At 47.2% G+C, this 56,963-nt stretch carries 52 protein-coding genes, 1 pseudogene and 1 other annotated feature (1 of these 54 running past the window's edge); of the genes and pseudogenes, 32 read left to right on the top strand and 21 right to left on the bottom strand.

The window, feature by feature from the left end; all coding sequences use genetic code 11:
- The 3 genes from ACYVUV_RS05695 to ACYVUV_RS05685 all read left to right on the top strand — a co-directional run.
- Positions 1–775, top strand: partial view of a mucin-binding protein gene (locus ACYVUV_RS05695; protein ID WP_484499164.1) — the 3' portion only. 23,666 nt of this gene lie to the left of the window's left edge; 775 of the gene's 24,441 nt are visible here — the last part of the coding sequence; the start codon falls outside the window, past its left edge; the stop codon is at positions 773–775.
- Between the two features lie 99 nt (positions 776–874).
- Entirely contained in the window at positions 875–1,594 is a 720-nt protein-coding gene (locus ACYVUV_RS05690) for an HAD family hydrolase (RefSeq protein ID WP_439776248.1), read from the top strand.
- Between the two features lies 1 nt (position 1,595).
- Positions 1,596–1,862: a GNAT family N-acetyltransferase gene (locus ACYVUV_RS05685; protein WP_439776249.1), complete on the top strand. Its 267-nt coding sequence runs from the start codon at positions 1,596–1,598 to the stop codon at positions 1,860–1,862.
- A gap of 95 nt (positions 1,863–1,957) precedes the next feature.
- Here ACYVUV_RS05685 and vprA read toward each other — a convergent pair whose 3' ends face one another.
- Positions 1,958–3,412, bottom strand: a complete 1,455-nt coding sequence (vprA, locus tag ACYVUV_RS05680; RefSeq protein WP_484499163.1) for a vinyl phenol reductase — start codon at positions 3,410–3,412, stop codon at positions 1,958–1,960.
- A gap of 136 nt (positions 3,413–3,548) precedes the next feature.
- Between vprA and ACYVUV_RS05675 the strand changes: the two genes are divergently transcribed.
- From ACYVUV_RS05675 to ACYVUV_RS05650, 6 genes are all read left to right on the top strand, one after another.
- The gene (locus ACYVUV_RS05675; RefSeq protein WP_439776251.1) at positions 3,549–4,349 is read left to right on the top strand and encodes a LysR family transcriptional regulator; all 801 of its coding nucleotides are present in this window, start codon (positions 3,549–3,551) and stop codon (positions 4,347–4,349) included.
- A gap of 72 nt (positions 4,350–4,421) precedes the next feature.
- The gene (locus tag ACYVUV_RS05670; protein ID WP_484499368.1) at positions 4,422–5,300 is read left to right on the top strand and encodes an IS982 family transposase; all 879 of its coding nucleotides are present in this window, start codon (positions 4,422–4,424) and stop codon (positions 5,298–5,300) included.
- Positions 5,301–5,526: 226 nt separating this feature from the next.
- Positions 5,527–6,960 carry a Rib/alpha-like domain-containing protein gene (locus ACYVUV_RS05665; protein WP_439775142.1) on the top strand — a complete coding sequence of 478 codons (1,434 nt, stop codon included), beginning with the start codon at positions 5,527–5,529 and terminating at the stop codon, positions 6,958–6,960.
- Positions 6,961–7,533: 573 nt separating this feature from the next.
- Entirely contained in the window at positions 7,534–9,297 is a 1,764-nt protein-coding gene (locus tag ACYVUV_RS05660; protein ID WP_439775143.1) for a hypothetical protein, read from the top strand.
- 130 nt (positions 9,298–9,427) lie between these two features.
- Positions 9,428–11,197, top strand: coding sequence for a hypothetical protein (locus ACYVUV_RS05655; RefSeq protein WP_484499162.1), 1,770 nt, complete (start codon positions 9,428–9,430; stop codon positions 11,195–11,197).
- A 134-nt stretch (positions 11,198–11,331) separates the two neighbouring features.
- On the top strand, positions 11,332–11,901 hold the full coding sequence (locus ACYVUV_RS05650; protein ID WP_439775145.1) for an NADPH-dependent F420 reductase: 570 nt from the start codon (positions 11,332–11,334) through the stop codon (positions 11,899–11,901).
- 82 nt (positions 11,902–11,983) lie between these two features.
- Here the strand turns inward: ACYVUV_RS05650 and ACYVUV_RS05645 are convergent, their stop codons facing one another.
- A complete protein-coding gene (locus ACYVUV_RS05645) occupies positions 11,984–12,970 on the bottom strand; it encodes a Gfo/Idh/MocA family protein (RefSeq protein ID WP_439775146.1) in 987 nt (328 codons plus the stop codon).
- The gene (locus ACYVUV_RS05640; RefSeq protein WP_439775147.1) at positions 12,963–13,613 is read right to left on the bottom strand and encodes a ribose-5-phosphate isomerase A; all 651 of its coding nucleotides are present in this window, start codon (positions 13,611–13,613) and stop codon (positions 12,963–12,965) included. Before ACYVUV_RS05640 ends, ACYVUV_RS05645 begins: the two co-directional genes overlap by 8 nt.
- 202 nt (positions 13,614–13,815) lie before the next feature.
- On the opposite strand from ACYVUV_RS05640, the gene ACYVUV_RS05635 reads away from it, so the two are divergent.
- From ACYVUV_RS05635 to ACYVUV_RS05625, 3 genes are all read left to right on the top strand, one after another.
- Positions 13,816–14,655 carry a MurR/RpiR family transcriptional regulator gene (locus tag ACYVUV_RS05635; protein WP_439775148.1) on the top strand — a complete coding sequence of 280 codons (840 nt, stop codon included), beginning with the start codon at positions 13,816–13,818 and terminating at the stop codon, positions 14,653–14,655.
- Positions 14,656–14,773: 118 nt separating this feature from the next.
- Complete coding sequence (locus ACYVUV_RS05630) at positions 14,774–15,553, top strand: diacylglycerol kinase catalytic domain-containing protein (protein ID WP_484499161.1); 780 nt, start codon at positions 14,774–14,776, stop codon at positions 15,551–15,553.
- A gap of 142 nt (positions 15,554–15,695) precedes the next feature.
- The gene (locus ACYVUV_RS05625; protein WP_484499160.1) at positions 15,696–16,259 is read left to right on the top strand and encodes a TMEM175 family protein; all 564 of its coding nucleotides are present in this window, start codon (positions 15,696–15,698) and stop codon (positions 16,257–16,259) included.
- 68 nt (positions 16,260–16,327) lie between these two features.
- Here the strand turns inward: ACYVUV_RS05625 and ACYVUV_RS05620 are convergent, their stop codons facing one another.
- From ACYVUV_RS05620 to ACYVUV_RS05610, 3 genes are all read right to left on the bottom strand, one after another.
- Positions 16,328–17,671 (bottom strand): MATE family efflux transporter, encoded by a 1,344-nt coding sequence (locus ACYVUV_RS05620; RefSeq protein ID WP_439775993.1) that lies wholly within the window; start codon positions 17,669–17,671, stop codon positions 16,328–16,330.
- Between the two features lie 60 nt (positions 17,672–17,731).
- The gene (locus ACYVUV_RS05615; protein WP_439775992.1) at positions 17,732–18,067 is read right to left on the bottom strand and encodes an ABC transporter ATP-binding protein; all 336 of its coding nucleotides are present in this window, start codon (positions 18,065–18,067) and stop codon (positions 17,732–17,734) included.
- Between the two features lie 165 nt (positions 18,068–18,232).
- Positions 18,233–18,709, bottom strand: coding sequence for a hypothetical protein (locus ACYVUV_RS05610; RefSeq protein WP_439775991.1), 477 nt, complete (start codon positions 18,707–18,709; stop codon positions 18,233–18,235).
- Positions 18,710–18,877: 168 nt separating this feature from the next.
- On the opposite strand from ACYVUV_RS05610, the gene ACYVUV_RS05605 reads away from it, so the two are divergent.
- The 7 genes and pseudogenes from ACYVUV_RS05605 (at position 18,878) to ACYVUV_RS05575 (ending at position 23,878) form a co-directional block, all read left to right on the top strand.
- Positions 18,878–19,408: a GNAT family N-acetyltransferase gene (locus ACYVUV_RS05605; protein WP_439775990.1), complete on the top strand. Its 531-nt coding sequence runs from the start codon at positions 18,878–18,880 to the stop codon at positions 19,406–19,408.
- Positions 19,409–19,478: 70 nt separating this feature from the next.
- Complete coding sequence (locus ACYVUV_RS05600; protein ID WP_439775989.1) at positions 19,479–20,519, top strand: YdcF family protein; 1,041 nt, start codon at positions 19,479–19,481, stop codon at positions 20,517–20,519.
- 263 nt (positions 20,520–20,782) lie between these two features.
- Complete coding sequence (locus tag ACYVUV_RS05595; protein WP_439775988.1) at positions 20,783–21,352, top strand: ribonuclease H family protein; 570 nt, start codon at positions 20,783–20,785, stop codon at positions 21,350–21,352.
- Between the two features lie 220 nt (positions 21,353–21,572).
- Positions 21,573–22,190 (top strand): annotated as a pseudogene (locus ACYVUV_RS05590) (IS607 family transposase); the annotation flags it as partial.
- Positions 22,191–22,913 (top strand): ribonuclease H family protein, encoded by a 723-nt coding sequence (locus ACYVUV_RS05585; protein ID WP_484499371.1) that lies wholly within the window; start codon positions 22,191–22,193, stop codon positions 22,911–22,913.
- Between the two features lie 99 nt (positions 22,914–23,012).
- On the top strand, positions 23,013–23,534 hold the full coding sequence (locus ACYVUV_RS05580; protein ID WP_439775822.1) for a GNAT family N-acetyltransferase: 522 nt from the start codon (positions 23,013–23,015) through the stop codon (positions 23,532–23,534).
- Positions 23,535–23,569: 35 nt separating this feature from the next.
- Positions 23,570–23,878, top strand: a complete 309-nt coding sequence (locus tag ACYVUV_RS05575; RefSeq protein WP_439775823.1) for a rhodanese-like domain-containing protein — start codon at positions 23,570–23,572, stop codon at positions 23,876–23,878.
- A gap of 71 nt (positions 23,879–23,949) precedes the next feature.
- Here the strand turns inward: ACYVUV_RS05575 and ACYVUV_RS05570 are convergent, their stop codons facing one another.
- Genes ACYVUV_RS05570 through ACYVUV_RS05560 form a run of 3 tightly spaced genes read right to left on the bottom strand, consistent with a single transcriptional unit; the run spans position 23,950 to position 27,895 of the window.
- Positions 23,950–25,707, bottom strand: coding sequence for an ABC transporter ATP-binding protein (locus ACYVUV_RS05570; protein WP_484499159.1), 1,758 nt, complete (start codon positions 25,705–25,707; stop codon positions 23,950–23,952).
- Complete coding sequence (locus tag ACYVUV_RS05565) at positions 25,707–27,434, bottom strand: ABC transporter ATP-binding protein (protein ID WP_439775648.1); 1,728 nt, start codon at positions 27,432–27,434, stop codon at positions 25,707–25,709. The genes ACYVUV_RS05570 and ACYVUV_RS05565 overlap by 1 nt, the downstream gene beginning before the upstream one ends.
- Positions 27,431–27,895, bottom strand: coding sequence for a MarR family winged helix-turn-helix transcriptional regulator (locus ACYVUV_RS05560; RefSeq protein WP_439775647.1), 465 nt, complete (start codon positions 27,893–27,895; stop codon positions 27,431–27,433). Before ACYVUV_RS05560 ends, ACYVUV_RS05565 begins: the two co-directional genes overlap by 4 nt.
- A gap of 181 nt (positions 27,896–28,076) precedes the next feature.
- On the opposite strand from ACYVUV_RS05560, the gene ACYVUV_RS05555 reads away from it, so the two are divergent.
- The 4 genes from ACYVUV_RS05555 (at position 28,077) to ACYVUV_RS05540 (ending at position 33,593) form a co-directional block, all read left to right on the top strand.
- Positions 28,077–29,027, top strand: a complete 951-nt coding sequence (locus ACYVUV_RS05555; RefSeq protein ID WP_439775646.1) for a 2-hydroxyacid dehydrogenase — start codon at positions 28,077–28,079, stop codon at positions 29,025–29,027.
- Positions 29,028–29,334: 307 nt separating this feature from the next.
- Positions 29,335–29,988: a hypothetical protein gene (locus ACYVUV_RS05550; RefSeq protein WP_439775645.1), complete on the top strand. Its 654-nt coding sequence runs from the start codon at positions 29,335–29,337 to the stop codon at positions 29,986–29,988.
- Positions 29,989–30,286: 298 nt separating this feature from the next.
- Positions 30,287–32,005 (top strand): ABC transporter ATP-binding protein, encoded by a 1,719-nt coding sequence (locus tag ACYVUV_RS05545; RefSeq protein ID WP_439775644.1) that lies wholly within the window; start codon positions 30,287–30,289, stop codon positions 32,003–32,005.
- Positions 31,998–33,593: an ABC transporter ATP-binding protein gene (locus tag ACYVUV_RS05540; protein WP_439775643.1), complete on the top strand. Its 1,596-nt coding sequence runs from the start codon at positions 31,998–32,000 to the stop codon at positions 33,591–33,593. The genes ACYVUV_RS05545 and ACYVUV_RS05540 overlap by 8 nt, the downstream gene beginning before the upstream one ends.
- A gap of 56 nt (positions 33,594–33,649) precedes the next feature.
- Here ACYVUV_RS05540 and ACYVUV_RS05535 read toward each other — a convergent pair whose 3' ends face one another.
- The 3 genes from ACYVUV_RS05535 to ACYVUV_RS05525 form a co-directional block, all read right to left on the bottom strand.
- Positions 33,650–34,288: an NAD(P)H-binding protein gene (locus ACYVUV_RS05535; protein ID WP_439775642.1), complete on the bottom strand. Its 639-nt coding sequence runs from the start codon at positions 34,286–34,288 to the stop codon at positions 33,650–33,652.
- Between the two features lie 80 nt (positions 34,289–34,368).
- On the bottom strand, positions 34,369–34,791 hold the full coding sequence (locus ACYVUV_RS05530) for a hypothetical protein (protein ID WP_439775641.1): 423 nt from the start codon (positions 34,789–34,791) through the stop codon (positions 34,369–34,371).
- A complete protein-coding gene (locus ACYVUV_RS05525; protein WP_439775640.1) occupies positions 34,788–35,681 on the bottom strand; it encodes a LysR family transcriptional regulator in 894 nt (297 codons plus the stop codon). The genes ACYVUV_RS05530 and ACYVUV_RS05525 overlap by 4 nt, the downstream gene beginning before the upstream one ends.
- Before the next feature lie 118 nt (positions 35,682–35,799).
- Here ACYVUV_RS05525 and ACYVUV_RS05520 point away from each other — a divergent pair, with 118 nt between their 5' ends.
- From ACYVUV_RS05520 to ACYVUV_RS05500, 5 genes are all read left to right on the top strand, one after another.
- The gene (locus tag ACYVUV_RS05520) at positions 35,800–36,027 is read left to right on the top strand and encodes a hypothetical protein (protein ID WP_439775639.1); all 228 of its coding nucleotides are present in this window, start codon (positions 35,800–35,802) and stop codon (positions 36,025–36,027) included.
- Positions 36,028–36,048: 21 nt separating this feature from the next.
- On the top strand, positions 36,049–37,041 hold the full coding sequence (locus ACYVUV_RS05515; protein ID WP_439775650.1) for an alpha/beta hydrolase: 993 nt from the start codon (positions 36,049–36,051) through the stop codon (positions 37,039–37,041).
- A 7-nt stretch (positions 37,042–37,048) separates the two neighbouring features.
- On the top strand, positions 37,049–37,543 hold the full coding sequence (locus ACYVUV_RS05510) for a cyclophilin-like fold protein (RefSeq protein WP_439775638.1): 495 nt from the start codon (positions 37,049–37,051) through the stop codon (positions 37,541–37,543).
- A gap of 28 nt (positions 37,544–37,571) precedes the next feature.
- The gene (locus ACYVUV_RS05505; protein ID WP_439775637.1) at positions 37,572–38,141 is read left to right on the top strand and encodes a sugar O-acetyltransferase; all 570 of its coding nucleotides are present in this window, start codon (positions 37,572–37,574) and stop codon (positions 38,139–38,141) included.
- Between the two features lie 145 nt (positions 38,142–38,286).
- Positions 38,287–38,658, top strand: a complete 372-nt coding sequence (locus tag ACYVUV_RS05500) for a hypothetical protein (protein ID WP_439775636.1) — start codon at positions 38,287–38,289, stop codon at positions 38,656–38,658.
- A 52-nt stretch (positions 38,659–38,710) separates the two neighbouring features.
- On the opposite strand, the gene ACYVUV_RS05495 is transcribed toward ACYVUV_RS05500, so the two are convergent.
- The 4 genes from ACYVUV_RS05495 to ACYVUV_RS05480 are packed head-to-tail and all read right to left on the bottom strand — an operon-like array spanning position 38,711 to position 46,007.
- Entirely contained in the window at positions 38,711–42,463 is a 3,753-nt protein-coding gene (locus tag ACYVUV_RS05495; protein ID WP_484499158.1) for an SbcC/MukB-like Walker B domain-containing protein, read from the bottom strand.
- Positions 42,450–43,448: a hypothetical protein gene (locus ACYVUV_RS05490; protein WP_439775634.1), complete on the bottom strand. Its 999-nt coding sequence runs from the start codon at positions 43,446–43,448 to the stop codon at positions 42,450–42,452. Before ACYVUV_RS05490 ends, ACYVUV_RS05495 begins: the two co-directional genes overlap by 14 nt.
- Positions 43,436–44,956: a hypothetical protein gene (locus ACYVUV_RS05485; RefSeq protein WP_439775633.1), complete on the bottom strand. Its 1,521-nt coding sequence runs from the start codon at positions 44,954–44,956 to the stop codon at positions 43,436–43,438. The genes ACYVUV_RS05490 and ACYVUV_RS05485 overlap by 13 nt, the downstream gene beginning before the upstream one ends.
- On the bottom strand, positions 44,943–46,007 hold the full coding sequence (locus ACYVUV_RS05480) for a DUF2399 domain-containing protein (protein ID WP_439775632.1): 1,065 nt from the start codon (positions 46,005–46,007) through the stop codon (positions 44,943–44,945). Before ACYVUV_RS05480 ends, ACYVUV_RS05485 begins: the two co-directional genes overlap by 14 nt.
- 359 nt (positions 46,008–46,366) lie before the next feature.
- On the opposite strand from ACYVUV_RS05480, the gene ACYVUV_RS05475 reads away from it, so the two are divergent.
- The 3 genes from ACYVUV_RS05475 to ACYVUV_RS05465 all read left to right on the top strand — a co-directional run bounded on the left by ACYVUV_RS05475 (position 46,367) and on the right by ACYVUV_RS05465 (position 48,344).
- Positions 46,367–46,945 (top strand): histidine phosphatase family protein, encoded by a 579-nt coding sequence (locus ACYVUV_RS05475; RefSeq protein WP_439775631.1) that lies wholly within the window; start codon positions 46,367–46,369, stop codon positions 46,943–46,945.
- A 173-nt stretch (positions 46,946–47,118) separates the two neighbouring features.
- On the top strand, positions 47,119–47,820 hold the full coding sequence (locus ACYVUV_RS05470; RefSeq protein WP_439775630.1) for a TIGR00266 family protein: 702 nt from the start codon (positions 47,119–47,121) through the stop codon (positions 47,818–47,820).
- Positions 47,821–47,963: 143 nt separating this feature from the next.
- Complete coding sequence (locus ACYVUV_RS05465) at positions 47,964–48,344, top strand: VOC family protein (protein WP_439775629.1); 381 nt, start codon at positions 47,964–47,966, stop codon at positions 48,342–48,344.
- 51 nt (positions 48,345–48,395) lie between these two features.
- Here the strand turns inward: ACYVUV_RS05465 and ACYVUV_RS05460 are convergent, their stop codons facing one another.
- Positions 48,396–49,301: a proline-specific peptidase family protein gene (locus ACYVUV_RS05460; RefSeq protein ID WP_439775628.1), complete on the bottom strand. Its 906-nt coding sequence runs from the start codon at positions 49,299–49,301 to the stop codon at positions 48,396–48,398.
- Between the two features lie 30 nt (positions 49,302–49,331).
- Positions 49,332–50,951 (bottom strand): peptide ABC transporter substrate-binding protein, encoded by a 1,620-nt coding sequence (locus ACYVUV_RS05455; RefSeq protein ID WP_439775627.1) that lies wholly within the window; start codon positions 50,949–50,951, stop codon positions 49,332–49,334.
- A gap of 60 nt (positions 50,952–51,011) precedes the next feature.
- Positions 51,012–51,227 (bottom strand) — a binding site (T-box leader).
- Positions 51,228–51,376: 149 nt separating this feature from the next.
- Here ACYVUV_RS05455 and ACYVUV_RS05450 point away from each other — a divergent pair.
- Positions 51,377–52,126: a class I SAM-dependent methyltransferase gene (locus ACYVUV_RS05450; RefSeq protein ID WP_439775626.1), complete on the top strand. Its 750-nt coding sequence runs from the start codon at positions 51,377–51,379 to the stop codon at positions 52,124–52,126.
- 61 nt (positions 52,127–52,187) lie between these two features.
- Here the strand turns inward: ACYVUV_RS05450 and ACYVUV_RS05445 are convergent, their stop codons facing one another.
- Genes ACYVUV_RS05445 through ACYVUV_RS05435 form a run of 3 tightly spaced genes read right to left on the bottom strand, consistent with a single transcriptional unit; the run spans position 52,188 to position 56,746 of the window.
- Positions 52,188–54,002, bottom strand: a complete 1,815-nt coding sequence (locus ACYVUV_RS05445) for an ABC transporter ATP-binding protein (protein WP_439775625.1) — start codon at positions 54,000–54,002, stop codon at positions 52,188–52,190.
- A complete protein-coding gene (locus tag ACYVUV_RS05440; RefSeq protein WP_484499157.1) occupies positions 53,995–56,349 on the bottom strand; it encodes an ATP-binding cassette domain-containing protein in 2,355 nt (784 codons plus the stop codon). Before ACYVUV_RS05440 ends, ACYVUV_RS05445 begins: the two co-directional genes overlap by 8 nt.
- A complete protein-coding gene (locus ACYVUV_RS05435) occupies positions 56,336–56,746 on the bottom strand; it encodes a MarR family winged helix-turn-helix transcriptional regulator (protein ID WP_484499156.1) in 411 nt (136 codons plus the stop codon). The genes ACYVUV_RS05440 and ACYVUV_RS05435 overlap by 14 nt, the downstream gene beginning before the upstream one ends.
- Between the last annotated feature and the right edge of the window lie 217 nt (positions 56,747–56,963).

Here is a 56,963-nt window from a genome sequence, read left to right as displayed (position 1 = left end):
CGGCATTGAAGCGGTTGAACAAACTGCTGAACTGACCCGGCCTGTCACGACCGACCTGGTCACCGGCGCGACTAGCTATGGCGACTGGACCAGCAACAAATTTACAAGCCAAAAGACGCCAGAGCTCAGCAACTACACGCCAAGCACCAGCTTGATCACAAGCCGTGAGGTTACCCACGGGGATGCTGACAGCCAAGAAAACGTCTACTACTACCCGAACAAGCAAAAAGCAACGATCTCCTTTGTCGACGCAAAGACTGGCAAGACGATCAAGCTTATGGCTGATTTTGACAGCGGCAAGCCAAATGAGGCCATCAACTTTACCCAAGCAAAGGCTCAGCTGGCAACGCTTTTGAAGGAAGGGTACAAGGAAACTAGCAACCTTGAAAGCATCTGGAAGGCAGTCTTTGCAAGTACCAATGGCGAAAACAACTTCGTCATCCGCCTGGTGCCATCGCTTGACATGCATCCTTCCGTTGCCCCTGGCAAGCAGTCAACTAAGCCAAAGACAAGCGGAAAGAGCAAGAAAGCTGGCCAAAAGCCATCTGTTTCTGCAACTGGTCAAGCAGGCCAAAAGCCTGGCTTAACCGGCCAAACTGCAGGTAAGGGTCTGCAAGCCGCAAGCCCAGCCGGACACACGGCGAAGACTCAGTTAGCTGAGTTGCCGCAAACTGGCGAAGCCAGCGGCAAGCAGCTCTCCTGGCTCGGATTGCTCTTGACCGCGGTTGGCACTGCCATAAGCGGAATTTGGCGCAAGAAGCGCGATGACGAATAAGCGATTTTTCCCTCGCTAACAGGGAGGAGAATAGGTCTGCTCTATATGGGCAGGCCTATTTTTTCCGCCAGATGGTATAATGAAAGCGAGGTGAAACTGATGAAATATGAAGCCGCGATTTTTGACATGGACGGCACTATCTTAGATACGAGCGCTGACTTAACAAGCGCATTGAACTACGCGTTTGAAAAGACAGGTCACCGGCATGACTTTACGGTTGAAGACATCAAGAACTTCTTTGGCAGCGGGGTTGTGGTGGCGGTCACCCGGGCCCTGGCCTATGAAGCTGGCAGCAGCCGGGAAAGCCTGGTGGCCTTTGGCACCAAGGATGAACAGATCCCGAAAGCTGTTACCCAAGCAGAAGTTAACCGGGTTCTGGAAGTTTTCAAACCATACTACGCTGACCACTGCCAGATTAAGACTGGTCCCTTCCCAGGCATTTTGGATTTGATGAAAAATCTCCACCAAAAAGGCGTCAAGCTGGCTGTCGTTTCCAACAAGCCAAATGAAGCCGTTCAAGTCCTGGTCGAAGAACTTTTCCCTGACAGCTTTGACTTTGCCTTGGGGGAAAGAAGCGGGATCCGCCGCAAACCAGCCCCGGACATGACCAGTGAGTGCGTCAAGGTCTTGGATGTGCCAAGAGACAAGTGCGTCTACATCGGCGACTCGGAAATCGATATCCAGACTGCACAGAATTCTGAAATGGATGAAATCGCGGTAAATTGGGGCTTTAGAAGCGTGCCATTTTTGCAAAAGCATGGGGCAACTGTGATCGTAAATTCGGCTGAAGAGCTAGAAGAAGCAATTTTAGGTGAATAAGATGGAAATCAAGTTTGAAGGGGACCAAAAGCGTGCCGCGGTTTATGACGACGGCAAGCTGATTGGCCAATGTGTTTATGAAGACAAAGGTGATCACTGGATCATCACGACGACTAAGGTAGACTCAGCTTATGGCGGACAAGGCCTGGGCCGGAAGCTGGTTGATACCGTTGTTGCTGCCGCCCGGGAAAAAGGCGTCAGACTGCGGGCAACCTGCTCATACGCGGCTAAGGTCTTGACCAAGCCAGGATACGAGGATTTGCATTAAGCAAGATAAAAGCATCCCTACTGCAGATTTTTGGGGGAAGGGATGCAAGTATTACTGCACGAAAAAAGACTGCCAAAGGCAGTCTTTTTATTTGCTTACAGATATTTTTGTGCGTCAAGGGCAGCGTTTCTGCCGGAGTAGAAGGCGTAGCCGGCGCAGGTACCAGGCATGTTCGGGCCGTAAGTGTCACCAGTCAAACCGCTGGCGTCGTTGCCGGCCGCGTAAAGACCAGGGATAATCTTGCCCTTTTCGTCTTCAACTTCGTTGTTGACGTTGACCTTTAAACCGCCCATGGTGCAGAAGGCGCCGATGTTCAGCTTGAAGGCGTAGAATGGGCCTTTTTCGACAGCAACCAGGTAGTCAGCATCCTTGCCGAAGTCCTCGTCTTCACCCTTAGCGGCAAAGCCGTTGTAGCGGGCGATAGTTTCAGTCAATTGTCCCTTTGGCAGGCCGGTCTTTTCAGCCAGTTCTTCAATGGTGTCAGCCTTGAAGATGAATGGCTTCTTGTCAGCTACAGCTTGGTCAATTTCGTCAGCCAGCTTGTCCATCTTTTGTCCGCGTTCAACGTAAACGCCCAGACCCATGTAGTTGCCGTCCTTAGCCAGCTTTTCAATCACGCCGGTGTCCAAAATGCTGTAGACTTCATTTTGGGTGTAGAGAGCATTGCCGGCGTAACTGAAGTTGTAGATGACGGATTCGTCGACGAAACGTTCACCATCTTCGTTGACCCAGAGAAGAGGCTGCTGGCCGGCAGCGACGTTCATCTGGCTGGACATCATCTTGAAGTAAGGCTGGTCTGGGTCATCCAAGTAGCCGCCAAAGAGCATGGCCATGCCAGTGCCGTACTTACGGCCACCAACGCTCCAGCCCAGGCGAAGGCCGTCACCAGTACCCTTGCCGCTTGAAACAGGGATCATCCGGCTCAAGTCATAGTCAGTTTCTTCAGCCATCATTTCCTTGTTGTTGAGGTAGCCGCCAGCTGCCAAAACGACAACCTTGGCTATAACGTCTTCAGTAGTGCCATCAGCTTCGTCTCTAAGAGTGATGGTCTTGCTGCCGTCTTCGTTCAGCTTCAAGGCAACAGCCGCGGTAGAGGTTAAAAGTTCCCCGCCCAGCTTGAGGAATTTCGGTTCCAGGGCTTTGTGGATGGCGCCATAGCCGAAGCCTTCGTAGATGTGCCAAGTTGCTTCACCGGCACCCATTGCTTGAACCCGTTCAAAAACAACGCCTTCGTCAGCCAGCCATTGAACGTTTTCCGCGCTGGCGTCAACGTACTTGCGCCAGATTCTGGAGTCAGCCTTGTACTTGGAATATTCGACTTCTTCCTTCAAAACGTCAGTACCAGAGACTTCGATTCCTTTTTCCTTTTGCAGGTAGGAGCCAACGGCGAAGATCCCTTCGCTGTAGTTGGCACTGCCACCAGTAGTACGGCCCTTTTCCAATAAGAGGACGCTGGCGCCGTTTTCCTGGGCGGTCAAGGCAGCGGCTTGGCCTGCCGCGCCCGAACCAACTACTACTACATCATACTTGTCTTTAGCTGCAATCGTCATGATTTTCTCCTTACAAAACTTGCTTGCTATTACTTACACTTGAAACTATATAGGCTTTTGGGGTAGATTAATAGAGAGTAAACGCTTGCACAGGCGAAGCGGATAGTTCGGGTGGATTTTTTTAAAGGGTGAAACGATGGATTTTGAAAAGCTGAAGATGTTCTGCAAGGTAGTTGAAGCGGGCAGCTTCCAGAAGGCGGCGGAGAGCGAGTTTGTCTCGCAAAGAGCGGTGTCGCAGATGATGAAGAAGCTGGAAGATGAGCTGGGGTTGAAGCTCTTTGACCGGGAGAAGAACAAGATTTTTGTCACTCCGGTTGGTATGGATTTTTACATATATGTCAGAAACATGCTGCAGAAGTTTAGCGTGAACGTTAATGCTTTGCGCTACGAGTCAACGACCAAGCAGCGGCTGATCTGCGGGTATTTTTCGCCATTTGACGGGGCTTTGCTGAGGGCGAAGCTATATGACTTTTTAGATGAAAAAGTGCAGCTGAGCATAGTGCATGAAAGTATCGACCATTTGCTGAATGATATTGCCAATGGCCTGGTGGATCTGGCGACGGTGCTGGATTACGGGGATCCGGGTCTGGTGGTTGATGATCCGGAGTTAGCAAGCGTGGACGTGTATGAGAATGAGATGATCATGGGCGTCAGCGATTTGAATCAGTTAAGCAAACTGGAGGAATTTCCACTTACGGAGATTGGCAGCCTGCCGGTTTTGTATTATATGCCAGAAGAAAATTCGCATTATCTGCGGCAGGCTTTTTTGTCGACCTTGCCAGAGGAGTATCAGGCTAGCTGCGCGCACATTTCCAATATTGAACAGATGCAGATGCTGGTGTCCTTGAACAAGGCGGTGGCTTTTTATCCGAAGGGCTTGTATGAGTATGTATTGACTGACAAGGAACATATACGCGTGGTGCTAGTTGAAATATAGTTTCAATTTCTTAACAAAAAAGGTCCAACATTGTAGACTCTAGTTGGAAAAAAGAAAGGAGTCCTTACAATGTTGAACCAACTACAGATTAAACGTTATAGTCACCGTTTGCAAGTGGAATTTCGAACTTTGTCGAAAATCTGCAAGAAACTTTATTACAAGTACGCTCCATCTCGGTTAACTCACCGTCGCAATGCCAGTCTGGTAAAGGTTCCAGACTACGAAATTATTGCATTACTTGTCTGGCAAGCTGAGGAAGGTATATCTTCTCAGCGCAGATTTGCTCGCTGTTGGGGACTTTGTGGGCTCTCCAGATCTCGTTTCAATCGCAGAGCTAGAGCGCTTCTTGGCATCACTGTTCAGATCGTCAACGAACTAAACTCAAGAGTCGATCTGTCTGATCAGTACATGATCATTGACAGTCTACCCATGCCTTTGTGTCAGCCAATCAGAAACCGCAGAGCTAAAGTGTTTGAAGGAATTGCCAACATTGGCTATAACTCAACCAAACAGTTTTACTATTACGGCTTTAAAGGCCACTTTGCCGTAGCTCAAGACGGTTATGTTCTTGGCTATGTAATCACACAAGCATCAATACACGATGCAAAAGAAGCAGAAGAGCTGATTCTCACTACCCATCCCGAAGGGCACTTTATTTTAGGCGATGAAGGCTATATAGGCAAGCAGCTGCACGATACTCTCAAGATAAACGGCTATATACTGTGGACACCTTACCGGAAAAATATGAAAGGTGCTAAGCAGCATAACAAAAGAGAGCTAATGGCAATTCGCCGAACGATCGAGAGTGTGTTCTCTGTACTAAAGTACTACGGAATTGAAAATATTCTTGCAAGAAGTACAGACGGTTTCCAACAAACCGTCGAGATAATCGTACTAACTTACAATATCAGCTACATCCTACAGAGATATGGACTCAACTTCTTCAACTAGCACCACGCGTGGAACATATAAGTTATTTACCATTAGCTGGGATGCAGGAGAGGAGCCGGTACAAGATCAAGGTCATCTATAATCGGCATAGTGACAAGCTTTCATTGATAAAGAAGCTGCTGGCCTGCTTTTAGTAATCGTGAGGGAAAAGCTATTTGACAAAAAGGGCTTTCAAGTAAAGAATTAAAGTGTGTGATTATCTAATAACATGTGGGAGGATAAAACCATGGACAAGAAACTGAAAGCCATCAGCGAGGTTTCGGTCGCATTGGCTCTTTTAGGCGCCGCGGCACCAGCTGTTGGAACCGCTCCAACCGCTTTGGCGGCAAAGAAGGCAACTAAGAAGAGCACAAAGAAAAAGGCAAAGAAAGCTAAGAAGAAGGCAGTAAAGAAGACAAACGCGCAAAAATACGCGCCAAAGGCTAAGAACGTAACTGTCAAGGCTGGTAGCAAGCTTTCAGCCAAAAGTGTAATCACTAATGCCAGCAAGTTGCCTGCAAAGACTAAGTATGCTTTTTCACCAGCACCTAACTTGAAGAAGGCTGGCACTTATACGGTTAGCGTGATCGTGACTTATCCTGACAAGTCAAAAGATAAGGTCAAGAATGTCAAGATTAAGGTAACCGCGAAGAAGGCAGCTTATAATCCAGCTAAGGCTGCTTATGAGAAGTACAAGAAGCAGGCTGAAGCACTCGGTTCGTTGGAGGACGCGCAGAATGACTTGAGCCAAAAGAAGGCGCGTTTAGATAATGCAAACCAGGCCTACACAGATGCTGTAGATAGATACAATTACAAGGTTGCAGCCGCTAAAGCCAGCTATGATGAAGCTTCAAGTGCCTATGAAGCAGCTGGCTATGACTTTGTCATGAGCAAGGCAACGCCTAACTTTTATCAAGACTCTAAAACTGACATGGCAAACGTTGCTGTGTTGGCAGGCTATGTAAATGGATTAGACGATTCAGTTAAGAGCTTCCTGTCCACGAGCAATTTAAAGAAAGATGTCACTTTGATCAGAGAGCTTAACAGTCTCCGCGCATCAGATAACAATTTCTCTAATCATAATGCCTTAGGGGTCGACTATGATCTTATGGTCTATGCAAGCATCGCCGGTATTATTTCAAATAGCACGAAGAATCATACATATTTTAGGAACGCTCCTACTGAAGTGTATGCTTCCCGTGCTGAGAATTTGGCTTGGGGCTACAGTGATCCATTAACTGGTTGGTACACTGAAGAAAAGGCGATTTATGACGCGCATGGCAGTGGTGTGACTGGCCACTATACGAACTGCATGGGTGATTATGAGTATGTTGGTTTGGTTCTTGATCAAAGTACGGGAACAAGTGCGGCAGATTTTGGCAGAGAAAAGATTTTAACTAGCGAATCGGGGACGCAAGTGACTGTTGATGAATTTGAAGCAGCACTTAATAGTTATGTTGCATCTTATGAGTCAGATATGAATATGGCAAAGGCATCTTATGAACAAACCCAAGCTGAAAAGTCTGAGATCAATGCTGCGCAAGAAAATGCGAACAGCAGTAAAGCAGCATATGACGAAGCTAATGCTAAGGTGAAAGAAATCAAGAAAGTCAATCAGCAATTGGAAAAGGCTTATAAGGCTTACCAGAAGTCTTTGAAAGCCGCACACAAGAAGAAATAATAGTGGTGTAATGAGTTTGGCAAATTAGTTAAGCTTGTTAAAGTATGATCCGATATCTATTCGGGATCATACTTTTTTCTTTTTCTAGATATTTGCTAATTTGGCTATAATTGGCGCTGGGACAAGCATTAAGACTAATAAAATCACTCTGCATACAATAGATGATTTTTTGTAAAAAACTAATTTGACAAATACAGCATTTAGGACAAAAAGTGAGGTGTGTAATGATCTAATAATATGTGAGAGAACAAAATTATACAGTTTTCAAGTTTCTTTTTAACTAATGCTTCTGCATTACCTAAGGGTACTGTATATACTTCCATGGTTCTTTGGGAACTACAGATACATTCGATCCAGGGAAGTATGAAACCTCTTTGACTGTCAACTTCCCAGACGGTAGTCGCTACGACACCGACAACTTCATCGTTAACGTGAAATAATCCCAATAATTCAGTCCACTTTCGGACTGGATTATTTTTGTCTCACAAATCCCAGCGTGCTACATTCCTACTCCAAATCGGGTAAAATAGCCTTAGATACAATTTCGTTTTTTACAAAAAGGGGAGCTTGACCATGCAAAAATCAGCAATCACTAAACTCAAGAAAATCGGCCTGTCAGAGGAGTCGATAGATTTCCTTCTCCAGTTCTATACCGGCGCGGTTAATGCATACGGGATCATCTCCCTTGAAGACCTGTACGGCTTGTACAAAGACATCAAAAGGCAGAACCATGACTACCCGGAAATCACATTTGACCAATTCCTCACTTTCGGCGAAGTCACAGGCAGTAAATTGCTTGAGCATTACGCTATTTTTAGTCCAGAAATCATAAACAAGTACTGCAATGATTCTGGCATCCCTTTAACCAGCCCACTATTGGTTCATGAAAATGTCGCCTGGAAAGAAGACAGTATTCATGAAATCTGGTACCTCTACATGAACCTTTGCGAATTCAGCAGCAAGTTCTACTTGACTCCTAACGACCTCCGCGACTTTGCCGAGCACAAGGAAACAGCCGACGACCGGGCATTTCAAAAAGTTCTGGCAGAGCTGAAGGCTTTTGGCAAACCGCTTGATGAAGTGGAAAGCCAGATCTATCCAAACGACACTGGCCTAAACGAAATCACTAAGTTAGTAACCTATGCCTACCAAACCAGCCCAGGTAATTTAGAAGCAGCTTCTGAAGAATTTGAAAATCTCTCCTTATTCTACCGGCTTGACTATGGCAAACACACTTTCCAGGAAATCAGCACACTGATGAAGAGGGCACTTTATGACCTCCCTTGCTGGGGACTTGGCGGTTACAATTATGGGGAGATGATGGGGATCCCTAAGGAAGATATCACAGAGAATGATTTTTTCGACGATTCTTTCTATAAAGATGATGACGACCTTTTTGAATTTGATGAAGACGATGACTCAGCTGATTCCGGTCAGCAACTTGGCCAGTTGCTGTTGGACCTAGCCAGTGATACCCACCCACACGCCAAAATGCGCAAAAAAGCCAGCTACCCTAAGCGTCTGCTCGATAAGACTATGAAGAAGCGGTATGCGGATGCTGGCTTTGACGAAGAAAAGCTGGACTTCTTGCACAAATTCTTCCAAGCAGCTGTCAACCTCTACGGTGTAATCGAACTCGTTGACCTTGCTCAAATCTACGAAGATATTAAGGGTAAAAATCATTACCCTGACATCAGCGACGATGAATTTATCGCATTTGCTGAACTGGTTCGCCGGGAAAAAGTGCCTTACTATGTTTTTGAACAGCATGAGCTTTTTAAAAACGGGATCGACTCCGAATTTGAACGGATACTTGTGAATGAAGACCTGCTGGGGCCAGATGGCCTAAAATCACTAGAAGGCGTCTACAATATCTACTTTAGCGAGTACGCGAATGTATACTGGGAACCGGAAGATATGCTAGCTTATTCCGGCCACCAGCAGGAGAAGGAAGAGCTGGACATGCTGGCTTACTTTACCCAATTAGGGAGCAGGGATGCCAAGATTGTCAGCCTGGAAAGCAAAAATTTGGCCAGAAAGATCGTTGACCACTTCCTCTGGACGAGCAAGGGCGGACTTGAAGATGCTGACCCAATTCCTAAAGAGGAGTTCCTCCAGCTGCTAGCTAATGGCGGCAAGCCACTTAACAAAGAGGTTGAAAATAAGATCCTCGACTTGATCCATAACTATGACAAGAACCGGCATCTTTATGTCCTCAAGGGTTGGACAACTGATGAGTGGAATTCCAATCCAGACATCCATGGTGATCAAATCCAAAAAATTAAGGCCATGCAGATTCTTCTGGACATGATCAAAAAGCACAAAGATCACGAATAAACCTAATCCAGTCCATTTTCGGACTGGATTTTTTGTCCTCCAAATCCCAGCCCTCCACATTTCCTCCCTAAATCGTGTAGAATATCCTTAGACCTAGCAACGATTTTTTACAAAAAGGGGAAGCTTGACCATGCGAAAATCAGTAATCAATAAACTCAAGAAAACCGGCCTGTCAGAGGAGTCGATGGACTTCCTTCTCCAGTTCTATGCTGGTGCAATTAATGCATACGGGATTATCTCCCTTGAAGACCTGTACAGCTTGTACAAAGACATCAAAAAGCAGAACCAGGCCTATCCAGAAATCACATTTGACCAATTCGTCAGTTTCGGCGAAATCACAGAAACTAACATGGATGTCGATTTCTATCTTTTTAGTGCAGAAGCTATTAACAAGTATTGCAATGATTCCGGCATCCCCTTAACCAGCCCGCTTTTGGTTCATGAACAAATTGCTTGGAAAGAAAATAGCCTTCAGGGCATCTGGTACGTCTACATGAACCTTTGCGAATTCAGCAGCAAGTTCTACCTAACTCCTAACGACCTCCGCGACTTTGCCAAGCATGAAGAAACTGCAGATGAGAAAGCTTTAAAAAAGGCTTTGTCAGAATTGAAGTCTTCAGGAATGACACTTAATAAGGCGCCTAGCCAAATTCGTTTTGGTGACACTGCTTTATATGAGATAATTGCCTTTACACAATACGCCTACCAAACAAGTCAAGGAGATTTGAATGCTGCTGCTGAAGAATTAGATGAACTCTCCAATACTTATCATTTCGACTATGGCAAGCACACTTTTGCAGAAATCTGCACCTTGATGGATCGGGCACTATATGACCTTCCTTGTTGGGGGATGGGCGGTTACACTTATGGACAGATGATGGGGATCCCAAAGGAAGAGATCAGTAAAATTGATTTCTCCGTAGACGATGATGATTTGGATGATTTGGATGACGATTCATTCAGCTTCTTAGATCAAGTGCATGATCTTGATAATAAGGAATACATACTTAGCAATTTGCTAATGGACCTAATCAGCAATAACCAGCCGGTAGATAAGACCGTTAAAAAAGTCAGCTATCCTAAGCGCTTGCTCGATAAAACCATGAAGAAGCGCTATGCTGATGCTGGCTTTGATAGCGAAAAGCTGGATTTTCTACATAAATTATTCCAGTCAGCCGCCAATTTATATGGTGTAATTACGATCGACAGCATCAAGCAGATTTATCAAGAACTAAAGGATAAAAACTCTTACCCAACTATCAAAAAGGAAGAACTTACTAAGTTTGCTGAACTTGTTCGGAGAGAGGACGTGCCTTACTACGTTTTTGAACAGCATGACCTTTTCCGCAACCGGGAAAATTCTCCTTTGGACCGAGTACTCGTCAACGTCGACGTATTAGGTCCGAAAGGCTTGCATTCACTAGAAGGAATCTACAATATCTACTATAGTGAATATGCAAAATATTACTGGTTGCCAAAGGATATCTTGACTTTTACAGACCAGCAGCAAGTGCAAGAAGAATTAGATTTGCTGGCTTACTTTACTCAATTAGGCAGCAAGGACGAAAAAATTGTTAGTCTCGAAAGCAAGGAACTTGCCAAAAAGATCGTTAACAATATTATCTGGACTTGCAAGTGCGGCTTACAAACGGTTGATCCGATTCCAAGTGAAGAGTGGAGTCAACTACTGACTAAAGGTGGTAAGGAGGTTAGCCCAAATGTTGAAGACAAGATAGTTGATTTGATTAGCAACTATGACCAAAACCGGCACTATTATACGCTCAAGGGATGGACAAGTGACGAATGGAAAGCGAACCCTAATGCTATGGGTTATCAAGCATACAAGGAAGAAATGCTTGACATGGTCTTGAATAAATTGAAGAACAAAGATCACGAATAAATCTAATCCAGTCTATTTTCGGGCTGGATTTTTATTTTACTAACTTTTTGTAAGAAAAGCCTTGACTTACTTTTGCCAATCGTGTATTCTTATGATTAACAACTTACAAAAAGAAAGTAAACGAGGTAAAAACAATGAAGGTAACAATTTTTGGCAAGGGCAACATGGGGCAGGCAATCGGCAAGAACTTTGAACTGGCCGGCAATCAAGTTGAATACTTTGGCAATGGCGACAAGGCAGAAAATCTTGGCGACCTGGTAATCATGGCTGTGCCATTCGGCGCTTTGGAAAACATCGCTAACCAATACAAGGACGAGCTGAAGGGCAAGATCGTCATCGACATCAGCAACCCTCTCAACTTCGACACTTGGGACGAGTTGGTCGTGCCAGCTGACTCATCCGCGGCACAATTGCTCCAGTCCTGGCTGCCGGAATCTAAGGTAGTCAAGGGCTTCAACACGACTTTTGCCGCAACTCTGCAAAGCGGAAAAATTGGCGACCTGCCAACCACGGTTCTCCTGGCCAGCGATGACCAGGAGGCTAAGGCAGCTATCAAGGAAGCTCTAGCTGGCAGTCCCTTGCGGGTCTTTGACGCAGGCGCCTTGAAGCGGGCTAGAGAACTGGAAGCAACTGGCTTCCTGCAAATGACCCTGGCAGCCAGCGAACAAATCGGCTGGACTGGCGGCTTCGGCATCGTTGAATAAGCAGCAAAAAAGAGTGGGTTCACTGAACTCACTCTTTTCTTGTATCCAAGTTTTTGAGAATAGAGATACTTATCAGATAAAACTAGTCCTGATCGTCCGGGAACCGCATCCCCCATTGACCTCTAACCGCTGTCAAAATGTGCATCACTTCCCGGGAAGTCTGCAGTTCGCCATCGTCATGGCCCTGCTCCACGTACCGCTGCATGTCAGCTACTTCATAGTCCAGTGCCAGGTCGCTTTTCCCAGCTGTGATTGTCTCTTTACTTTCTTCATGGGCTGACGCGGTGTAGGTAACATCTGCCTGCATGGCCCGCGGGTAGTTGCTGATCTCGACATAGCCTTTAGTACCGGAAATAACGCCCCGCTTTGGCTGCTTGGCCCGCATGGACAGTGCCATCACGGCCAATTGCTGGCGGTCGTTTTTCAAAATAATGCCGGACTGTTCGTCAACTCCTGTTTCAAAAAACTTCACCGTCGTCAAAATGTTGTTAGGCATCTCATCCAAGAAGGTCCGGGCAAATGCTGTAGCGTAGCCGCCGATATCTAAGAGCCCGCCGCCAGCCAGGTCCTTTGAGAAGAAACGGTTGGCCGGATCATAATCCTTCAAACTGCCGAAGTTGACTTGCACCAGCTGGATCTGGCCCAATTTGCCAGAAGCGATCAGCTCCTTGACCTTGCGGTAAATCGGCATGTGGTAGAGAGTAAAGCCTTCAGTTAAAATCAAATTCTTTTCTTTAGCCAGGCTAACCAGGTCTTCCAGCTGCTTTTCGTTGATCGTGATCGCTTTCTCGCAAAAAACATGCTTGCCAGCCAAAAGTGCCTGCTTGGCATATTGGTAGTGGAAGTTGTGTGGGGTGGCGATATAAACGATGTCCACGTCAGGATCCTTGATCATCTCATCTGGGTCAGTATAGAGATGTTCAATTCCTTTCTCCTGGCCAAAAGCTTCCAAGGCTTCTTTATGCGGGTTGGCAACGGCATAGACTTCGCCATTGACCCGCTTTAATGCGTCGGCCATTTCTCCGGCAATCCAGCCAGTCCCGATAATTCCCCAATTGTATTTAGTCATGATTTTCTCCTTTGCCAATTTCAACTGCCTGGCCATCCTGAACAGTGATGATGGAAGTAACTTCTTTATCAAAAAGTGACGAGGCAACAACGCCATTAAAGGCAAGCAGTTGCTGGTTTACTTCTTCGATCTTGTCCCAATTTTCCGCGTATAGATCAACTAGCTTGTTGCCTAAAATTGATTCGTCTTCCCGGACACTGGCCTTCAAAGGCAAGCCGTTAGCAAACCTAAGCAAGGATTTAACAGCTGGAGCAGCTACTTCAAGGCAGAGCTGGATATCTGGATCGAGCTTTTCTCTCATTCGTCCTTCTGGCAAAAGCAGAATGTATTCGCGAGACGCTTGCGCGGCGACTTTTTCAAAAAGGTGGATGCCGCCCTTGCTCTTGAGTGCCCGCAAATCATAATTAACGCTGTCCGCTCCATCAAAGGCCAGGTCAAGCTGGTCTGCTTCTTCAGCGGGCTTGATTGAAAGTCCCAAACTGGCCCCTAACTTCCGGGTCGCCGGGGCAGGGGAGTAGAGGTCAAGGGACAAGTCGTCCTCGGCGATTGCCCTGGTCAGGTCGGCCACGTTACTTCCGCCGCCAAGGGAAACCCTCTGCCCTGGCTGAATCTTCTTCAGCGCGAAATCTGAAACTAAAGTCATCACATTCTCCTTGTAAAAAAACTGTAAATTATTTTCTATACCGCTTGCTTAACTGTAATTTATTTACAAGATCATAGTAAGTAAAAACAGGTAAAAAGTCAATAAATTAATTTACAGTATTTTTATATTGCTGAAATTAATTTACAAGAGATGCTATAATAGCACTAGAAGAAATAAAGAAACAGGAGAAAGACTGGTAAATATGGAAAACGAAGAGAGCATCATCGAGCAGATCCTCCGCCAGAAAAATGATATGTCCCCAAGCGACCAAAAGGTGGCCCAGATTGTCATCAGCAAGCCAGAGGAAGTGGTTAACTACACGATTTCCCAGCTGGCCCAGGCAGCGGGCGTCAGCGGGGCTTCAGTGACCCGCTTTTGCCACAATCTAAAATTATCTGGTTTCCACCAGTTGAAAGTCAGTCTGGCCCGGGTCAAGTCCCCCGTCTCAAGCTTGGCATCCTTGAACCAGGATAATGTCTCTCAGGCCCTGGACCAGATCGCGGCCAGCAAGGAAGACGAAATCGACCGGACTCTCCGCCGCCTGCCAGTCGATATGCTCAAGCAAGTTTTGGATCTTTTGGAAAAAAGCCGTCTGATCCAAGTCGCGGCTGAAGGGGATACCTATCCAGTCGCTGAAGACGCGGTCTACAAGCTGAACCAATTAGGCATATTGGCGATTTCCAGTCCGACCATGGAAACTGTGATTGGCCAGACCATGAATATGGACAGCAGCGACTGCCTTTGGCTGATTTCCAATTCTGGTGAATCATCTGGTTTGTTAAAACTGGCTGATTTGGCCAAGGAAAAAGGAATCAAGGTCATCTCGATGACCAACCGGCCAGATTCTCCTTTGGCAGGGAGGAGCGATTACCATCTGACAACCGCGATCGGCCAGACAGTCTTGCAAGAGGAATACCTCTTTTCCCGCCTGGCTTCATCGTCCTTGGTTGAAGCAATCTTCCTTTTGCTCTTGAACCGGGATAAAAAGCGCCTGGCCCACATCCAGGCCCATGAGAAGCTGATCGCTGACCGGAAGGTGTGACGATCAGCTTTTGGCGTGATCTGATGAAAAAGTGGAATCCTATGATGTGTTTTCTGCTTCTGGTTCTTGCTAAGATATAGGCATGAAATCCAGCAAAAGTAAAGAAAGAGCAGAAAAAATGACTAGAACTTTCGCGATCGTACACCGGCCAGATGAGTATTCAGCCAAGATGGCTAACAGTATCCGCCAGGCTTTAGTGTCCTGCGGTTTCGAGGAAGATGAAGACCACCCCCACGGGGTAATCGTTATCGGCGGCGACGGTACCTTTATCTTTGCCGTTCACAAGTACCTGGACATTTTGGATGAAACTGTCTTTATCGGCATCCACTCCGGTACCCTGGGCTTTTACATGGACTACAAGGACTCCGAATTAGGCGAGTTCCTAACCGATGTGATCCCAGGTCAGTTGCCGGTTGAAGAATATCCGCTGCTGCAAGCTGAAACTTCTCAAGGGACATACTACGCCGTCAACGAGATCCGGATTGAAAACCCGGTCAGAACTCAAGACATTAATTTGTCACTTGACGACGTAGCCTTTGAAGAATTTCGGGGCACTGGCCTCTGCATCTGCACGCCACTTGGCAGCACGGCCTTCAACCGGTCCTTAGGCGGGGCGGTTTTGCAAAAAGGCCTGCCGCTTTTGGAAATTACGGAAATGGCCGGCATCCACCACAGCCAGTTCCACTCACTTGGCGCGCCTTTCGTGATCAGCGACAAGACCCAGATCAAGCTGGATTCAAAAGATTTTAGCCAAGCTATTGTCGGTGCTGACTCAGATGTCTTCCACTTGCCGGACGGGGCAGGAGAAATCAAGATTTCTGCCAGCCAGGATAAAAAGCTGCGGATTCTCCGGGGCCGGCAGATCTCCTACTTCGAGCGCTTGTCCAAATTATCCTAATTTTTTTAGCTAGCTTTCATAATGAAGCAACGAACAAAAATTTTGTTATACTAAAATGATCGAAGAAATTACTGAACACACATATTAAAATTACTTTACCAGTTGCTTCTGTGACTGCTGCTTGAGAAAGAAGAGGATGAAAATGGACAAAAACCGGATCATGGCTTTTACGGACGGGATTGAGGCGATTGCGGCCACAATCATGGTATTGGAACTGTCAGTGCCAGAGCACTTGACTTTGTCAGCACTCTTAAGTGAATGGCCGACCTTCTTCGCTTATATCGTCAGCTTCGCGCTGATTTATCTTTCCTGGCGGTCTCATCACAATGCTTTTCAAAAGGCTGACCAAGTTTCAACCGGGGTTTATCTGGTCAACGGCTTCTGGCTCTTCTGGAGCTCTCTGGTACCATTTGCGACTAGCTTGATCGGCAACAATCCGGAATCTGCTTTGGCTGCCGGGATCTACGTAGGCGTTGTCTTCTTATGGACTTTGACCTTCCAGTTCCTGGACGGGGCTATTCTTAAGGCTAATCCAGATGCAGAGAAAGATGAGGTAATGACCATGCCTGGCAGAGTCATCATCTTTGGCGGCTTCGCCCTGGCTTTCGCGGCGATTGCGATCAGACCACTCCTGGCTGTCTTAGTCTTGGCCCTGTCTAACCTGGTCATGGCCAGATATATCGTGAGAAGAAAGAAGACTCTTTAAGGCAAAATAAATACCCGCTGACTTGCGGTGAGCAAGTTGGCGGGTATTTTTAATTATCTAAAGCAAAATCAGTCAGCTGGCTTAACTGCCTTCTTGTGTAGGTAGTAAAGCCCGGCCAGGTCGGCCAGGGCCCAGCCGATTGGGATGCTGGCCCAAATTCCGATGTAGCCAATTGAAGGAACCTCGGATAAGAAGTAGGCCAAAAGAACCCGAGTACCTAAGGAAAAAATTGTCAAAATAACGGAGATCATCGGCTCATCAATTGCCCGGAAGTAGCCATAGAACATAAACAGGAAACCGATCAAGGCATAGAAGCTGCCTTCAATCCGCAAGTAGCCAATACCAATCTGAATTACTTCCGGGTCACTGGTAAAGACAGCCAGCAAGGGCTTTGCCCAAAAGACAACCAGACTGCTGATGACCAGGCAGAAGGCCAGAATCCACCAGCTGGCCTGTCGGTTGCCCTGCTTGATTCGGTCTGCCTGCTTGGCACCATAGTTTTGCGCGACAAAAGTCGAATAGGCATTTCCAAAATCTTGGACAGGCGAGTAAGCCAGGGTGTCAATCTTAACAGCAGAGGTAAAAGCCGCCATGACATTAACGCCAAAGGAGTTAATCCTGCCTTGCACCAGAAGGATGCCCAAATTCATGATTGATTGCTGCAGGGCTGTCAAGCCAGCTAAAGACAGGATGCTCTTGCTGATAGCTTGGTCATAAATCATGGCTGCTTTTTTAAAGCGCAACTTTGGAAAATGGTGCCAGGCGTAGATAGTTAAGCCAAAACCAGCAAAGTACTGGGAAATGACAGTGGCTAAGGCTGACCCGGGCACGCCGAAACGTAGTCCTGCTACTAGCCAGATGCAGAGAATGATGTTCAAGACTGAGGACAGGCAGAGAAAGACCAAGGGAATGGCTGAATTGCCGATCGCCCGCAGGCTGCAGGCAAAGTAGTTGTATAAGTATGTGGCTGGAATCCCCGCGTAGATGATCAGCAGGTATTGGTTGAAAAGAGTCTGGATGCTAGCCGGAATGGCTAAAAGGTTAGCGGTGATTCCCAGTAAGAGATAGACCAGGAGAGTCAAAAGAATGGAGAAAAGGCCGGTTCCGCAGAAAGATAGCCAGTTGCCAATGGCAAATTCCCGGTCCTCTTTCGCCCCATATTTAATTGATAAAAAGGCCCCGCAGCCCATGCTGAGGCCCAAAATGATGGAGGTCAGAAAGATCATCAAGGTATAGGCTGAGCCGACAGCAGCTAAGGCATTTTTGCCAATAAAGCGTCCAACGACCAAAGTGTCTGTTAAGTTGTAACACTGCTGAAGAACGTTGCCGACCATCAAGGGCAGGGCAAATTTGACCAGACCCAGGCTGATGCTGCCGGAGGTCAGATCAATGGTAGATTTGTTTTTTGACATGAATTACTCCCATATTACTTTTTCGGTAAAAAATCCCTGCCTTCTAGAGCAGGGGGGCAATTAAGGAGCCGGGAAGAAATTGATTAAGGCGGCAAAAGCAGTGATCACGACAACTGCGATTAGCCAAAACTTTTGGCGCGTTTTCAGACTCTTGAAGTAATCCCACAGGCTTGTATATTTGGTGTCCGTCAAGAAGTCATCGCAGAAGATGACAAATTCCAGCAAAAGATTGCCGGCAAAAAGCAAGAAGACCGGCAAGGCAGTGACTGAAAAAGCAGAGCTCCAGTAGTTCCACAAGTATACCATGTTGAGCAGGATCTGCATGACAAAGGCAGAAATGGTCAGCTTGGAGAAGCTGTCGTAAGGCGCAGGTGCTTCCTTGCTTCCAGTAGACAAGCTTTTTCTTGCTCTCAGTAAAACAAGCAAGTCAGCCAAGAGTAAAGCCAAACTGATTCCGACTAAAAGTAAGAATATTATATTCATGTTCCCTCCAGAGTGGTAGAAATTACTATATGAATTATAGCATTTCTAGCTTGCTAAAAAAGTACTGGCTGCCCACGCTTAGATGTGAAAGAACTGGTCAAGTTCTGGAAAAGTCGGATAGGGCGGCAGACCGGTTAATTTGGCAAAGATAAAGGGGACAAACAGAGAAGAAACACAGATGACAAGCTTGATTTGATCTGACCTGTCAAAATATCCCCAATATTCTTTGATGCTAAAGGATTCTGCTTCATCATCAAAAAGATAAGCGTACAAGCGGGCATCGAATAAGATCAGCAATTCAAAAATGGAAAGGATAAACTGAGTCTGAGTGTTAAATTCGAAGTAGCCGTAGACTAAATTGATGAGAGTGATCAGCTCAGCCGCGATCAAAAGCAGGGCCAGCTCCAACTGGATCAGCAGGAGGCAAAGTTCAGTGATTAAAGCAGGGATGCTGTCGCCCACTAAGCCATTTCTCCAAACTTGCGGCAGGGCCAGCAGGTGACACATCACCAACACCAAGCTAAAGCGGACAATCATGAACAGTATCTCAGACATTTATTCTTCCCTCCAAAAGCAAACAAAACATTTGTTCTAATAGCTGTAATTCGATTATAGCACGTCAGTTCGGCTTGACTAGGGGAACAGGAAAAATAGTGACGGAGAATTCCTGTCACTATGGTAAGATTGTTTTTAACTGATAAGTTTAATAAACAGGAGGAAAAAATGGAACTGACTACTGCAAGATTACGCCTGCGGCCTTGGGAAGACAGGGATGCTGCCCGCCTCTACGAATTAGCTAAGGATCCAGCTGTCGGTCCTGCTGCTGGCTGGCCAGCCCACAAATCTGTTGAAGAGAGCCTGCGGGTGATTCAAGAAAACTTGCAAGCCCCGGAAACATATGCGGTTTTGCGGAAAGCGGATAATCTGTTAATCGGGTGTGCTGGCTTAAGATTTGGCGAGGATGCCTGTTCAGAAAAAGATGAAGAGCCAGAACTTGGCTACTGGATTGGGAAAGAATACTGGGGGCAAGGCTACGCGCCAGAAGCCGCGGCCTGCCTCATTGACCATGCATTCGCCGACCTGGGCAGCCAGGCCGTTTGGTGCTGCTATTACGAAGGCAATGACCAATCAAAGCGGGTCCAGGAAAAACTGGGCTTTTCGTACGTGAGAACTGACCCAGAGGGCGATACCCTGCTGGGCTACACGCTGCCAGAAGTGGAAAACGTCCTAAAGCAGGAAAGTTGGCGGAAATAGTTGCTATTACTTTGGCGGGATCGATGTTATGATAAAAAATAACAATCTATTGCTAATTGGAGTGGGAATAATGAAGGATATTATATCAAAAATTCTGCCAACAGTTTTTTGGGGCGGCCTTTTTGCGTATTCGATGTACCGGGACCGCAGCAGGTATCGAAATGTCGTCTTGCTGCTTTTGACAGGCATGTCGGTTCTGGGTTTCATCTATTCGCTGTTCAGCTCTGAAGTTAGCGGAGTTTTGGTCTTGATTACAACGGCCATGGTTGGGCTGGCTTTCTTGATCTTGCCTTTCTTCTTATTTGTTAATGGTTTGTACATGATCAAGCGGGAAGGGCGGTCTTTGGGCAACCTCTTGTCCTTTTTACTAGGCCTAATCTTAATTGCCGGTGAACTGTCATTTTTCCTCTGGTTCTTTGGCCTCTTGGTTGGACCAGAGCTGGGCATTAAAATGAGTGCTCTGGAGCCGTATTCGCCGTTTTTGGCCTTCTTTGGCCTTTCTTCTGGCTACCTGTCGGTTACCTTCGTGTCTTTCTTGCTTTACTGCCTCTTTTTGCAGATTATTCCGCACCATCGGGATTTCGATTACGTGATAATTCATGGGGCTGGGATTAAAAAAGATGGCACCGTGACCAAACTACTGGCAGACCGCTGCGACAAAGCAATTGAAATTTACCGTAAGGATCCAACCTCGCCTTACCTGGTTCCTTCGGGCGGGCAAGGCAGCGATGAGGTTTGCAGCGAGGCAGAAGCCATGCGCAAGTACCTTGTTTCTCAAGGCATCCCTAAAGATAAGATTTTGCTGGAAGATAAATCCAAGACAACTATGGAGAACGTGACTTTTTCCAAGGCCTTAATTGAAAAAAGACCAGGCCACAAGTATACAGCTTTGGTGACCAGCAACTACCATATCTACCGGGCCATGCGCTATGCCAAAAGGGCGCAGCTAAAGGCTGTCGGAATCGGCTCTCGCGTCGCGCCTTACTACTATCCAAGTGCCTTGATCCGTGAATTTGTGGCAGTTCACAAAGAACGCAAGCACTTGATCCTTTTTGCCATTGGTTATCTGCTTTTCGTCAGTCCGGTCATCGTCATCATGCTGACAGAGTAATGATGAAAAAAGGCTGCAAAGCAATTTCCTTGGCAAGAGTACAAATACATTTGAAAAACGTGCTAAACAGGCAGAACTTGTTTGGCACGTTTTTTTGCGCTCTAAAGGAGCGGCTTCTTTAGGTTCTGTAAAATATCAAAAAATATGTGTAAATGGTTGACACAACATAAGCAACGCACTGACAATAAACTTGTCAGATGAAGCAGAAGGGCTTCAAAGACATAAACACGTCCATTTGAAATTTTATTAAGGAGAATCACACTATGATTAAAAAAACTATGACAGAACAAGAAAAAATGAGCATCATCGAAAAGTTGAAAGCAGAACAACTTGAATCCGAATACGATGCCTGGATTTTTACCGACGGTGGCTGCCGCAACAACGGCAACAATGCAGGTGAACACGTTTTGTCAACTGACAAGGCAGCATGGGCATACGTGATCTTGCATGATGGACATGCCATGACCGCTACTGGTGGCAAAGTCGGAGCTACTAACAACCAGATGGAAATGACAGCTGTTCTTGAAAGTTTGAAGGCACTTGAAGAGATGGGACTTAGCCGGAAGAAGCTGCTGCTTTCCTTAGATTCAGATTATGTTCGCAAAGCCCTCAGTGACTCTTCCGATGGGACTGCTTGGATCAAAGGATGGAAAGAACGGGGCTGGAGAAATTCTAATGGGAAAGCAGTTGCCAACCAGGACTTGTGGAAGGAAATTGACAAGGAAATTTCTAAGTTCTCCAATTTGACTTTGCAGCACGTCGACGGCCATGCTGATAGCGATGGCAACAACCTGGCTGACGCCCTTGTTAATGAACAGATGGACGAGATGTAACAATTCTCTTTTTCATCGACAGCATCCCTATCGCGCAGATCATTCTGCCAAGAGGGATGCTTTTTTTTCTTTGCTTGACCAATTCTTGAAAAAAGTCGCGGCCTAGAAGCTAATTGCAATCAGCGGCAGCCATTCATATCTATTATTATGTGTAGGTGCTAACGGCAAGTATGCAAGTCATGTTATACTAGTAACAAACAATGTGAAGGGGCCTTTTACCGTGAAGAAATACAAAGTAGGCGAAGCCGCTGAAATCCTTGACGTCTCCGTTGCCACTCTGCAAAGGTGGGACCGTGAAGGCAAACTTAAGGCTGAAAGAAGTGCCACAAACCGGCGCTACTATACGCAAGAACAGCTTAACGAGTATCTTGGCGCTACCAACAAAGACGGCAGAATAAACGTGATCTATACCCGCGTGTCGGCTGCCTGGGCAAGCGATGATTTGGCCAAGCAGGAGAATTTTTTGCTGGACTACTGTAACGCCAACGGCATTACTGTAGGCGAGAACATGTCAGACATTGGCAGCGGTCTGAATTTTAACCGTCCGGAATGGAACCAACTCTTGCAGAAAGTTGAAGATCGCGAAGTCAACAAGATCTACGTGACCCACAAAGACCGCTTTGTACGTTTGGCTTTTGACTGGTTTGCCAATTTCTGCAAGCGCCATGGAAGTGAAATCGTGGTCATCAATAACCCTGCAACCAGCTCAAGCCAAGAACTGGTGGAGGACCTGGTAAGCATCATCAATGTTTTCTCCAGCCGCTTGCCTGGTCTGAGGCGTTACAAGGCCGAGATCAAGAATGATCAGGAGCTGGAAGCTGCAGACCAAGTTGCGGATATTGACGCTCAGCAAGCAGAAAAATCGCAAAAAACTTATGCCGTCAGAAAAGGCCGTCAGCCAGGAATCTATTACTCTTGGCCGGAAGCTGAAAAACAGGTAAACGGCTTCCCGGGAGCTGAATACAAGTCCTTCAGCCGTGAGTCGGATGCCTTGAACTACTTGAAGCTGGATCCAGCTGATTTGCAGAATGAGCTTAAGCAGGAGCCTGAATACGATAAAAATGATTATTCTGCTGTTATTTATACCGGGGGTGCCTGCCGCAGTACCGGCGCGCGCAGAGGTGGCCATGTAAAAGACAGCGATAAGGCTGCCTGGGCCTATATGATCGAGCGTGATGACCAGCAGCTTGCTGATAGTGCCGGCTGTTTGGGCGCTACCAACAATGAAATGGAAATGACTGCTTTTCTGGAAAGCTTAAAGAAGCTGGAACAGTTGGGCCTGACCCAGCAGCCTTTGCTGTTTGTCTTGAATTCCCAGTACGTCATCAAGTCGGTCAGCGACACAAATGATGGCTCAGCCTGGATGAAGGGCTGGAAAAAGCGGGACTGGAAGACGGCTAACGGAAAGCCAGTGGCCAACCAGGAGCTTTGGCAGGAAATTGACCGTGAACTGGCCAAATTCGATACCGCCAAGCTGAAATTTGAATGGTTAAGAAGCAATGTCAGCGATGCAGGCAGCGACTTTGTTGACAAGCTGCTGACAAAACGCATGGCAGAATGAGTGAGACAGCCAGTGTCACCAATTCGCTAACTAATTTTTCTATAGACAGAAGAGAAAGCTTTTTGTTATCATCGTAAGAAAAACGGAAAAGGTGATTTTTTGATTAGGAAAGCGCAAGACAAGGACCTTGATGCAGTGGCTGACATTTACAGCCATATTCATGATTTTGAAGAAGCAGGGAAGGTAGAAATCGGCTGGGACAGAGCGATTTACCCGACCAGAAATACCGCACAGGATGCACTGGAAAGAGGCGACCTTTTCGTCCTGGAAGATGACCAGGGCAAGGTCGTTGCTACTGCTATCATCAACGATAAGCAGGTTGATGCTTACGCGCAGGGGAACTGGGAGTATGCGGCTAAAGACGATGAAGTCATGGTGCTGCATACATTGGTGGTTGATCCATACGCAGCTCACCGCGGCTACGGGAAGGCTTTTGTAGCTTTTTACGAAGACTACGCGCGGAAGGCTGCTGCCAGCTATCTGCGCATGGATACCAACGCTCACAACAAGAACGCCCGGGGAATGTACAAGAAACTTGGCTACAAGGAAATAGGCATCATTCCGTGCAACTTTAACGGTCTTAAGGACATCCCGCTTGTTCTTTTGGAAAAGAAGCTGTAAGAGATACTTTTTACATAATGAAAGGGGTAAAGAAAATGGATCAACTTCAAGAAAATGACATTAACAAAGGCGTAGCTGAATTTCGTAAAACGCCTTATGCCAAACTGATCGATGTTAGAGAAAAGGATGAATACGAGGCAGGGCACATCCCGGCCAGCATCAATATTCCCTTGAGCAGTATCGGAGCAGCCAGAGAAGAGATCGCAGATCTTGATACGCCGCTGTTTGTTCATTGCAGGAGCGGCAACAGAAGCGCTCAAGCAGTTGACCTGCTTAAGCAAATGGGCTACTCCAATGTGAAAAATATCGGCGGAATTGTCGACTACCGCGGTGAGACCGAATAAAACAGAATTGAGCGAGATGCAAAAAAGGACACCCATCACTATTCGTGACAAGGTGTCCTTTTTGCATGTATTTATTCAAAAGCCATCTGGCTGGTGTAGAGCTTGTAGTAGAAGCCGCGCTTCTTGATCAAGTCAGCATGCGGTCCTTCTTCAATTACCTTGCCGTCTTTCAAGACGACGATCTTGTCGGAATTCAAAATCGTTTTCAAACGGTGGGCAATCACGAAGCTGGTCCGGCCAGCAATCACGTTGTCCATAGCCTTTTGGATCTTTTCTTCCGTAACCGTGTCGACGTTGCTGGTTGCTTCGTCCAGAATCAAAAAGGCCGGGTCGACCAGGATCGTTCTGGCAATCGACAAAAGCTGCTTTTGCCCAGTTGAGAAATTGGCCTGGCCATTCTCAATTGGCGTGTCGTATTGCTTTGGCAGAGTCATGACAAAGTCGTGCAGCTGGGCTTCCTTGGCCGCGGCGATGACTTCGTCCATTGAAGCATCGGGCTTGCCGTAGCGGATGTTGTCCGCCACCGTCCCAGAAAAGAGGACGGAATCCTGAAGCACGATCCCAACATTGCTCCGCAGGTTTTCCAGCTGCAGGTCACGGACGTCAGTCCCGTCAAAAGTTACGGCCCCGCTGTTTACGTCATAGAAACGGTTGATCAAGTTCATGATCGTCGTCTTACCAGACCCAGTCGGGCCAACAACGGCGACTGACTGGCCCTTTGGCACCTCAATTGAAACCCCGTGCAGGATTTCCTTGTCCGGCGTGTAGCCAAAGTGGACGTCTTCCAAGCGGACCGCGTCATCAATGCCTGAGATGTTCTTACCGTCAGGAACCGTATTTTCTTCGTCTTGCTCTTCAACCGTCTCAAGCCGGCGGGCACCGGTTAAAGCCAATTGCAGCATGGAATAGATGGAAGTCACCTGCGTCAACGGCTGGAAGTAGGTCCAGGAGTATTCAGTAAAAGTAACAATCAAGCCCAGACCGGCAGCCTGGCTGACTTGCTTGGTCATTATCATGTAAGCACCAGCAGCGATGACAATGGCAAAGTTCAAGAGGGAGAAACCGGTAACTAAAGGGTTAAGAATGCCAGAGTAAAACTGGCCTTTGAACATGGCTTCCCGCACCTTGGCGTTTTCCTTTTTAAAGCCGGCAACTGACTGGTCTCTGAGGCCCTGGGTGATGATCACGTTTTCCCCGTTGAGCTGTTCATTGATGTAGGCATTGAGCTCGCCAACCCGGTCCTGCTGCTTGTCCAGGTAGACGCGGGCTTTTTTCATGATGATCCAGCTTAAAAGCAAAATCAAAGGGGTAGTAGCTACAACGCTAATGGCCAGCTTCCAGTTGATGACGAACATCACGATGATCGTGCCAAAAAAGAGCAGGGACTGGGAAATGATTTCGAAAAAGGCGTTGTTCAGCGCGTTGAAGATGTTGTCCAGGTCACTGTTGAACAAAGACAAAATCTGCCCGTCCTGGTGGGTATCAAAGTAGCGGATAGTCATCCGCTGGAGTTTGCCAAAAAGCCCCTTGCGCATGTCATTGTTGGCATTGGCGTTAAACTGGGTCATCAGCATCCAGGCGATGTAGGTAGCCACGGAGTTAAGCGCGTAAAAGCCGGCCATCCAAGCTAAGGCCTGGTAGAAAACATTAAGAGTATTCTGCCCTTTAACAAAAGCAGACAAGTCCGTGACCGCTCTGCCTAAAAGAGACGGGGCAATTACCTGGGCGATTGTCGCAATCAAGTAGAAGACAACTGAAATAGCGATTGGCTTCTTGTAGTTTCTTAGATACTTCTTCAGATAAGTAAGGGACTTTTGCTTGTCTGACATTAGATTTCCTCCTTTCTTTCCTTGGCTTTCTGGGTTTGGTAGATTTCTTGGTAAACCGGAGAGGTTTTGAGCAATTCTTCGTGGGTGCCTTCAGCGACCAGACGGCCGTTGTCCAGAACCAGAATCTTGTCAGCATGCATGACAGAAACGATCTTTTCAGCAATCATGATCGTGGTCGTGTCTGGCAGCTGTTTTTCCAAGGCTTCTTGGACCAGCTTTTCACTCTCCGCGTCCAGGGCGGAAGTGGAGTCATCCAGGATCAAAATCGGGCTGCCGGAAATGATCCCCCGGGCGATAGACAGACGCTGTTTTTGCCCGCCGGAGAAGTTGGCGCTTCTTTCTTCAACTTCATGGTCAAAAGTTTCATCGTAGCGCTGGATGAATTCGTTGGCTTGAGCCATTTGCGCCGCCCGCTCCAGTTCGTATGGGGTGGCGTCCTTTTTGCCTTGGCGGAGGTTGTCAGCGATAGTTCCGGAGAAGAGGACGGCTTTTTGCAGGACGTAGGCAACAGTCTTTCTCAAGGCATTTTCATTGACCTGCCGCAGGTCGCTGCCGCCGATCTTAATCTTCCCGGTAGTCGGGTCATAGAGGCGGGCGATCAATTGGGCAAGGGTAGATTTACCCGACCCGGTTGCCCCGACGATGCCGACCATCTGGCCAGGTTCAACATCAAATGAGATGTGCTTTAAGACCGGCTGCTGGCCATCAGGGTAGGTAAATGAGACGTCATCAAATTCAATTGAACCGCCCAAGGCGTCTTCTGGGGCTTTTTCATTAAAGACAACATCTGGCTGGGTGTCCATGATTTCCTGGATCCGCTTTAAGGAGACGTTACCACGGGAAATCTGCATAACGGCCATGCCGACGAGCAGGATGGCGAAGAGCATGGTCAAGACGTAATTGACGTATGGAGTAATGACGGAAACGTCTTGGGGATGCTGCAGAATGCTGGTTCCAAGCAAGTAGACCACCAAGCTGATAACCAGGTAAGAAATCAGCTGGGCACCAGGCAGGATAGTGGAGAACCAGTAGCCAACCTTGATGTTGACTTCGTTTAATTCGTCAGAATCCTTGTTCAATTTGGCAATTTCCTGGGGACTTTGGTTGAAGGATTTTACCACCCGGACCCCTTGCAAAAATTCCCCGGTCCGGCCGGAGATTTTGTCCATGTACATCTGGAACTTGTCGAACATGGCGGTCATTTGCTTAACTGCCACAACGCCCAAGCCCATGATCAAGACCAAGAGAACAACAACCGCCCACCAGTAGCGGGGGATGGTGACGATGGCCATGACGATTGATCCGATCAAAATAAGTGGCATCCGGATCAGCTGCATGAAGATGGTCATGATCATGTTCATGATCTGCTGCATGTCGTTGATCAAGCGAACACTGAGTGATTCAGAGGAGAATTTTTGCACATTGGCCAGGGAGAAAGTCTGGATTTTGGCATAGGTGTCTTCTCTGAGGTCGCTGACTACGCCCTGGGTGATCCGGGCAGCGTAGTAGACGTTAAGGACACCGGTAAGGATCGACAAAAGGCCCAGGCCAATCAAAAGGGCGGTATCGCGGATGACAGCCTGTTGCTGGTCTGCCAGCAGCTCATTTTGCACCTGCTGGAGCAGGCGGGGCTGGTAGAGAGTGGCAAAGACTGAGAATAATATCGTGACTAAGGTCGCGAAAACGTCAGTTTTATAACGCTTGAAGTAGGGCAATAGCAGTTTCATTTTTTCTGTTTTTCCTCCTTTAAGTTAGCTATTTCGTCGCTGAGAAGATCGGTCCACTCATTCAGAATCTGGCAGGCTAAGGCAGCCCGGTCAAAGCCAAGCTTGTCAATGACCCGTTTTTCGATAGCCAGGATTTCACTTTCTTTTTCTTTGGCATAAGCCTGGCCGGACTTGGTCAGGGAGCAGTATTTGACCCGCTTGTCTTGAGCGTCAGTGGTAATTTCCAGGTAGCCGCGTTCGCTGAGATTGTGAATGCCCTTGCTGATGGATTGCTTGGGGATGCCGCTCCTGTAGATCAGCTCTTTTTGCGCAAGGCGGGGGTGAGTCAAGAGCTCATAAAGAATGATGCTCTCGTACTGGCTGATCCCCATCAGCCTGTCATACTGGCTGTATGCGTGGTTTGCCCTGACGCTGGCCAGGGTTACTAATTCTGAAATGCTTTCGTGTGTTTCTAGATTCATCAAAAAGTCTCCTCATGGACAATATCTAAAATTTTAGTCTCTATGTAGACTAATGTCAAGAAAGAAACTTGGAAATAGCAAAATAATTTCTATTCTTGGCAAAGAAACGATAAAAATGAGATAATATCTTTGATGTATGCGCTTACTAAAGTGCTTGTAAATTAAAAGTTAAGGAGAAAAAATGAAGATTGTATTGATGGAGCCACTGGGGATTGAGAAGGATACCCTGGTCAAGCTGGCGGAAAAATTAAGCAAGCAGGGACATGAATTTGTTGCTTATGACAGTTTTTCAACTGATCCTGAAGAGCTGAAAAAAAGAAGCGAGGACGCGGATGCCTTGATTATTGCCAACCATCCTTTGCCGGGGGAAGTAATCCGGGCGGACAAGAAATTGAAGTTTATTTCCGTTGCATTCGTTGGGATTGACCATGTTGACCTAGAAGCCTGCAAGGAGAATGATATCAAGATCTCCAACACGGGTGGCTATTGCAACGACGCGGTGGCTGAATTGGCAATCGGCTTGACTTTGGACTGCCTTAGAAACATCAGCGCCGGCAATGAGGCTGTTCAGGCAGGAAAAGGCAAGGGCGGCCTGCAAGGGCGTGAACTGGCGGACAAAACGGTCGGCATTGTTGGTACTGGAGCAATCGGCTGCCGGACGGCAGAGATTTTTAAGGCTTTTGGCTGCAAGCTGATTGGCTTTAGCCGCAGTCAAAAGCCGGCCGCTCGTGCTTTGGGCCTTGAATACAAGTCACTGGATGAAGTGATGCAGGAAGCTGATATTGTTTCGCTTCACACTCCGCTGACTCCGGAAACTAAAGGGCTGATTGGGCAAAAGGAAATTGGCGAAATGAAGGAAGGGGCAATTTTGATCAACACTTCCAGAGGTCCAGTCGTAGACACAGGGGCCCTGGCCGCCGCCTTAAAGGAAGGGCGGATTAAGGCAGGGCTTGATGTCTTTGACCAGGATCCCCCACTTTCAGCAGATTATCCTCTGCTTGGACTGCCGAATTTGGTCTGCACCCCGCATGTAGGTTTTGACACGAAAGAATCAATCGACAGAAGAGCTGAGATGGCTTTTGAAAATGTGACCGCCTGGCTTGATGGCCAGCAGGTCCGGATCATGCTGTAAGAAAAATAGATAAAGCGGCCAGTAGCTGATAAGTTCTAGTTATTGTATTTTGCATATGAAGACCTCGACGTGATTATCTTTGACTAGTGCAAAGGCAAAGAGTCGCATAAGATTGCTAAACTTGCTAACAAGACGAGATAAAGGAGAATTTGGCCAAATTCACCCAATGTTATTCTTTTACCATTATAATAAAGTGTGTGAGCATCTAATTAAGATGATTCAGACAGTACGGCCTGATTTACCGATGAAGTTGCCAGTTCAACATACATGAAGAAACATCGTAAACAAAAAGTAAGGAGCAATTAATATGACATATAAACTGACCGAGACCCAAAAGCTTGATTTATACATTCGCTTGAACAAATTAAACAGTAAGATAAAGAGCTTATCGACTGACGAAGAGTGGGCTAATAATCGCAAGCAAATTGGCGAGGTACTCTACCAACTTAATTTAGTCGAAGATCCAACTGATATGAATGAAGTTGAAAAAGCGAATTTGGACTATATTAGAAAGCGGACAAAATCCATTATTCAGAATAGCGGGCGACAACCAATGTCTGCATACTTTATCAACCAAAAGGCACTAGACGAATTAGGCAACTTAGTTGACGAAGAAGACGAAAACTTTTACTCTGACTTTCATGACATGTTAGTTAATGATATGGCCGAATATGCAACAATTGTAAGAGATTTCGATTTAAAATTAGCTAAAGCCAAAGAAGCTAATGATACAAATTCCTACCGTGAAGAATATGCCAGACTTGATAATGCTAGACGGCGCCAACATGATGCAGTAATTGCAAATCTTGCAACCGCAAATAGAATTAACGAGTCGGAAGGCTTAGAGCCGGTATTAGATGTTGGCGATGGCAAATCAGTCCATGATGTGCATCGTACTGATGTTGGCAATGCAGTTATATCATGGCTGGCAGAAACCAACCATCAAGATGCCCAAGTGTAAAATGAGAATGTAGACGTTGCCTATGATTATAATCACGCATTAAAACTTAATACATTTCCGCTGGTTCAAGGCGAGAACAAATTGTAGCTAACAACTTATCTCCGCTAGAAGGAGCCATAATAAAAGCGGCCAGTAGCTGGGTAGTATCCAGTTGCTGGCCGTTTTTTCGTATAAAAAATTCTCCTTCATCCCATCCAAAATGGACTAGACTGAAGAAGAATCGGTGCTATGATGAAAGTAGAATTACTGATAACTGATACAGAAAATGGGCAAGAATCCACTATGAGGAGGCAGCGAGATGGTACAGAAAAATACCCGCGACCCCAAGAAAATGAGCAGCTACTTCTGGTATGAAGCGCCAATTCTTGTGGTCGTTACAATTTCAGGTTTAATCTACAATATCGGCATGGTCGCTGGACCATACTTTCAAGGGCAGCTGGTCCAAGGACTCTATGATCTTCTGAACCACAAGATCCTGGCCAACCGTCTAATCCAATTATCCCTTCTTTACATGCTGGTAATTGCCCTGGTTCAAGTCTGCCGGGCGGTTAAACGCTTCAGCGTGCGGATTTTTGCCAACCACACCTCCCGCCGGATGCGGCGCTTGCTCTATAACGCGCTTTTGCACCGGCAATTTGGCGATGACACTGGCTCCCTTATGACCAAGGCCATCAGCGACGTCGACAGCTGCGTGGAGGGGATGCGGAAGTTTACCACGGAAATTTTTGACACTGGCGTCGTTATGATTGCTTACTTGGCCATGCTGCTTTACTACGATGTCCGCTTGACCATCTTAGCCTGCATGTTTACACCGCTAGCTTACGTGATCGCCAATGTCCTTAAGAAAAAAGTCGTCAAAGCCAACAAGGCCTATAAGGAGAGCGAGTCTGTCTTAAACACGATGACCCTTGACCGGATCGTCCACGCCATGACCTACCGGATCACCGGCCGGGAGCAAGCCCTTAATGATCGCTATGAAAAGCAGCTGACCGATTATGAGCAGAAAAGTGCCGTCTCCAATATTTTTGAAGGTGCCTTGACTCCGCTTTACGATGCCATTGCCATGTTTGGCATCGTCTTGATCATCTACTTTGGCGGCCGCAATGTCCTCCACATCGGCTGGAAGGCCTGGGACCTGGCCAGCTTCACGACTTTCTTAGCCTGCTTTACCAAACTCGCCACCAAGGTCTCCCACGCCGCCAAGCTTTTCAATGCTGTTCAAAAAGCCCAAGTCTCCTGGGTCCGGATCAGACCGCTGATGAGCGACCCGATCTATGATCATTATCAAGTGGAAAAGAAAACAATTAACGACCTCACTTTTGATCATGTGACGACTTTTTACCATGGCTACCCGGAAACCGCGGTCAAGGACATCAATTTTACCGCTTCTGCTAATGAAATCATCGGTATTACCGGCGAGGTGGCCTGCGGGAAAAGCCTGCTGGGTAAAGCTTTAATTGATGAAGCTGATTACCAGGGGCAGATTCTTATAAATGGCCTTGATTTCAAAAAGCTCTCTCCTCACTCTGCCCACCAATGGATCACCTATATGGGCCATGACCCCATGCTCTTGAGCGACAGCATCAAGAACAACATTTGCTTAGGCGATGACATAGACCTTGACCATTACCTAAAGCTGGTTTGCTTAGACCAAGAAGTAGGAGAGCTCAAAAATGGGCCGGACACCCTTATCGGCAACGGCGGGATGACCCTGTCAGGTGGTCAGCAGCAGCGGGTTGCCCTAGCCCGGACCTTGGCTCACGCTAAGCCCATCATTGTTTTGGATGACCCATTTTCCGCTGTTGACTACGCAACTGAACAGAAGATTCTGGATAATCTGAAAAGCCTTGAAGGCCATGTCATCTTGCTGATGACCCACCGGGTTGACTGCTTCAGCCAGCTGGACCAGATTATCTTTATCCATGACCACCAGGTTACCGTTGGCAAGCATGATGACCTGCTAGAAAAGAATGCTGATTATGCCAAGTTGATTGAAGGGGGGCAGCAACATGCGTAATATCGCTAAAACAGTCATTCATGACCATCCCAAGAGCTTTATCTCCATGGTCCTGCTCATCATTTTGAGCATCATCACTTCGCTTTTGCCGCCCCTGGCTCTGGAGCAGATCGTCAACCACTTGACTGATCAAAAGGAGGTTTCCCTGCTTTTTGCCCTGGCCTACCTGGGCTTAATCGTCCTCTCAGACCTTTTTGCCTCAGCCCAAAATATTTCCATTACGATTTTTGGCCAAAAATTGACCCACGGCATGCGGAGCGCCTTAGTCCAAAAACTGAATACCATCACGACCGGTTATTTGACCAATCACGAAAGCGGAGCAATCGCCTCAGTCTTTGTCAACGACGCTGATACCATCAACAGCCTCTATAGCGAGGGAGTAGTCGGGATGATCGCTGACCTCTTCCAGCTGATCGGCCTGCTCTTTGTTGTCTTTACCCGCAGCATTGGTCTGGGCTTCATCATCTTAATCGTAATGCCCTTGATCTTAGTCATGACCAGGCACTTCCAGAAGGCCTCCCTGGCTTCCCAGAAGGAAAACCGGGCGGCCATTGCCAAGGTCAACCACCATATTCCCGAAACTCTTCGGGTCCTCTCCATGATCCATATCTTTGAAAAAGAAGACTACATGGAAGACAAGTATGATCAATATATCGAAGAATCCTACCGGGCCCAGAACAAGTCCAACTGGCTGGACAGTGTCTATTCACCAATCATCTTGACCATCGAAGCCGTCGTTATTGGCCTCTTGATGATTGGGGCTGCCCAAGGGCAGAAGATGCAGGCCTTCTTTGGTATCAACGCCGGCAGCGCCGTGGCCTTGATCGCCTATGTGGGGCAGATTTTTACTCCTCTGGAATCAATCGGGATGGAAATCCAGAGCATTCAAGACGCCATGGCCGGGATGAGCCGGATCCAGGACTTTTTAAATGAAGCAGACAGCAAACCAAACATCTATCAAGGGAAAGGGGACTACATCACTTTTGACCATGTCACTTTCGGCTACCTGCCAGACCAGCCGATCTTAAAGGACTACTCCTTTAAAGTTGCCAAGGGTGAGCACGTAACCTTTGTCGGCCGGACCGGGAAGGGGAAGAGCACAATTTTTAAACTCCTTCTGGGCCTCTACCAGCCGCAAAAGGGGAAGATCTTGCTGGATGGCCATTCACCAGACGATCATCCAAAGAATCAGCGCCATTTTTTGGCAATTTGTGAGCAAGGGGTTGCCCTGGTCGACGGGACGGTCAAAGACCAGATCACTTTATATGACGACACGATTACTGCTGAGATGATCGACAAGGCTTTAGCCATGGTTGGCCTAACCGATATTGTCAAAAATCTTCCGCAAGGCTTGAACACACCGGTAAATGACATCAACCTCTCGCAAGGGCAGCTGCAGCTCTTGATGATCGCCCGCAGCGTTGTCTGTGACCCGCAGATCTTGCTTTTAGACGAAATGACCGCATCCCTGGACAGGGAAACAGAAGCCAAAGTCCTCAAGGCAATCGATGCTGCCAGCAGCGGGCGAACGGTTCTGTCGATTTCCCACCGGCGCGGAGCCCATGACGGCCGCCTCATCAAGCTTTAAAAAAGCAACGATACACCAAAAACCCCTCTGGCATTTGCCAGAGGGGTTGCTTATTCTTAAATTTTCGCGATGGCGTCATCGATTGGGGTGTCGCCGCCGATCATTTTGATCAGCTTCTTATATGTATTCTTTTTGTCCAAAACGCCGGCCAGAACCGCGGCTACGTCTGGAATCGGGTTTGGCCCGGAATGTTCCGGATTCAGCTGAATTTTGCCAGTTGCCGGCTTTTCCTCCAAAACGCCGGGAGCTACGATGGTGTAATCCAAATTCGTGTTGTTGATCAGCCACTCGTCTGAGAAGAACTTGGCGATGTCGTAATCAATGATGCCGCTCAATGACGGTTCTTCCTGCCACTTGTCAGGCTCGGTCGCGAAAATCGAGCTCAACTGAATGTAGCGCTTGACCCCGGCCTTTTCACTGGCCTGCATCAGCTTGACGGCACCAAAAGCGTCGGTCTGCAGCAGGTCTTTTCCCCGTGACCCCGCCAAAAAGTAGACAGCGTCCATTCCTTTGAGCCTGCTGGCCAGGTCTGAGACGCTCTCGTGCAGGTCAAGCATAAACGCCGTGACCCCCGGCAACTTGACGATTGAATCCTTGTGCCGCGAGCCGGCATACACCTCGTGGCCTTCTTTGACCAGGTTCTCAATCACGGCAGTCGCCACCCGGCCGCTTCCTCCAGCAATAAATACTTTCATCAGCTTTTCCTCCTGTTATTTTACTTGTTAAACGTATGATAACATCTGCTAAAAAAATAACAAGCAATTGCCCTCGGCAGCTAGAAGCTGATGGTTCCTGGCTTGATTTCCTTACCATGGCAAGAGAGGGAGGCGATGCAGTTCGGTGAGAGCGACTGTTCTCTGATCCAGGCCAAGGATTTCTTTTGTGCTGCCTTGTCGGTGGAGATGCCAGAAGTAATCATTGCCTGCCAAGACTTGTCGCCATAGCCGCCATCACCATAATAAAGAAAGAATTTCCCATCATCTTGCGTGATCTTGGTTGCGACCAGGCCGTCGGTATGGCCAGGAATGTTGATCACGGCCGTCCCCAAAGACGTCATAAGAGCGCTTGAAGGGGCCTTGATCATCGTTCCATGGGCCTGCCTGCAGAGTTGGCGAACGGTAATCGTGCTAATGCTCTGATTCTGGGCAAGCGCGAAGAAGGCGGCCTTCAAGGCTTCTTTTACGGCTGGATCCGTCATGATTCTTCTCCTTTTTGTCCAAAGGACTTCTGAATCTTCTTCAAAAAGCGGTCAGCGATTGGGGAGAAGGTCTGGTATTTTTTCCAAACGAGATAAAGATTGGTCTCCAGTTTTGGCGTCAATGGCCGAAAGACCATCCCGCTTTCCGGGGAAGTGTCGACCAGCTTGTCAAAAGACAGGAGGTAGCCCAGGTGTTCTTTAGCAAAAACCGAGGCGTTGTAAACCAGGCCAAAAGACCCTTCCAAGTGGAGATCCTCCATTTTGTCCTTGGCCCAGCGGGGAATGTCGTTTTTCCAGCCCTGGCCTGAGCAGAAAAGCGGCAGGCCGACCAGGTCGTCAACGGAAATTGCTTCTTTTTGCGCCAAAGGAACGTCTGCCGGCATGACCACGCCCCAAGTGTCAGTTTCCGGAAAAATCAGTGATTCATACTTGCTAGTGTCGGGCATTTCCGCCAGGACGACGAAGTCCAACAAGCCCTTGTCCAGTTTCTCGGCCACTTGCGAAGTGTCGCCACTGGTAATGTGGTAGCGCAGGTCTGGGTAGAGCTGCTTGAAAGAGCTGATCTCCCGGGCCAGGAAGCTGATCTGGTAGGATTCGGCCAGGCCAAAGTACAGGTCTCCGCCCGTGATGTCATCTAGGGCCAAAAATTCCTGTTCAATCTTGTCGGCCATGGATACCAGGTCTTCAGCCCGGTTTCTTAAAAGAAATCCTTCGTCGGTCAGTTTGATGCTGAAGGACTGCCTGGTAAAAAGCTTCTGACCCAATTCTTCTTCCAGGGACTTAATGGCCTTGGACAGGGTTGGCTGGGTGACGTGCAGGCTCTCGGCGGCCCGGGTCATGTTTTCATCTCTGGCTACCGCCAGAAAATAGCGTAAGGTCCGTATTTCCATTGTTTCCTCCCACCATTCTAAAAAGGAATATCATGTCATAGATTATAACCATTAGCGCATAAGTCTGCAAGGAAATATACTAATAATCAAGCAAGGCAGAAAAGCAAGGAGGTGCGGGATGGACTTGCCAGCAATCAAGCAAAATCTGGCTGACGCGGGCTGTGATGCAGCTTTGGCCGAGGAAATTATCAAAATGTGGGCCGGCGGGCAGTATGATGACGCTCTGCTGAAAATGAAGCTGGCCAGATGTCACGCATTGTGCGATCTGCATGCAAGCAGCCGTAGGGTCGATCTGCTGGATTATCTGATCCGGAAGACCGAAAAAGAAATCAAGCTGAAAAAATAGTAAATGGAGGCAAAAATCATGATGCAAACAGAAAAACTTAATCTGACTGAAGAATGGGACAAGGTCTTTCCTAAGAGCGACAAGGTTGACCACCAAAAGGTAACTTTCATCAACCACTTCGGCATTACTTTGGCAGCTGACATGTATACGCCAAAGGATGCCGCAGGCAAACTGCCAGCCATTGCCGTTGCTGGTCCTTTTGGGGCTGTCAAAGAACAATCAAGCGGCCTTTACGCTCAAGAAATGGCTGAAAGAGGCTTTTTGGCAATTGCTTTTGACCCATCTTACACTGGCGAATCAAGCGGCAGTCCAAGAGGCATCAATAGCCCAGACATCAACGTCGAAGACTTCCAGGCAGCGGTTGACTTTTTGTCAGTGCAAGACAATGTTGACCCAGAAAGAATCGGGATCATCGGGATCTGCGGCTGGGGCGGAATGGCTCTGCAGACGGCTGCAATTGACACCAGAATCAAGGCAACCGTAACCTCAACCATGTACGATATGTCCAGAGTGACTGGCAACGGCTACTTTGACGCGGATGACAATGAAGAAGCCCGCCACAAGATGAGAGTTGCCTTGAATGAGCAAAGAACTGCCGACTACAAGGCTGGCAGCTATGCCAAGGCCGGCGGGGTGGTTGACCCAGTTCCAGAAGATGCTCCGCAATTCGTCAAGGACTACCACGCTTACTACAAGACTCCGCGCGGCTACCACAAGCGCAGCGTCAACTCCAATGAAGGCTGGAACGTGACGACTTCTACTTCCTTGTTGAACACTCGCCTGTTTACCTACTCAAACGAAATCAGAAATGCCGTCTTGATGATTCATGGCGACAAGGCGCACTCATGCTACTTTTCAAAAGATGCTTACGCCAACATGATTAAGGACAGCAAGTACACCGACAACAAGGAATTGCTCTTGATCCCGGGGGCAAGTCACACTGACCTTTACGACCAAAAGGACATTATTCCTTTTGATAAGATCCAATCATTCTTTGACAAATACCTGAACTAGGCCAGAAATGAAAAAGCGGGCTAAGCGGCTGAAAAGTCTGCTGGTTGCTGGTGCTTCCCTTTTCCTTCTGACCGCCTGCGGCACAAGTGGCAGCCAGGAGCAGAGCGGCCGGAGCCAGAAATCAGCAAGCACTTCAGCAGTAAGGACCAGTTCAGCCAGACAAGGAGCAAAAATGCATTTGTATATCGGAAATAAGGAAATTCCAGTCAAATGGGAAAGCAATGACTCCGTTGCCGCACTAAAAAAGCTGCTTCCCTTGACCATCAGTATGTCGAAGTTTGGCGGCTTTGAGCAAGTAGGGAGTCTGGGCCATAAGATCGTCAGCAGCGATCGGCAGACCAAGACAAAGCCAGGCGATATCGTATTGTATTCGAGCAGGCAACTGGTCATGTTCTATGGTACTAATTCTTGGGCATACACGCGCTTGGGCCATATTGACCTAAGCAAAGAAGAAATCCGTGATCTGCTGGATCGGAACAATGTTACCGTAACCCTTAAATAGCAGGGCTTACGATGATTTTGAGGTAATAATGAAGCTGGAAGAATTTTTAGCATACGTAAACAGCGGGAAAAGGATTGTTGATCCTTCAGAAGAACTGGAATACAGCTCATATTTGACGCAAGAAGCCTTGAAGGTGACGATGGAGCTGAATAATGCTTATCACACCCCCGAAGAGGTGCAGAACTTGTTTGCCAAACTGACGAGTAGCAAGGTCAATCGCAGCTTGTCTTTGGTACCACCATTTTATACGGATTGCGGAAAGAACATCCATGTTGGAAAAAACGTGTTCATCAATACTGGCTGCACTATCCAGGACCAGGGCGGAGTCTATATTGGGGACGGTGCATTGATTGGCCACCATGCCATGATCGCGACTTTGAATCACGAGCAAGATCCAGCCAAAAGAGGGGAGCTGCTGCCAGCAGCAGTGCATATTGGCAAAAGGGTTTGGCTTGGCGCTAACGTCACTGTTTTGCCAGGCGTCACGATTGGTGATGGAGCGATTATCGCGGCTGGTGCAGTAGTGACAAAAGATGTTCCAGCCAGAACGATCGCGGCAGGTGTCCCGGCGCGCGTAGTGAAAGAAATAACTGAATAGAGGAGAGCAGCATTCTGGGAATAGGGATGCTGCTTTTTGTAATGTGTATTTTTCAAAAAAACATATTGTTTATACTAAAAAGATGTATAATGGACTTGACCAACAGAAGTTGACCGTGGTGTGTGATAGAAGGGGATGAGAAAAATTGTTTACACAGAAGCAAAAAACGATTGCCTATCGGGTATTAATGGCAATTTACCTGGTCGCTTTGGGGCCAAACTATACTTTTGGCTACGCAACGCAAGACAATCCAAGCAACAATTTCTTCTTGATTGCTAATTTGCTGTCGATTGTCGCGCTGATTCTGGCAGCTGTTTGGATTGACCGGCCGAAGTTTTTCAAGGCAGTGTCTGTTATGATGGTGATTGTGGTCATCTTGGCGGTAGTTCAGCTTGCCTTTCCAGGACAGTCGGCCTATGCAAGATATAGCAACGCTTGGGCAATCATTAATATTATCTGGGCTGTGTTAACCGTACTTTACCAAAAGCAGCAGCTTCAGATGAAGAAACACGCCTAGTTTTTCAGCCAAAAAGGCATGACTCCGTTAATTCGGAATCATGCCTTATTTTTTAGCGATTTTTTCTGACGATGCTCTGTTCTACAGAGATAAAGTGATTCTTGCCATCGACCGTGTGATCGATCAGGGTAAAGTAAGTCGTGTCCTTGCTGTTTTCTGGTACCGCAAGGCGGGCGTTGTAGCCAGTAGCGATAAAGTTGTCCGCAATATCGTAGATATTTTTCAGCAGCAGCTCTTGCTGTTCATCATCGATACCAGAGAAGGATTCGTCCATCAAGATGATCTTCGGAGCAAGCGGATTGCTCATCTTCTTTTCGTCCAGTTCCAAGACGATCAAAAGTGGTTCAAGGATCGCCCGGCTTCTTTGCCCTTCAGAGAAGGCATTAAGCTTCCGGTCAGTCATCTTTTCCGTGGCGTCACCAGCATGACGGCGGAAGCTGATGTTAAATCTGTACCATTTCTTGTAGTCAAATTCCTCATAGAAGTGGTCAACCAGCTCATCCCTGGTCATCTCATCGTTATTGTCCTTAATGTAAGTCCAGAAGCGGTCCATCAAGAGGGTAACCGCGTTCTGGCTTTCCGGACTGTCGATTGAAGTATTCCCAAAAGCTGCCAGGTAGTCCTTTCTGTAGTCTGGAATTTCACTGAAGCTGGTATAGAAGGAGATGTGGCTTGTCTGTTCCTTTTCCTTCAAGGACTTGTTGATCTGTTTTGTCAAAGTTGTCGCTTCAGCAGTGGCCTGGCGGATCTTTTGCAGAATCGTCGAGTTGTTAAGGTAGCGGGCCAGACGCTGAACCTCATCGTCAGCTGAAGCCTGGAATGATTCAAGCTGCTGGCGAATATCGTCATAGAGCTTGCTGAGCTCTAACTCCTGTTCACCGTAGTAGTAGTGAACTACTGCAATTTCATGCAACAAGTTTTGGACTTGAACAAGCAGGTAGTCGCTGAGTTCAATGTCTTCAAATTCCAAGCGTTTGCTGTTGTCGACCCGGTAGTCTGTTTCACCGTTAATGCTGTTAACGGCAATCATAGCCAGGTTGGCCTTATTTTGGTTGTTTGCCTTGACCTGCTCACTGTTCCAGTCGTTAGGGGATGCATCCTTGACCTTTTCAGTTAAATTCAGTTTTTCCAGCAGATCAGTTACTGCCGCATATTCATGATCCAAATCTTCATAGGCTGCCTGCTTTTCTGGCAAATGTTCCTGGTAGTTGGTCAAGTTGTTGTTTTCTTGCTCCAACTTGAATCCAATTTCGGTAAGTTGTTTTTCAAGCTCCTTAAGCATTTGGTCCAGTTCTTCCTTTCTGGCCAGCTGCTTTTTAGTTTCTGGGTCATTCTGGATTTCTTCCAGTTGTTTTTCAAGAGTCTCAATCTGAGCTTTAATTTCAGTTAACCGGTCTTGCTTGTCTTGGACCTGCTTTGTTTTTTCAGATAATTCAGCGCGAGCTTGCATGATCCGGCTTTCAGCACTAGCCAGCCGGTCCTTTTGCTTAAGCAAGTCATTTTCTTGCATAATCCGCTGGATTTGCTTGTCCTGGTATTTGTCCCAGGCCAGACGGTAGTCAGCAAATTCCTTGCTCTCAGCTGGCAAATCAGGGCAGAGCTCGCTAGTAAGTTGTTCTTTTTGCCGGTGGAAGTCGGCTAACTGTACTTCCAGCTTTTCCTGCTTCTTTAAGCGTTTGTCTTGTTCATCTAGGGCATTATTATAGGCGATTTGTGCTTCGGTGACCTTGGCACTCTTCGGGAAAGCAGCAGGATCTGCTTGTTTAAACAGTTCTTGATAGCTGGCCAGCTTATCTGCCAGTTCCTCTAAGTGCAGCTTAACTTGATTAATTTCTTCCGTCAGTTGGGCAATCTGTCTTTCCCGTTCTTTTTGCCGGTTGCTTTCACCGATATGGGTGATCGCTGTGCCTTTCTCGCTATGCACCTTGACGCTGGCATAACTGATATGGCCGTCTTTAACCGCAACCGTTTGTAAAAAGGAGTTAACCCGATCATCTTGACTAACTAAGTAGTCGGCAAGAGTTGAGAGATCACCTTTATTTACATTGCTAGTATTGGCAGTAGAATTATCAGCTTCCAAGCCAGTCTTGATCTCCTGGCCATCAAAGATGGCATAGAGGAGGTTAGAATACTTTAAGTTGCTTTCCAGTTGCAACTGAAGGTCCCTTGGCACGCCGTCTTTAAAGTCAACCAGTTCAAAAAGCTGCTTGCCGTCTTGGAAATCTGCTGTCGTTTCCGGCTTTGGCCGCTCTTGCAGCTTTGCCAAGTCAGAGCTCAGTTGCTTTAACTGGGTCTTTTCAAGCCGAATGTCGTTTTTGGTCTCGGCGATAGCTTCTTGGTACTGACCTCTTGCATTTTCCACTAAATGCCGTCTGTCTTCATAGACCTCAAGGTCAAATTCTGCCACTTGATCAAAACTGATCTCTCTTTCCTTGAGCCAGGCGCTAGTCTCCTGATCCAGTTCAGCCAGGGCAGAGGCAATGTTATCCGTGTAGCTGGTCTCGTCAAAAGCCTTAATTTCTTTATTTACAATGTCTAACTTAGTAACCAACTCTTGGTTTTGTTTGGCCAATTTCTCCAGTTCTTCTAAAAGCTGCTTTTGCTTATTCAGCAACTCTTTAGCGTCTGGGTACTTTTCTTCAAAATCAGCTTGAACTTGATACTTGGCGAGCTCTGACTTGATCGTTGCCAGGCGGCCTTCAAGGATAACGAGAGCGTTCTTCTCTTTTCTTGCGTCCTCGGTATAAGCGAGCAAGCGCTCTTCTGCATTCTTGCGGTCCTTTTGGGCTGCTTCTAAATCTCTTTCCCGGTTTTCTCGCTCATTTTTAGTTTGATCGATCTCACGTGACAACTGGTCAAGGTTCTTAGCATCAATCACGGTCTGCAGAGCTTGCCGTTCACCTTCTTTAGCCTTTAAGTCCTGACTGACACTTGCCTGGTCACTCTCAAGTTTTGTGATCTTTTCCTCAGTTTCCGCAAGTTTAGTCTTTAACTTCTCAAATTGTTCCTGCTTCTGGCCCAACTCAGTTTTAGCCTTGCCGTAGAAGTTCTGGATCTGGGCCAGAGTTGGCTTGTTGGTCAGAGTTTCCCATTCTTCTGTCTTAGCCAAGGCATTGTTCAGCTTGTCCAGAGCAGCCTTTTTCTTCTCTTCTTCAACCATGGCCAGAGCGTTGTCGATGAAGTTTTCAACCGTTGCCCGGTTCGCGTAGTGGCTGAGATTTGGCAGGGCAGTCTTTAAGGCGCTGTCCAATTCAGCCGTGCTGCCAGTTTGCTTTAGTGGCGGCTTTTCAAAAGCAGCCAGGTGCTCAAAGTACTCCTGCATCTCGCTCTGTGAGGCAAAGCCAAAGAAGAGCTGGTTGATGGCATTTTGGTAGTCTGCCTGGGTCTCGTAGCGTCGTTCAACATATGGCTTAACGGCCCCGCGGAATTCCGGCCAGCTGGTCGAGTAGGGGAGATCATCACCTTTAACGCCTTGCTTTAAGACATAGTAGTAGTGGTTGGTGTTTGAACCATCGGCCGACTTGCTGTAAGCCAATAGCAGGGTCTGAATCAAATCGTCTGCCTTAAATTCAACCCAGGCAAAGCCAGCTTCACCGGCCTTGATGTAGTAATCCAAACTTCTCTTGTTATCGACAACCCGCATGCTGCCTAAGAAGATCGTTGGGAAAAGGGAGAGCATAGTCGCGGTTTTCCCGGACCCGTTTTCCCCGTTAAATACAATCGACTGGGTATTGGCGTCAAAAGTCTGATTTCTGTAGTTGAAATAGTTGTAGAAACCAAAGCGGTTAAGCTTATAATTCGTCATCAGTCATTTCCTCATCTTTTACGATTAATCCGGTTAAAGAAGTGGTAAACCAGGTATCCTGTTCTTTAGTCAAAAGGCCGGTATCCTGCTCTTTAGAAAGCAGGCCAAAATAGGTCAGTTCATTCAAGAGTTCACTTACTTTCATCTTCAAGCCAGTTGATTTTTGTGATCCGGTCATGGTCTTGTAGCTGCCAGTCTGCTTGGCCAGGTTAACTAATTCTGGCAATTGAAAACTGCTCTGTCCGCTGTCGTTGATCAATTGGACCAATTCAACTGCCATGGCATCCAGCTTGCTTTGCACCGTGTTAGGGAAATCCAGTTGGGAATAGTTGAGCAGGATAAAATAGTCGTCAACGTTGACTAGCCGCAGGCCTTGCCTTGTTTCATGATTAAAAAAGGGTTCAAAAGAATTCTGCAGGTAGTTGTATTCGTTTTTGCCCATGTTTTCCTTACGGAAGAAGCCGTTCAACAGAAGTTCTTGCCGGGCAAGATCATTGCCAGTCTGCATCCCTTTCTCCAAATCAATCGGATCTTGTGGCTTTGGCTGCTTGGTCAAGACATACAGGGAGTCCTTGTCATCCTGGTCCCGGAGCTCAATCACTCCGTCATTTTCCAGCTTGGCAATGACTGGCTTCAAGTACTTGGACAGTTCCACTGAACTTGCTTCTGACAGATTTTCTTTGTCATTAATATAAGCCACGATATCCTGATAGAGGATGGTCATGCCTGTTTGCAGGCTGGATAATCTTGCTAAAGTTTCATAGTAGACCCGGTATAAGAGAGGATCGGCCTGGACACGCTTGTCAGCCTCAATGCCAACCGGCCGGGTCTTGGAGTAAGCCCGCAGATGCAGGTCCTGGTCCAAGACCAAATTGAACTTGTCTTTCAAATATTTGCTGATTGCCAGGCGGTTTTGCCTGATATAAGCGGTCGTCTTGCCAGCCAGAAGATTCGGCATGACCTGGCTCCAGTCTATTTCTGCCATCTGCTTTTTACCTCCAGTCTGCAATTGCATAAAATCAAGCTCTGTTTCGGTGATTCAATGGTCATGTTTTCCGTTTGGAATTGCTTGACCAGAAGATAGTCGCCAGTCGTAGCGCTGGCACTTAACAAGTCACCATCAGCTGAGAAGCGGTAGTCAAAATGACTTTGCCCCAGCAGCTTTTGTAAAAAGGCAAACTCTTCGTCTGTCAAATTAGTTAACGGCTTATTGATCAGATTTTGTCCAAGCTGGGCCTGCTTGGCTTTTTCCGCCGCGTGCCGCTTTTGCTCAGCTGCAAGTTCAGCTTTTTCCTTATCTGTCAGTTCCATGGACCGGGCCAGTTTCACTTCGGCCCGCTTGCGCTCTTTTGGCGTAAAGTTGTAGTGGATCTTCTCATCATCCAGGCTGTAATTGGCGTGCTTGGACATGTACCAATGGTGGTAGACAGGCGTGCCTTCATATTGATCAAAAAGGAGGGCCATTTCCTGGGCCGTCATGCCAGTTTGAAAGCTCTGAGCCTGGGCTAAAAAGCGTTCAGCCCGCTCCTTGCTGACCTGGATTTCCCGATTTTGGGAGATAAGGTCGATCAAGGCAAAGAACATGTCGCTCAAACGGTCTAAAAGGCTGGCGTAGAGGCCGCTGCCATCCCGTTCACTTTGGGCAATGTCTGCGATATTGCCAGCCATGATTTCGGATAATTCGTCGCTAGTTTTAGTAGCGTTGAAGGCAAGGAGCTCATCGGCCAGGGGCTGGTAAAAGAGCTTAGGACCAATCTTTGTCTGGCTTTCTTCCAAAGCAAAAATTGCTTCCAGGACTTCTGGGATCTTACTTTCAACCTTGTCGAGCACTTCCTTGACTACATCCCGCAACTTAAACAATTCCTGGTTCAAGTCGCCAGTGGTATTTGCGTCAGTTTCCAGACGGAAGACCTGCATGTTCAAGTCGTGGATGTTGGTCGCAAAGCTGTCGATCCGGTTCTTCAGCCGATTATAGATACCATTGTTGTAGCCAAAAGACAAGTCATAAAGGGAGATACCATCTTTAAAAAGCTGCTGCTTCAATTCCAAATTCTCTGGATCTGTCAGCAGTCCCTCAAGACTTTCCTTTAATTCCCGTAAATTCTTGATCAGTTCATCGGTTTCCGTCATGGACAGGGATTCTCTGATCTGCTTTTGCAGGTTGGCGATCTTATCAAAAGCCTGGAAGAGCTCCATACTTTCACTGGTTAAGGCATAAGCCGTGGTTTGCATGGCTTCCTTCATCGACCGGGCCTTAGCCTGGTTGGTTAAGGGGATCGATTTTAAGTTCTTGCTCTCTGACAGCTTTTTGAGGATTTTAGTGACTTCGTCATAGTCGGCTGAAAGCTGCTCACTAAGCTGGAGGGGAGTGTATTCGCCCATGGGGTGGCTGTTTAAATAGACGACAATGTCCCGGGCCAGGCCTGAGGCGGACACGGCTTTTAAAAATCCGTCCGCTTGGGACATGAAGCTTTGGTTATCATAAAAAATCATGGATGGCCTCTTCAAAAATCACGCGTTTCTTTTTCTGGATCTCATTCAGCAGCTGCTGCAAATCTGGATTTTCTACTTCCTTGATCTGCTTGTCTTTTGCCGGCGGGACGCTGGCTTGGTAGTGCTCTTTATAGGTCTTCAGATCCATATTAAGAAGGTGAATCTCTGGGAATTCTAATAAAAGATTGTCTGCAATTTTGATACCGCTTTGGTCTAAATCACCCGAATAATAAAGCTGGCAGGAATTTGTAAGCAGGCGCTTGATCAGCTTTTTCGTGGCAAGGTTGACCTGTCCGCCCGTGCAAACGAAAGCCCGGTTAGGAAACTTACTGGCCAGTGCAGTAGTCACGCCAGAGTTTTCATGCAGGTAAACCTTGATCTTTTCCGGTAAAACAATTGTGTCAATATCCGGCAGGGCAATAATGTCGTAGGTCAAAGGAGTGTCCAGCAGGTTAGCGGTCATCGCGAAATTGTAGAGCTGGTCAGGATAGACGTTGAAGTCTTCTAAAGTTGCTTCTTCGCCTAGCTGGGCTTGGATGATTTTTTCCAAAAGGCCGCGGCCCCGTCTTCCCCGGTCAAAGGCATGGGGATCACCTAGTACTTGCAAGGCAAAGGTAGGCAGCAGGACTCCTTCGGCTGGCCTCTCCCAGGCCTTTGCCATCTTTTGGTAAAAGGGGAGGTCGCTGATAATCTGTTTCTCTGAGAAATTTTCGGCAAGAAAAGCCGCATAAGCTGGAGCTAGGTCTTCTTTGAACTTGTTTAATTTAAGCTGGTCAACCTTGGCTTTCTTCTTTCTCTTGTCTTTTTTAGAGAGCAGGGGGCCGTATTTGTCTTCCAGTTCTTGATAAACTTCAGCTGGGCTCACGTCATATTGCTTAAAAATTTTGTAGCAAGGGATGCTGTAATTGCCGTCTTTATCAAGTTTGGCCTTAGTCAACAGGCCGAGGTCGAGCAGGTCATCCTTGGTCAATGTAATCCGCCAATTTTTAAGCTGCTGGTCTTCGCCTTTTTCAAGATAGAGGTCTCTGGTCAGAGCAAGCCAATCGATCATGAATTTCGTTCCTTTTCCTTCTAAGCTGTTTCAGTTTAACTGCTGAATAATCTAGGCATGATGCTTTGTCATTTCCATGATACCAGATAGGGCGGGGCTTTAGCGGGAAAAGAGGATCTTCTTTATGATTCCATCGCTTCGGATCCAGAATATGCGAAAAGGCCAAGAAATTAAAGAGGGGGGCAAGTTGAATTTAGTCTGGCCCATAAGGCTATTTTTACAGTGCAAATATAGTGTAAAAAGCTTGATATATCAAAGTTTACGCTACTTTGTTTACCGAAGATTTTTCCATTAGCTTTCAAAAAATGTTATAATTTTCTTTGAAAGCGCTATAGAAATGTGAAAAGGAGCAAACTTAAATGGAAAAAATCTTGTATCTCATGCGTCATGGGCAAACACTATTCAACCTTGAACACAAGATCCAGGGTTGGTGCGACTCACCATTAACTGAATTGGGGATCAACCAGGCCAAGATCGCTAGTCGCTACTTTACAGACAACAAGATCCAGCTGGACCACTGCTATTCAAGTACCAGTGAACGTGCCTGTGATACCTTGGAGTTAGTAACCGGCGGCAAGCTGCCTTATACCCGGCTCAAAGGAATCAAGGAATGGAATTTTGGCCGCTTTGAGGCGATGGATGACTTTTTGAATCCACCTGTTCCTTATGGAGACTTCTTCGTTAAGTTTGGCGGGGAAAGTCAAGACGGGGTCAGTGAAAGAATAACTAGGACTTTGAGCGATGTCATGGAGCAAGAAGATCACCATTCGGTTTTAGCAGTATCTCACGGCGGTGCTCTGGCCTGCTTCTTACGCTACAACAAGCTTCCCATTGACCATCATATTGGCAACTGCACTATCCTCAAGCTGAAGTATGAAGATGGTCACTTTGCCTTGCTTGACTGGATTGATCCTAATTTCAGCGAACTCGAAAAGTAGTCACCCAGATGCAAAAATTTTCTTATTAAACATTTGGCATCCCTTTTCTTTGCTTTTTTAACAGTAATTGTTTTTGCGAGAAAAAGCCCTTTCTTGATATAATATAGACAAGGAAGAAATTTTGAACATAAATATCATATTTTGCGAAAGCAATAGAAAAGCAGAGGGACATCATGAAATACGAATTGAGCGGCGGGAATACTTGCCCATTAGCAACTGTAACCCTCGATAAGGGAGAAAGCATCAAAGTCGAAAACGGTGCCATGGTCTACATGAAAGATGTTACCATCGCCGGGAAGATGAACTCCAGCAAGAAAGGCTTGGGCGGCTTGCTCGGCGCGATTGGCCGGAGTTTGACCAGTGGTGAAAGCATGTTTATCACCCAGGCAACTGGTGATGAGGATGGCGGACAAATTGGGGTTGCACCAGCAATTCCTGGCAAGATTGCAAAGCTTTCCGTTGGCAAGCAGCAGTACTGCCTAAACACTGGGGCATTTTTAGCAAGTGATGACAGCGTCAGCTACAAGATGCAAAAACAAAATTTTAGCAAGGCTGCCTTTGGGGGAACCGGTGGTTTCTTCGTAATGCAGACTGAAGTCGAAGGCGACATGTTGGTTAACGCCTTTGGTGACCTGGTAGAACTGACCGTGACCAGCGATAAGCCGATCTCAATCGACAATGAACATGTCGTTGCCTGGGATGCAAACCTTGACTACGACATTAAAGTAGCCTCGGGGATGTTTGGCTTTACCTCAGGTGAAGGCCTGGTCAACCACTTTACCGGGGATGGCAAGGTTATCATCCAAACTCGTAACTTGCATTCACTAGCAGAAGCCTTGCAACCTTTTATTGTTGACAAGGAAAGTAACGATTAAAGAAAACGGGATCGGCGTAGCTGATCCCGTTTCTTGCTCACTAAAGGAAATGATTTTTTCACAAAACTATAAAATTGTTTTAAGCGCTGGCTTATGATAAATTACTAGTAAAGATATTACTCAAAATGGAGGATCCCCAAAAAATGTTCAATCAAGTCGAAATCATGCTCTACGTGAGTGACCCGGAAAAATGTGCTAAGTTTTGGACTGACCAAGTTGGCTTTGCTTTAAAGGAAGAAGGCGAAGGCCCGGACCAAAGCAAGACCTACCTGCTGGCAGCCAGCGACAATGCAGATGCCAGCCTGCGCTTGTTTGACCGGGAAGTAATTGCCAAGTACTCACCAGAACTTGACCTGGCTACTCCATCACTGCTTTTCAGCTGCGAAGACGTGAAGGAAACTCGCCAAAAGTTGCTGGATAAGGGCGTCACCGTTGGTGATGTCGTTGATATGGGCAGTGCTGAAACTTGCAACTTCGCGGACCCAGAAGGCCATTACTTTGCCTTTAAGAGTATGAAGAAGTAATATATTTTCAAGCAAAAGACCGTCACGATTGTGACGGTCTTGTTGTTTCCTCTATTCATTATTGGCAAACTTACCAGCTTCAACATCGCTGATGAACTTATATAAGGAAGAAAAGAATGCCTTAGGATTATCAATGTGGTGGCAGTGACCGCCATCTGGCGTCACAACCATCCGTGAGTTTTTCAAAGTCTTGTGCATCCGGCGGACAGCGTCAAGGGGCATGGTGTCAAATTCACCAACCGTTAGGAGGGTAGGGAGGGTAATCTGACCCAAGCGGTCTCTGAAATCCCACTCAGTTAACTTACCGACCATCATGAATTCATTATTGCCTTGGAAGTAATTGTATACTTGTGTATTCGTCGTGCTAACAACGTGCCGGCTTCCATTTTCCGGGTGACGGATCAAGTAAACGGAGTAAAGCTTGGCAACCAGTTCCTGGTACATGGCATCGTCAAAATTTTCTTCTGCTTCGCATTCCCGCATGTATTCCACTTGAGCCGGGCTGAACATTTCATCTCTTTCCCGGTTGATGTTCTCCGTGTACTCATCCAAATTATCAATCATCGATTCAATAATAACGGCCTTGAGGTGTTGGCCATACTTGACCGCGTATTCCTGGGCCAGTAGACCGCCCCAGGAGTGCCCTAACAGGTAGAAGTCTTCCAAACCGAGCTTCTGGCGGACTTCCTCAAGTTCATCAACAAAGTAGTCAATGTTTAAATACTTACGGTTTTCCTCTTTCGAAAAATCTGGTTGATCTGACCAGTACGAACCTAATTGATCGTAAGAATAAACCTCAACGCCTTTGCCAGCTAAGCCATTCTTGAAATTGTCAAAGTCTTCATGGTTGTCACCAGGTCCGCCGTGTACACAGAGTAACTTGACCGGGCCTTCGTTGACCTTGCGGGTAAAAAGGTGATAGCCATTGTCTAAAGTAACGATTCTCGTTTGATCCATGATTTTCTCCTTCAGTCAAATATTCTCTTGTTACTTGAAATATGCTCTCGTGTAGTCAACCATGCCAACCTTGTGCCAAAGTACACCCTTTAAGTTGGAGTTTACCAGGTGGTCTTCAACCATGGTGTAAAGCGGAAGAACAGGGTAATCTTGATTCATTTGCTCTTGTGCCTTTAACAGGTGGCTGAAGTAGACTGATCTGGTCGCGGCATTCTTTCTAGCTTGGCTAAGCTCATTGTTGTAAGCGGCACTAGCGTATTTACCGTAATTGTGGCTGTTGGTCTTTTCCAAAGTCTGCAGTTCGCTGTATGGGTCAGCGTAGTCATTCAGCCAAAGTGACAGGTAAAGGTCGTACTTGCCGTTGGCTACCAGATTGTAAGCTGACTTGGACGGCAGGTTCTTAACCGTGACCTTTAAGCCTGGCAGCTTGCTTTCCAGCTGCGACTGCAGGAATTCACTGACATTCTTGTCAGTAGTCGTGTCACTTGCCACCAGGGTCAATTCAACCTTTGACTTGCCTAGTTGCTTTAAACCAGCTTGCCAGAGCTTTTTAGCCTTGGCAACATTGTAAGTTTCTTTTGGCTGAGCAGCTGCAGCGAAGTCTTTACCACTGGATGGATCCTTGGCGGCGTTTGGTGCTGAGAAGGTGTAGGAAGGTTTTGAACCATCGGCCAAAACCTTTTTGGACAGTTGAGTACGGTTAACAGCCAAGTAGAGGGCTTGCCGGAGTTGTTTGTTGGCAAGAGTAGCACCTTTAGCCATATTCAGATTTACGAAGTTGTTGCCCGACCGGTAGAGATGGTACAGGTTCTTGTTATTTTGCAGGCCTTGTGCCGTCGTACCGGAAACTACAGCGTCATCTAAGCTTCCTTGCTGGAAGAGCTGGTGGGCAGTGTTTGAGTCTTTGATGACTTGGTAATTAAGCTTTTGCAGCTTGACAGCGTTTTTAGCGTAGTAGTATGGGTTCTTGACGGCAGTCCACTTTTCGCTGGTGTTGGTCCACTTGGTGACCTTGAAGGCCCCGTCAAAAGCAGTATATTTAGCAGCCGTACCATATTTGGCACCATATTTTTTAACCAGGCGGGTGTTTTGCGGATAAAAGGCAGGCATAACCATCTTGTCGATGAAGGTCGGTTCTGGATTTTCAAGCTGCACGACCAGTTTATACTTGCCAACGGCTTTGACGCCTAAGCTACTGACCGCTTTTTTACCTTGAGAGATCTGGTCAGCATTCTTAATATTGCTGAAGATGTAGTTATAGCCAGACATTGCTTTGGGAGAAACGCCTTTTCGCCAGGCAGTCACAAAGTCTTGCGCGGTTACAGTGTCACCATTTGACCATTTGGCATTGTGCCTCAGATTGAACGTGTAGGTCTTACCATCACTGGATTTATGATAGCTAGTGGCAACCGCGGGAACTGGCTGGTCATTTTTATCTGAACGGTAAAGGCCGGCCATAGTTTGCACCAAAGTGTCCCATTGAGGGATTGAGGCAGTCACAGAGGTATCAAGGGAGCTGACTACATCAGTCTCCATCAAGTTAAGACTTGTTTTGGTGTTGGATGCTTGGGAATTGTTATTGCCGCAGGCAGCCAGCGTGCAAGCTGACATGCCAAGTAGTGCAACTGTTGCCATTTTTCTAACTTTCATTTGTGTTCCTCTTTTCATTTTTCAGGGAAAAGAAAAGCGCCCCACTGGATCAAATCGATCCAATAGGGCGCTATTAGCGCGGTACCACCTATTTTCGCCGTTAGGCCTTCACGCACAGATAATGCGCTGCCGCTTTAAGGGGCGGACCCCGAAACCACTAATATCGCAGTTTCCGCTCAAAGGTGATTTTCGCACTTGGTCTGACTGCTTCTTCACACCAACCAGAAGCTCTCTGCAGGTCTCGCCAAAACTACTTTTCCTTTTCAAAGCAATGTTGTTTTGATTTCATGTCTCTTATCTTAATCCTAAATCTGAGAAAGTCAACAGTAAAATGGCAAAAAAGTTAAACTAAAGTTATAAGTGCTGGAAAGGAAATTAACCCTTTGTTAAACTAAAAGTGTTAATTACGTGGAGGAAAAACAATCATGAATTACCAAGACATCAACGCTGAAACGATCGACCGCTGGGTCAAAGAAGGCTGGGAGTGGGGCCAGGCAATCGACCACGAAACCTTCCAAGCCGCTAAAGAGGGAAAGTGGGAGATCAAGCTGACCCCTGTAAAATACGTTCCTCACAGCTGGTTTGGCGATCTTAAAGGCAAAAAAGTCCTTGGCCTAGCCAGCGGGGGTGGCCAGCAAATGCCAATCTTGACTGCCTTAGGGGCAAAATGCACAGTCCTGGACTATTCTGACCAGCAGCTGGAAAGTGAGCGCCTGGTTGCCGAGCGTGAAGGCTACGATATCGACATTGTCAAAGCCGACATGACCCAGCCTTTGCCTTTTGCTGATGAAAGCTTTGACATGATTATCCAGCCAGTTGCTAACTGCTATGTTGAAGAAGTCAAACCGATCTGGAAAGAATGCCACCGGGTCTTGAAAAACGGCGGAGTCCTCTTGGTCGGTCTGGACAACGGGATCAACTACTTGTTTAATAGCGATGAAGAAAAGTATGTCGTTAACTCCTTGCCTTTTAATCCATTGAAAAATCCTGACCAGATGCAGCAGCTGGAAAAAGATGATTCTGGCGTCCAGTTCTCTCATACCTTGGATGAACAGATTGGCGGCCAGTTGGAAGCGGGCTTTACTTTGACAAATCTCTATGAAGATACCAATGGTGAAGGCCGCCTGCACGAATTGAATATCCCGACTTTCATCGCGACCAGAAGCGTGAAATAGCAAAAGCCACCAAGTTTGACCTTGGTGGCTTTTTCCTGTATCCAAATGATTAAATATATTCTTATTCTTCGCCATGTTCAAACTGTGACTGGTAAAGGTCAGCGTAGAAGCCCTTCTTTGCCATCAAGCTGTCATGGCTGCCAACTTCAACGATATCCCCGTCCTTCAAAACGATAATGCTGTCTGCATCCCTAATCGTAGATAAACGGTGGGCAATAACAAAGGCCGTCCGTCCCTGCATCAGCCGGTCCATCCCTTGCTGAATCAAGAGTTCCGTCCGCGTGTCAACTGAAGACGTAGCTTCGTCTAGAATCAAGATCTTTGGATTCTTGACGAAAGCCCGGGCAATCGTCAGCAGTTGCTTTTGCCCGGCAGAGATATTGCTGGACTCTTCGTTAATCATGCTGTCATAGCCCTCTGGCATCTGTTCGATAAAGTGGTCAGCATGGGCATCAATTGCTGCCTGCCGCAATTCCTCATCACTGGCATTGAGATTCCCGTAGCGGAGGTTTTCCTTGATCGTGCCGTTGAAGAGCCAAGTATCCTGCAGGACCATCCCAAACATGGACCGGAGGTCTGACCGCTTCATCTTGCTGATGTCTTTGCCGCCAATCATGATCTTGCCGCTGTTTAACTCGTAAAAGCGCATCAAGAGTTTGACCAGGGTGGTCTTGCCGGCCCCAGTAGGCCCGACGATAGCAATCTTTTGCCCGGCAGAAACATCCAGGCTGAAGTCCTTGATGATGATCTTGTCTGGATTGTAGCCAAAGCGGACATGGTCAAAAGTCACATCGCTTGGCAGCTTAGCTACTTCCGCAGATGAAATTTCGACCTCTTCTTCCGGCATTTCTTCAGCTTCCAGGAAGTCAAAGACACGTTCACTGGCCGCTGCCGTTGACTGCAGCATGTTCATGATCTGAGCCATCTGGGAAATCGGCTGGGTAAAGCTCTTGACGTATTGGATAAAGGCTTGAATGTCACCAATCGTAACCACGCTGTTTACTGCTAAAAAGCCACCCACGATACAGATTGCTACGTAGCCGATATTGCCGATCAAGTTGGAAATCGGCATCATCAAGGAGCCGAAGAACTGGGACTTCCAGCCGGAAGTGTAAAGCTCGTCATTGTACTTTTTAAAAGTTGCCACCGAGGCAGCTTCACCGTTAAAGGCCTGGACGATCTGGTGGGCCCCGTACATTTCTTCAATGTGACCATCCGCGTCACCCAGAGACTTTTGCTGGCCGATATAGTACTTTTGTGACCGGCTCATGACAATACCAAGTATGCCGAAAGTTACTGGCAATATCGCTAAAGCAATCAAGGTCAGCTGCCAGGAGATCGAAAACATCATGACCAGAACGCCAACCACCGTCACGGTTGAAGTAATGATCTGGGCCATGGATTGGTTGAGCGACTGGGCGATCGTGTCCACGTCGTTGGTTATCCGGGACAAGATATCACCACTGGGATGCTTGTCAAAAAAGCTGAGCGGCAGACGGTCGATTTTTTCCGCGATATCTTTTCGCAAGGAATAGGCGACCTTCTGGGAAATGCCCGAGGTAATCCAGCTTTGCACGTAGTTGAAAAGCATGGACAGGAGATAAAGGCCCAGGAGAAGCAGCAGAATCTTGTTGATGTAGGTAAAATCGATTCCCCCAGTATTCTGGATCTTGGCGCTGATCCCGGCGATCAGCTTGTCAGTTGCCTTTGATAAAATTTTTGGCCCAATAATGGAGAAGATGGTCGAAGCGATCGCGAAGATCACTACCACCAGTAAAGACCAGTAATATGGCTTAAGGTAGCGGAATAATCTGGCAAAAGTGCCGGAAAAGTCTTTTGCTTTTTCATTGCCTCTTGCGTTGCCATGGTTATGCATCGGCTAATTCCTCCTTTGAAAGCTGTGAGTAGGCAATTTCTCGGTAGACCTGGCAATTCTTGAGCAGGTCTTGGTGCTTGCCCTTGCCGACAATCTTGCCTTCATCCAAAACGATGATCTGGTCGGCATCCATAATTGACGCGATCCGCTGGCCAACCAAAAGAACCGTCTTCTTTTCCTTGGCAGCCATCTTAGTCAGTTCCCGGCGGACCTTGGCGTCAGTCTTAAAGTCCAGGGCACTGAAGGAATCATCAAAGACCAGGATCTCCGGGTCCTTGGCCAAAGCACGGGCGATTGCCAACCGCTGTCTTTGTCCACCGGAAACGTTGCTGCCGCCTTGGGCGATAGGGGCGTCCACTTTGCCTGGCAGGCGGTCAACAAATTCCTCTGACTGCGATACCCGCAAAGCTTCTTCTAAATGCGAATCATCCTTCGCCCCGTATAAGACATTGGACTTAACCGTCCCGGTCAAAAGCTGCCCTTTTTGCGGCACTAAACCGATCCGCTCCCGCAAGTCTTGCAGGTTGTAATCCTTAACGTCAGTTCCGTCAACCATGACTTTACCGTCAGTTGCATCATAAAAGCGGGGGATCAAGTTAATTAAGCTGGACTTGCCAGACCCGGTTGATCCGATAAAGGCCGTCGTCTTGCCGGCCGGGGCAGTGAAGCTGATATGCTCCAAGGCTGCTTCCTGGCTGCCTGGGTAAGTGAAGGTTACATCGTCAAAGACAACACCCGTATTTACCTTGCCTGACTTGCATTCAGCTGGAGATTCAATTTGTGGTTCTGTTTCCAGGACTTCCGCCACCCGGCCAGCTGAGATGCTGGCCCGGGGGATAAAGATGGCAATCATGGCGACCATCAAGAAGGCCATGATGATCATCATCGCGTATTGCACGAAGGCCATCATTTCGCCAATTTGCATCTTACCCAAGTCGATCTGCTTGGCGCTAGCATAAACGATTACCAGAGTAACTGCATTCATGATGAACATCATGATCGGCATCAAGGCTGACATGACCCGGTTGGTAAAGAGGTTGACCTTGGTCAAATTGCGGTTTGACTCATCAAAGCGGTCTTCACTGACTTTTTCATTGCCAAAGGCCCGAATGACCAGCATCCCGGTCAAGTTTTCCCGCATAGAGAGGTTCAGTTTGTCGATCAGCTTTTGGACAATCTTGAACTTCGGCATAGCCAGGCCCATGGTAATCATGAGGATGACTAAAATCAGCAAAACGACTAAACCGATGATCCAAGTCATCGATGGGGAGGAATCCAAAGCATGCAGGAGGGCCCCGATGCCTAAGATCGGCGCGTAAGCCACCATCCGGATCATCAAAACAATGACCTGCTGGATCTGAGTAATGTCATTGGTTGACCGGGTGATTAAGGAAGCGGTTGAAAAGCGGTCCATTTCCGTATTGGAGAAGGATTCGACTTTTTTAAAAAGGGCCAGCCGCAAGTCCCGGGCAACGCCGGCCCCGACTCTGGAAGCTAAAAGCCCAGCCAGGATCGTTACGACGGAACCAAGAAGGGCAATGCCCAACATCTTCAGACCTGCATTTTTAATGTAGCTGGTCTGCAGCTTGCTGGTTGAAGCACCAAGGCGCTTGTATTCCAGTTTGACCGCCCGGCCGCCAGCCATGTTCATGGTGCTGGTCCCCATCTTCTTCATCTGCTTGTCGATAGAGTCAAAAATCTTCTGCTTTTGTTTTGCACTCATCTGCTTGAAGAAGTAGGCCAGGTCCTTTTTCTGGTAAGCAGCTTCCATTTCGGCGATCTGCTTTTTTGCCGTATCCAGCTGAGCCTTCATTTTTACGGCTTGCGGGCTGGTCGGGGCAACTTTAGCTATTTGCTGATAAGCTTTTTCACCCTTGGCGTATTTGTCTTTGGCAGTCTTGATGCCCTTGGAGATATTCTTAAGGAACTTTTTGCTGGTAGATGAGTTCTTATTTCCCGTGAGGGTGTAGTAGAGGATCACCCCCCGCAGCATGGCCTTATTCAGCTTGTCTCTGTCCACATTTTTCTTTAAGACATAGAGATTTTTGCCTTTAGGAAAAGTCTGCTTCAAGTCACTTGAGACGTCAGCTGCTTTAACATAGCGGTAGCTGGCCTTGATTGTTTCTTGCTGGCTTTTACTTGAATAAGTCAGCAGCTGCCGGTAGGTCTGAGGCGACAAGACATCAGCAACGCTGTCTTTAAAGCCGCCGGCCTGGATCCCGTTGGTGACGATATCACTCATATAGTCCGGCAGAGCTAGTTCCGTCTGGGCCTGCCCGAAGATAAAAGCGATTGCCAATAAAATCGGAAGCAGGTAGGGCAATAGGTATTTTCTAAGCTTGATCATCCTCGTCCTCCTTGACCATTGCTTCCAGATTGTGGCTGATCATGTCAAAAAATCTCATGATCTGTTCAAAATCCTGATCATTCACTCCCTGGAAGATCTGTGCGTTACACTTGTTCATTTTATCGATGACCTCATCAAGTTCCTGGTTGGCCTTGTAGGTCAATTCCAGCCGGTACTTGCGCCGGTCTTTTGGATCAGTGACCCGGATCAAGTAGCCGTCTCTTTCCAGCCGCTTGATCCGACCGGACAGGCTGGCCTGGGTAATGTGAAAAAGTCGGGCAAGTTCTGTCTGATTGAACTTGGTGGTCTTGATCGCGTAGAGCAGGCCGCCTGATTCTCTGGTCAGCTGCATGTCCTTAAACTCAGCATGGTAGACCTTGTGCAAAAGCATGGTCATATAACCCTGCTTTCTGATGATTTTCAAAATACTTTGTTGTTGGGAATTCTCTGAAGAATCCAATTCAATGACACCTCACAATTCATTACTTAGGTGACTAACTGTTAGAAACCTAATTATTAGCGCATTAAGTATTATACTTAACATGCTAAGCAATTACAAGCGGAAATCAGGTAACTTTTGCAAAGAAAAAACGCCAGCAAACGCTGACGCTTAA

It is taken from the genome of Lactobacillus sp. WILCCON 0149, assembly GCF_057197965.1.
The sequence above is the reverse complement of the archived record's forward strand: the minus strand, read 5'-3'. Positions and strand labels throughout refer to the sequence as shown.

Excerpts from the sequence above, each read along its gene's own strand:
- ACYVUV_RS05690 (WP_439776248.1), top strand. The coding sequence starts at position 875 with ATGAAATATGAAGCCGCGATTTTTGACATGGACGGCACTATCTTAGAT.
- ACYVUV_RS05685 (WP_439776249.1), top strand. The coding sequence starts at position 1,596 with ATGGAAATCAAGTTTGAAGGGGACCAAAAGCGTGCCGCGGTTTATGAC.
- vprA (WP_484499163.1), bottom strand. The coding sequence starts at position 3,412 with ATGACGATTGCAGCTAAAGACAAGTATGATGTAGTAGTAGTTGGTTCG.
- ACYVUV_RS05675 (WP_439776251.1), top strand. The coding sequence starts at position 3,549 with ATGGATTTTGAAAAGCTGAAGATGTTCTGCAAGGTAGTTGAAGCGGGC.
- ACYVUV_RS05665 (WP_439775142.1), top strand. The coding sequence starts at position 5,527 with ATGGACAAGAAACTGAAAGCCATCAGCGAGGTTTCGGTCGCATTGGCT.
- ACYVUV_RS05660 (WP_439775143.1), top strand. The coding sequence starts at position 7,534 with ATGCAAAAATCAGCAATCACTAAACTCAAGAAAATCGGCCTGTCAGAG.
- ACYVUV_RS05655 (WP_484499162.1), top strand. The coding sequence starts at position 9,428 with ATGCGAAAATCAGTAATCAATAAACTCAAGAAAACCGGCCTGTCAGAG.
- ACYVUV_RS05650 (WP_439775145.1), top strand. The coding sequence starts at position 11,332 with ATGAAGGTAACAATTTTTGGCAAGGGCAACATGGGGCAGGCAATCGGC.
- ACYVUV_RS05645 (WP_439775146.1), bottom strand. The coding sequence starts at position 12,970 with ATGACTAAATACAATTGGGGAATTATCGGGACTGGCTGGATTGCCGGA.
- ACYVUV_RS05640 (WP_439775147.1), bottom strand. The coding sequence starts at position 13,613 with ATGACTTTAGTTTCAGATTTCGCGCTGAAGAAGATTCAGCCAGGGCAG.
- ACYVUV_RS05635 (WP_439775148.1), top strand. The coding sequence starts at position 13,816 with ATGGAAAACGAAGAGAGCATCATCGAGCAGATCCTCCGCCAGAAAAAT.
- ACYVUV_RS05630 (WP_484499161.1), top strand. The coding sequence starts at position 14,774 with ATGACTAGAACTTTCGCGATCGTACACCGGCCAGATGAGTATTCAGCC.
- ACYVUV_RS05625 (WP_484499160.1), top strand. The coding sequence starts at position 15,696 with ATGGACAAAAACCGGATCATGGCTTTTACGGACGGGATTGAGGCGATT.
- ACYVUV_RS05620 (WP_439775993.1), bottom strand. The coding sequence starts at position 17,671 with ATGTCAAAAAACAAATCTACCATTGATCTGACCTCCGGCAGCATCAGC.
- ACYVUV_RS05610 (WP_439775991.1), bottom strand. The coding sequence starts at position 18,709 with ATGTCTGAGATACTGTTCATGATTGTCCGCTTTAGCTTGGTGTTGGTG.
- ACYVUV_RS05605 (WP_439775990.1), top strand. The coding sequence starts at position 18,878 with ATGGAACTGACTACTGCAAGATTACGCCTGCGGCCTTGGGAAGACAGG.
- ACYVUV_RS05600 (WP_439775989.1), top strand. The coding sequence starts at position 19,479 with ATGAAGGATATTATATCAAAAATTCTGCCAACAGTTTTTTGGGGCGGC.
- ACYVUV_RS05595 (WP_439775988.1), top strand. The coding sequence starts at position 20,783 with ATGATTAAAAAAACTATGACAGAACAAGAAAAAATGAGCATCATCGAA.
- ACYVUV_RS05575 (WP_439775823.1), top strand. The coding sequence starts at position 23,570 with ATGGATCAACTTCAAGAAAATGACATTAACAAAGGCGTAGCTGAATTT.
- ACYVUV_RS05570 (WP_484499159.1), bottom strand. The coding sequence starts at position 25,707 with ATGTCAGACAAGCAAAAGTCCCTTACTTATCTGAAGAAGTATCTAAGA.
- ACYVUV_RS05565 (WP_439775648.1), bottom strand. The coding sequence starts at position 27,434 with ATGAAACTGCTATTGCCCTACTTCAAGCGTTATAAAACTGACGTTTTC.
- ACYVUV_RS05560 (WP_439775647.1), bottom strand. The coding sequence starts at position 27,895 with ATGAATCTAGAAACACACGAAAGCATTTCAGAATTAGTAACCCTGGCC.
- ACYVUV_RS05555 (WP_439775646.1), top strand. The coding sequence starts at position 28,077 with ATGAAGATTGTATTGATGGAGCCACTGGGGATTGAGAAGGATACCCTG.
- ACYVUV_RS05550 (WP_439775645.1), top strand. The coding sequence starts at position 29,335 with ATGACATATAAACTGACCGAGACCCAAAAGCTTGATTTATACATTCGC.
- ACYVUV_RS05545 (WP_439775644.1), top strand. The coding sequence starts at position 30,287 with ATGGTACAGAAAAATACCCGCGACCCCAAGAAAATGAGCAGCTACTTC.
- ACYVUV_RS05540 (WP_439775643.1), top strand. The coding sequence starts at position 31,998 with ATGCGTAATATCGCTAAAACAGTCATTCATGACCATCCCAAGAGCTTT.
- ACYVUV_RS05535 (WP_439775642.1), bottom strand. The coding sequence starts at position 34,288 with ATGAAAGTATTTATTGCTGGAGGAAGCGGCCGGGTGGCGACTGCCGTG.
- ACYVUV_RS05530 (WP_439775641.1), bottom strand. The coding sequence starts at position 34,791 with ATGACGGATCCAGCCGTAAAAGAAGCCTTGAAGGCCGCCTTCTTCGCG.
- ACYVUV_RS05525 (WP_439775640.1), bottom strand. The coding sequence starts at position 35,681 with ATGGAAATACGGACCTTACGCTATTTTCTGGCGGTAGCCAGAGATGAA.
- ACYVUV_RS05520 (WP_439775639.1), top strand. The coding sequence starts at position 35,800 with ATGGACTTGCCAGCAATCAAGCAAAATCTGGCTGACGCGGGCTGTGAT.
- ACYVUV_RS05515 (WP_439775650.1), top strand. The coding sequence starts at position 36,049 with ATGCAAACAGAAAAACTTAATCTGACTGAAGAATGGGACAAGGTCTTT.
- ACYVUV_RS05510 (WP_439775638.1), top strand. The coding sequence starts at position 37,049 with ATGAAAAAGCGGGCTAAGCGGCTGAAAAGTCTGCTGGTTGCTGGTGCT.
- ACYVUV_RS05505 (WP_439775637.1), top strand. The coding sequence starts at position 37,572 with ATGAAGCTGGAAGAATTTTTAGCATACGTAAACAGCGGGAAAAGGATT.
- ACYVUV_RS05495 (WP_484499158.1), bottom strand. The coding sequence starts at position 42,463 with ATGACGAATTATAAGCTTAACCGCTTTGGTTTCTACAACTATTTCAAC.
- ACYVUV_RS05490 (WP_439775634.1), bottom strand. The coding sequence starts at position 43,448 with ATGGCAGAAATAGACTGGAGCCAGGTCATGCCGAATCTTCTGGCTGGC.
- ACYVUV_RS05485 (WP_439775633.1), bottom strand. The coding sequence starts at position 44,956 with ATGATTTTTTATGATAACCAAAGCTTCATGTCCCAAGCGGACGGATTT.
- ACYVUV_RS05480 (WP_439775632.1), bottom strand. The coding sequence starts at position 46,007 with ATGATCGATTGGCTTGCTCTGACCAGAGACCTCTATCTTGAAAAAGGC.
- ACYVUV_RS05475 (WP_439775631.1), top strand. The coding sequence starts at position 46,367 with ATGGAAAAAATCTTGTATCTCATGCGTCATGGGCAAACACTATTCAAC.
- ACYVUV_RS05470 (WP_439775630.1), top strand. The coding sequence starts at position 47,119 with ATGAAATACGAATTGAGCGGCGGGAATACTTGCCCATTAGCAACTGTA.
- ACYVUV_RS05465 (WP_439775629.1), top strand. The coding sequence starts at position 47,964 with ATGTTCAATCAAGTCGAAATCATGCTCTACGTGAGTGACCCGGAAAAA.
- ACYVUV_RS05460 (WP_439775628.1), bottom strand. The coding sequence starts at position 49,301 with ATGGATCAAACGAGAATCGTTACTTTAGACAATGGCTATCACCTTTTT.
- ACYVUV_RS05455 (WP_439775627.1), bottom strand. The coding sequence starts at position 50,951 with ATGAAAGTTAGAAAAATGGCAACAGTTGCACTACTTGGCATGTCAGCT.
- ACYVUV_RS05450 (WP_439775626.1), top strand. The coding sequence starts at position 51,377 with ATGAATTACCAAGACATCAACGCTGAAACGATCGACCGCTGGGTCAAA.
- ACYVUV_RS05445 (WP_439775625.1), bottom strand. The coding sequence starts at position 54,002 with ATGCATAACCATGGCAACGCAAGAGGCAATGAAAAAGCAAAAGACTTT.
- ACYVUV_RS05440 (WP_484499157.1), bottom strand. The coding sequence starts at position 56,349 with ATGATCAAGCTTAGAAAATACCTATTGCCCTACCTGCTTCCGATTTTA.
- ACYVUV_RS05435 (WP_484499156.1), bottom strand. The coding sequence starts at position 56,746 with ATGACCATGCTTTTGCACAAGGTCTACCATGCTGAGTTTAAGGACATG.